General features: G+C 60.3%; 53 protein-coding genes (2 of these 53 running past the window's edge). 18 read left to right on the top strand and 35 right to left on the bottom strand.

The window, feature by feature from the left end:
• A protein-coding gene (gene gap, locus ACZ5D1_RS16025) for a type I glyceraldehyde-3-phosphate dehydrogenase (protein ID WP_011369392.1) crosses the window boundary here: on the top strand, positions 1–546 show its 3' portion. It extends 474 nt beyond the left edge of the window; the window shows 546 of its 1,020 coding nt (coding positions 475–1,020); its start codon lies beyond the left edge, outside the window; its stop codon occupies positions 544–546.
• A 167-nt stretch (positions 547–713) separates the two neighbouring features.
• Positions 714–1,526, top strand: coding sequence for an alpha/beta fold hydrolase (locus tag ACZ5D1_RS16020; RefSeq protein WP_464555470.1), 813 nt, complete (start codon positions 714–716; stop codon positions 1,524–1,526).
• Between the two features lie 129 nt (positions 1,527–1,655).
• Here ACZ5D1_RS16020 and glpD read toward each other — a convergent pair whose 3' ends face one another.
• Together glpD and ACZ5D1_RS16010 are read right to left on the bottom strand one after the other, a co-directional pair.
• Entirely contained in the window at positions 1,656–3,158 is a 1,503-nt protein-coding gene (gene glpD, locus ACZ5D1_RS16015) for a glycerol-3-phosphate dehydrogenase (protein WP_011369390.1), read from the bottom strand.
• A gap of 190 nt (positions 3,159–3,348) precedes the next feature.
• Positions 3,349–4,116: an HAD-IIA family hydrolase gene (locus ACZ5D1_RS16010; protein WP_011369389.1), complete on the bottom strand. Its 768-nt coding sequence runs from the start codon at positions 4,114–4,116 to the stop codon at positions 3,349–3,351.
• Between the two features lie 154 nt (positions 4,117–4,270).
• Between ACZ5D1_RS16010 and ACZ5D1_RS16005 the strand changes: the two genes are divergently transcribed.
• The 5 genes from ACZ5D1_RS16005 to phnE (ACZ5D1_RS15985) all read left to right on the top strand — a co-directional run bounded on the left by ACZ5D1_RS16005 (position 4,271) and on the right by phnE (ACZ5D1_RS15985) (position 8,772).
• A complete protein-coding gene (locus ACZ5D1_RS16005; protein WP_011369388.1) occupies positions 4,271–5,035 on the top strand; it encodes a DeoR/GlpR family DNA-binding transcription regulator in 765 nt (254 codons plus the stop codon).
• A 236-nt stretch (positions 5,036–5,271) separates the two neighbouring features.
• Positions 5,272–6,297: a phosphate/phosphite/phosphonate ABC transporter substrate-binding protein gene (gene phnD, locus ACZ5D1_RS16000; protein ID WP_011369387.1), complete on the top strand. Its 1,026-nt coding sequence runs from the start codon at positions 5,272–5,274 to the stop codon at positions 6,295–6,297.
• 104 nt (positions 6,298–6,401) lie between these two features.
• Positions 6,402–7,193 (top strand): phosphonate ABC transporter ATP-binding protein, encoded by a 792-nt coding sequence (gene phnC, locus ACZ5D1_RS15995; protein WP_027182640.1) that lies wholly within the window; start codon positions 6,402–6,404, stop codon positions 7,191–7,193.
• Positions 7,190–7,978, top strand: a complete 789-nt coding sequence (phnE, locus tag ACZ5D1_RS15990; protein WP_011369384.1) for a phosphonate ABC transporter, permease protein PhnE — start codon at positions 7,190–7,192, stop codon at positions 7,976–7,978. Before phnC ends, phnE (ACZ5D1_RS15990) begins: the two co-directional genes overlap by 4 nt.
• Positions 7,975–8,772 (top strand): phosphonate ABC transporter, permease protein PhnE, encoded by a 798-nt coding sequence (gene phnE, locus ACZ5D1_RS15985; protein WP_011369383.1) that lies wholly within the window; start codon positions 7,975–7,977, stop codon positions 8,770–8,772. Before phnE (ACZ5D1_RS15990) ends, phnE (ACZ5D1_RS15985) begins: the two co-directional genes overlap by 4 nt.
• A 622-nt stretch (positions 8,773–9,394) precedes the next feature.
• Here the strand turns inward: phnE (ACZ5D1_RS15985) and ACZ5D1_RS15980 are convergent.
• Both ACZ5D1_RS15980 and ACZ5D1_RS15975 read right to left on the bottom strand, forming a co-directional pair.
• Positions 9,395–10,540, bottom strand: a complete 1,146-nt coding sequence (locus ACZ5D1_RS15980) for a permease (protein ID WP_464555466.1) — start codon at positions 10,538–10,540, stop codon at positions 9,395–9,397.
• 53 nt (positions 10,541–10,593) lie between these two features.
• Positions 10,594–10,926, bottom strand: a complete 333-nt coding sequence (locus ACZ5D1_RS15975) for an ArsR/SmtB family transcription factor (RefSeq protein WP_464556565.1) — start codon at positions 10,924–10,926, stop codon at positions 10,594–10,596.
• A gap of 495 nt (positions 10,927–11,421) precedes the next feature.
• On the opposite strand from ACZ5D1_RS15975, the gene ACZ5D1_RS15970 reads away from it, so the two are divergent.
• The 3 genes from ACZ5D1_RS15970 (at position 11,422) to ACZ5D1_RS15960 (ending at position 15,622) form a co-directional block, all read left to right on the top strand.
• Positions 11,422–11,916 (top strand): RrF2 family transcriptional regulator, encoded by a 495-nt coding sequence (locus tag ACZ5D1_RS15970; protein ID WP_011369380.1) that lies wholly within the window; start codon positions 11,422–11,424, stop codon positions 11,914–11,916.
• A gap of 163 nt (positions 11,917–12,079) precedes the next feature.
• Entirely contained in the window at positions 12,080–14,377 is a 2,298-nt protein-coding gene (locus ACZ5D1_RS15965; RefSeq protein ID WP_027182638.1) for a PAS domain S-box protein, read from the top strand.
• Positions 14,378–14,416: 39 nt separating this feature from the next.
• The gene (locus ACZ5D1_RS15960; RefSeq protein ID WP_464555463.1) at positions 14,417–15,622 is read left to right on the top strand and encodes a response regulator; all 1,206 of its coding nucleotides are present in this window, start codon (positions 14,417–14,419) and stop codon (positions 15,620–15,622) included.
• 871 nt (positions 15,623–16,493) lie between these two features.
• Here ACZ5D1_RS15960 and ACZ5D1_RS15955 read toward each other — a convergent pair.
• The 12 genes from ACZ5D1_RS15955 to ACZ5D1_RS15900 form a co-directional block, all read right to left on the bottom strand.
• Positions 16,494–18,455 (bottom strand): hybrid sensor histidine kinase/response regulator, encoded by a 1,962-nt coding sequence (locus tag ACZ5D1_RS15955; protein WP_011369377.1) that lies wholly within the window; start codon positions 18,453–18,455, stop codon positions 16,494–16,496.
• Positions 18,456–18,554: 99 nt separating this feature from the next.
• The gene (divK, locus tag ACZ5D1_RS15950; RefSeq protein ID WP_011369376.1) at positions 18,555–18,950 is read right to left on the bottom strand and encodes a DVU0259 family response regulator domain-containing protein; all 396 of its coding nucleotides are present in this window, start codon (positions 18,948–18,950) and stop codon (positions 18,555–18,557) included.
• Complete coding sequence (locus ACZ5D1_RS15945; RefSeq protein WP_011369375.1) at positions 18,925–19,386, bottom strand: response regulator; 462 nt, start codon at positions 19,384–19,386, stop codon at positions 18,925–18,927. The genes divK and ACZ5D1_RS15945 overlap by 26 nt, the downstream gene beginning before the upstream one ends.
• A 20-nt stretch (positions 19,387–19,406) precedes the next feature.
• Entirely contained in the window at positions 19,407–20,330 is a 924-nt protein-coding gene (locus ACZ5D1_RS15940; RefSeq protein ID WP_027182636.1) for a universal stress protein, read from the bottom strand.
• 3 nt (positions 20,331–20,333) lie between these two features.
• Positions 20,334–20,876, bottom strand: a complete 543-nt coding sequence (locus ACZ5D1_RS15935; protein ID WP_273195172.1) for a hypothetical protein — start codon at positions 20,874–20,876, stop codon at positions 20,334–20,336.
• 13 nt (positions 20,877–20,889) lie between these two features.
• On the bottom strand, positions 20,890–21,276 hold the full coding sequence (gene tmcA, locus ACZ5D1_RS15930) for an acidic tetraheme cytochrome c3 TmcA (RefSeq protein WP_011369372.1): 387 nt from the start codon (positions 21,274–21,276) through the stop codon (positions 20,890–20,892).
• 20 nt (positions 21,277–21,296) lie between these two features.
• The gene (gene tmcB, locus ACZ5D1_RS15925; protein WP_011369371.1) at positions 21,297–22,616 is read right to left on the bottom strand and encodes an electron transfer complex ferredoxin TmcB; all 1,320 of its coding nucleotides are present in this window, start codon (positions 22,614–22,616) and stop codon (positions 21,297–21,299) included.
• 20 nt (positions 22,617–22,636) lie between these two features.
• Complete coding sequence (gene tmcC, locus ACZ5D1_RS15920) at positions 22,637–23,296, bottom strand: TmcC family electron transfer complex membrane anchor subunit (protein ID WP_464555460.1); 660 nt, start codon at positions 23,294–23,296, stop codon at positions 22,637–22,639.
• A gap of 14 nt (positions 23,297–23,310) precedes the next feature.
• A complete protein-coding gene (tmcD, locus tag ACZ5D1_RS15915; protein ID WP_011369369.1) occupies positions 23,311–24,561 on the bottom strand; it encodes an electron transfer complex subunit TmcD in 1,251 nt (416 codons plus the stop codon).
• Positions 24,562–25,218: 657 nt separating this feature from the next.
• Positions 25,219–25,557: a tRNA-binding protein gene (locus ACZ5D1_RS15910; protein ID WP_011369368.1), complete on the bottom strand. Its 339-nt coding sequence runs from the start codon at positions 25,555–25,557 to the stop codon at positions 25,219–25,221.
• A 69-nt stretch (positions 25,558–25,626) separates the two neighbouring features.
• Entirely contained in the window at positions 25,627–26,997 is a 1,371-nt protein-coding gene (locus ACZ5D1_RS15905) for a PFL family protein (protein ID WP_011369367.1), read from the bottom strand.
• 26 nt (positions 26,998–27,023) lie between these two features.
• On the bottom strand, positions 27,024–27,575 hold the full coding sequence (locus ACZ5D1_RS15900) for a glycine cleavage system transcriptional repressor (RefSeq protein WP_011369366.1): 552 nt from the start codon (positions 27,573–27,575) through the stop codon (positions 27,024–27,026).
• Positions 27,576–27,729: 154 nt separating this feature from the next.
• Here ACZ5D1_RS15900 and ACZ5D1_RS15895 point away from each other — a divergent pair, with 154 nt between their 5' ends.
• Positions 27,730–28,656 (top strand): AraC family transcriptional regulator, encoded by a 927-nt coding sequence (locus ACZ5D1_RS15895; protein ID WP_011369365.1) that lies wholly within the window; start codon positions 27,730–27,732, stop codon positions 28,654–28,656.
• A gap of 82 nt (positions 28,657–28,738) precedes the next feature.
• Here ACZ5D1_RS15895 and ACZ5D1_RS15890 read toward each other — a convergent pair whose 3' ends face one another.
• The 19 genes from ACZ5D1_RS15890 to ACZ5D1_RS15800 form a co-directional block, all read right to left on the bottom strand.
• Positions 28,739–29,332: a DNA-3-methyladenine glycosylase I gene (locus tag ACZ5D1_RS15890; protein WP_464555457.1), complete on the bottom strand. Its 594-nt coding sequence runs from the start codon at positions 29,330–29,332 to the stop codon at positions 28,739–28,741.
• Positions 29,329–29,814 (bottom strand): YbaY family lipoprotein, encoded by a 486-nt coding sequence (locus ACZ5D1_RS15885; protein ID WP_273195171.1) that lies wholly within the window; start codon positions 29,812–29,814, stop codon positions 29,329–29,331. Before ACZ5D1_RS15885 ends, ACZ5D1_RS15890 begins: the two co-directional genes overlap by 4 nt.
• 91 nt (positions 29,815–29,905) lie before the next feature.
• Entirely contained in the window at positions 29,906–32,074 is a 2,169-nt protein-coding gene (locus tag ACZ5D1_RS15880; protein ID WP_464555456.1) for an STT3 domain-containing protein, read from the bottom strand.
• A 36-nt stretch (positions 32,075–32,110) separates the two neighbouring features.
• Positions 32,111–33,094: a glycosyltransferase family 2 protein gene (locus ACZ5D1_RS15875; RefSeq protein ID WP_464555454.1), complete on the bottom strand. Its 984-nt coding sequence runs from the start codon at positions 33,092–33,094 to the stop codon at positions 32,111–32,113.
• On the bottom strand, positions 33,094–34,248 hold the full coding sequence (locus tag ACZ5D1_RS15870; RefSeq protein ID WP_464555452.1) for a DegT/DnrJ/EryC1/StrS family aminotransferase: 1,155 nt from the start codon (positions 34,246–34,248) through the stop codon (positions 33,094–33,096). The genes ACZ5D1_RS15875 and ACZ5D1_RS15870 overlap by 1 nt, the downstream gene beginning before the upstream one ends.
• A gap of 34 nt (positions 34,249–34,282) precedes the next feature.
• Entirely contained in the window at positions 34,283–34,795 is a 513-nt protein-coding gene (locus tag ACZ5D1_RS15865; protein WP_049753969.1) for a dTDP-4-dehydrorhamnose 3,5-epimerase family protein, read from the bottom strand.
• Complete coding sequence (gene rfbG / locus ACZ5D1_RS15860; protein ID WP_273195168.1) at positions 34,789–35,895, bottom strand: CDP-glucose 4,6-dehydratase; 1,107 nt, start codon at positions 35,893–35,895, stop codon at positions 34,789–34,791. Before rfbG ends, ACZ5D1_RS15865 begins: the two co-directional genes overlap by 7 nt.
• Positions 35,885–36,676 (bottom strand): glucose-1-phosphate cytidylyltransferase, encoded by a 792-nt coding sequence (gene rfbF, locus ACZ5D1_RS15855; RefSeq protein WP_455696568.1) that lies wholly within the window; start codon positions 36,674–36,676, stop codon positions 35,885–35,887. The genes rfbG and rfbF overlap by 11 nt, the downstream gene beginning before the upstream one ends.
• 41 nt (positions 36,677–36,717) lie before the next feature.
• Positions 36,718–40,188 carry a DegT/DnrJ/EryC1/StrS family aminotransferase gene (locus ACZ5D1_RS15850; RefSeq protein ID WP_464555450.1) on the bottom strand — a complete coding sequence of 1,157 codons (3,471 nt, stop codon included), beginning with the start codon at positions 40,186–40,188 and terminating at the stop codon, positions 36,718–36,720.
• Positions 40,189–40,191: 3 nt separating this feature from the next.
• Positions 40,192–40,944, bottom strand: a complete 753-nt coding sequence (locus tag ACZ5D1_RS15845; protein ID WP_011369355.1) for a CatB-related O-acetyltransferase — start codon at positions 40,942–40,944, stop codon at positions 40,192–40,194.
• A 15-nt stretch (positions 40,945–40,959) separates the two neighbouring features.
• Positions 40,960–41,919, bottom strand: coding sequence for an NAD-dependent epimerase/dehydratase family protein (locus tag ACZ5D1_RS15840; protein ID WP_051364088.1), 960 nt, complete (start codon positions 41,917–41,919; stop codon positions 40,960–40,962).
• A gap of 59 nt (positions 41,920–41,978) precedes the next feature.
• On the bottom strand, positions 41,979–42,629 hold the full coding sequence (locus ACZ5D1_RS15835; protein ID WP_027182628.1) for an HAD family hydrolase: 651 nt from the start codon (positions 42,627–42,629) through the stop codon (positions 41,979–41,981).
• Positions 42,629–43,546 (bottom strand): phosphoglycerate dehydrogenase, encoded by a 918-nt coding sequence (locus ACZ5D1_RS15830; RefSeq protein ID WP_011369352.1) that lies wholly within the window; start codon positions 43,544–43,546, stop codon positions 42,629–42,631. The genes ACZ5D1_RS15835 and ACZ5D1_RS15830 overlap by 1 nt, the downstream gene beginning before the upstream one ends.
• 56 nt (positions 43,547–43,602) lie before the next feature.
• Positions 43,603–44,211, bottom strand: a complete 609-nt coding sequence (locus ACZ5D1_RS15825; RefSeq protein ID WP_011369351.1) for an acyltransferase — start codon at positions 44,209–44,211, stop codon at positions 43,603–43,605.
• 3 nt (positions 44,212–44,214) lie between these two features.
• Positions 44,215–44,988: a 3-deoxy-manno-octulosonate cytidylyltransferase gene (kdsB, locus tag ACZ5D1_RS15820; RefSeq protein ID WP_027182626.1), complete on the bottom strand. Its 774-nt coding sequence runs from the start codon at positions 44,986–44,988 to the stop codon at positions 44,215–44,217.
• Between the two features lie 117 nt (positions 44,989–45,105).
• On the bottom strand, positions 45,106–46,029 hold the full coding sequence (locus ACZ5D1_RS15815; protein ID WP_464555447.1) for an NAD-dependent epimerase/dehydratase family protein: 924 nt from the start codon (positions 46,027–46,029) through the stop codon (positions 45,106–45,108).
• A 26-nt stretch (positions 46,030–46,055) separates the two neighbouring features.
• On the bottom strand, positions 46,056–46,817 hold the full coding sequence (locus ACZ5D1_RS15810; RefSeq protein WP_027182625.1) for an HpcH/HpaI aldolase family protein: 762 nt from the start codon (positions 46,815–46,817) through the stop codon (positions 46,056–46,058).
• A 17-nt stretch (positions 46,818–46,834) separates the two neighbouring features.
• A complete protein-coding gene (locus ACZ5D1_RS15805) occupies positions 46,835–47,359 on the bottom strand; it encodes a GntR family transcriptional regulator (protein ID WP_027182624.1) in 525 nt (174 codons plus the stop codon).
• Positions 47,360–47,423: 64 nt separating this feature from the next.
• Positions 47,424–49,235, bottom strand: coding sequence for an ABC transporter ATP-binding protein (locus tag ACZ5D1_RS15800; RefSeq protein WP_464555445.1), 1,812 nt, complete (start codon positions 49,233–49,235; stop codon positions 47,424–47,426).
• 293 nt (positions 49,236–49,528) lie between these two features.
• Here ACZ5D1_RS15800 and ACZ5D1_RS15795 point away from each other — a divergent pair, with 293 nt between their 5' ends.
• The 7 genes from ACZ5D1_RS15795 to ACZ5D1_RS15765 all read left to right on the top strand — a co-directional run.
• Positions 49,529–50,563, top strand: coding sequence for an N-acetylneuraminate synthase family protein (locus ACZ5D1_RS15795; protein ID WP_011369345.1), 1,035 nt, complete (start codon positions 49,529–49,531; stop codon positions 50,561–50,563).
• Between the two features lie 2 nt (positions 50,564–50,565).
• The gene (locus tag ACZ5D1_RS15790; RefSeq protein WP_011369344.1) at positions 50,566–51,165 is read left to right on the top strand and encodes an acyltransferase; all 600 of its coding nucleotides are present in this window, start codon (positions 50,566–50,568) and stop codon (positions 51,163–51,165) included.
• Positions 51,162–52,010, top strand: a complete 849-nt coding sequence (locus tag ACZ5D1_RS15785) for a cytidylyltransferase domain-containing protein (RefSeq protein WP_455696574.1) — start codon at positions 51,162–51,164, stop codon at positions 52,008–52,010. Before ACZ5D1_RS15790 ends, ACZ5D1_RS15785 begins: the two co-directional genes overlap by 4 nt.
• Positions 52,003–53,403, top strand: coding sequence for a glycosyltransferase (locus ACZ5D1_RS15780; RefSeq protein WP_011369342.1), 1,401 nt, complete (start codon positions 52,003–52,005; stop codon positions 53,401–53,403). The genes ACZ5D1_RS15785 and ACZ5D1_RS15780 overlap by 8 nt, the downstream gene beginning before the upstream one ends.
• Entirely contained in the window at positions 53,391–55,289 is a 1,899-nt protein-coding gene (gene asnB / locus ACZ5D1_RS15775; protein ID WP_464555442.1) for an asparagine synthase (glutamine-hydrolyzing), read from the top strand. The genes ACZ5D1_RS15780 and asnB overlap by 13 nt, the downstream gene beginning before the upstream one ends.
• 72 nt (positions 55,290–55,361) lie before the next feature.
• Positions 55,362–55,988, top strand: a complete 627-nt coding sequence (locus ACZ5D1_RS15770) for an acyltransferase (protein ID WP_011369340.1) — start codon at positions 55,362–55,364, stop codon at positions 55,986–55,988.
• A 20-nt stretch (positions 55,989–56,008) separates the two neighbouring features.
• Positions 56,009–56,260, top strand: partial view of an amino acid kinase family protein gene (locus tag ACZ5D1_RS15765; protein WP_027182621.1) — the beginning only. Its footprint extends 1,575 nt past the window's final position; only the first 252 of its 1,827 coding nucleotides appear in the window; its start codon is at positions 56,009–56,011; the stop codon falls past the right edge of the window.

The following is a 56,260-nucleotide window of genomic DNA, read 5'->3' as shown; positions in this document are numbered from 1 at the left end:
AACTGCCTTGCTCCCGTGGTCAAGGTCATGCACGAAAACTTCGGCATCCAGAAAGGTGTGATGACCACCGTGCACTCATACACCAACGACCAGCGCATCCTTGACCAGCCGCACAGGGATATGCGCCGTGCACGGGCTGCCGCCTGCAACATGATTCCCACGTCCACCGGAGCCGCCAAGGCCGTGGCGCTGGTCATTCCCGAAATGAAGGGACGCTTTGAAGGGTATTCCGTGCGCGTACCCACGCCCACGGTGTCGCTGGTGGACTTTGTGGCCATTCTGGAGCGCGAAACCACCACCGAAGAACTGCGCGCCACGCTGAAGAACGCGGCTCAGGGCAGCCTGAACGGCATTCTGGGGTACTCCGAACTGCCGCTGGTTTCTTCGGACTTCATCGGTGACCCGCATTCGGGTATTGTAGAGGCGGACTTCACCCTGGTGCAGACAGGCAATCTGGCCAAGGTGTATGTGTGGTACGATAACGAATGGGGTTATTCGTGCCGTGTGGCCGACCTTGTGGAATACATGAGGGAACGCGGCCTGTAGGTGACGTGCTCCGTAAACGGAATGCGTCAGTTTGAGACGTAATGCTAAGGCCGCAACCGGGGGTTGCGGCCTTTTTTTTGCGTGCTAAAAAGGATAGCATGCGTCCCTTTTCATTCACTGATAACCGGTAAAGCAGCGCTATGTGTCCGAAATCATGTACTCCGCATATGTATGACGTCCGACGGGCCCTCAGAAAGCACGGCAGGGCGCCGCGCCGCGTGGTGGTGCTGCACGGCGGGCCGGGAGCTCCCGGCAGTGCGGGACAGCTGGCGCGTGATATTTCCAGCCGTTTCGGCGTGCTGGAACCGTGGCAGCGGGCCGATTCTCTGGAGGCGCTGGTGGCGGAACTGGCATGCGTGCTGCGCTACGACGCCGTGTTGCCCGCAGTGCTTGTGGGACATTCATGGGGGGCGCTGCTGGGATTCATGACCGCGGCGCGGCATCCCGAACTGGTTTCCCGGCTGGTGATGATAGGCGCACCGCCGTTTGAGGCCCGTTATGCGGCGGGCATCATGCCTGTCAGGCTGGAAAGGCTGGATGCCCGACAACGCGAAGAGGTTTTGCGGATGCAGGCGGCCTTTGGCGACAGCCGGTATATGAGCCGTCACGGCGACGAACTGCTGCAGCAGTTCGGCCATGTGCTTTCAACGGCCGATGCGTGGAATCCGGCGGAAGGAACCGTGGTTCCCCGCCAGCCCTGTGTGCCCTGCAGCTTTGCGCAGTATGAAGCCCTGAGTGCGCAGGCGGAACCGCTGCGGCGCAGCGGTGCTCTGCTGGCGCTGGCCGAATCAGTGCGGTGCCCTGTGGTGGCGCTGCACGGCGAGTACGATCCGCATCCTGTGGAGGGTGTGCGCAGGCCTCTTGCCGGAGCTCTGGGCGACTTCCGCTGTATAGTGCTGCCGCACTGCGGCCACACCCCGTGGCGCGAGCGTGAAGCAAGAGCTGTTTTTTACGATACGCTGTTCCGCGAACTGACCTAGATGGCCAGCAACGCAGCAGAAAAGCCCGCGCCAGAACAGGTGCGGGCTTTTCTGCTGCATGCAACAAAGTACGGCGGCCCGCTTTCGCAGACCGCCGCAGTGGAGTGAGGAGAACACGTGTGAAGGAGGTTATGCGTCGAACCAGCGACGCAGCCTGTCCTGTTCTTCTTCAGTCATATGCAGGCCAAGGCGCGTACGGCGCCAGATGACGCTTTCGGCATCATCGGCCCATTCATTTTTCTGCTGATAGCGTACTTCGGCTTCATACAGCCCGCCGCCGAAGTGTTCACCCAGATCGTCAAGGCTGGTTGCACCGGCCAGCACATCGTGTGCCAGCGTGCCGTAGTGGCGGCACAGCCTGTGTGCCATGCGTTCCGGCAGCCACGGGTACCGGCGGTGAAAAGCGTACAGATAGGCATCGAAGCCTTCGGGCATGTCGCCGCCGGGCAGAGGAGCTGTGGCTGTCCACTGGCTGGTTTCGGGCGCCTCGCTGCGGCCCAGCAGCGGCAGCAGCTGGTTGACGATTTTTTCGCCTATCTCGCGGCCTGCCGTTATCTTGCCGCCGAAAACATTCAGCAGCGGGGCATTGCCGGCGGCGTCTTTTTCCACCTTGAAAACATAATCGCGTGTGGCGGATGTGGCATCCTTACCGTCAGAGTACAGCGGCCGGATACCTGCAAAGTCCCAGACGATATCTTCGGGCGTAATCTGCGTGCGGAAGTAGCTGTTGGTGATTTTGCACAGGTATTCACGTTCGGCCTGAGAACAGGCAGCGTTTGCGGGGTCTCCCTGATAGTCCACATCAGTGGTGCCTATCATCGTGTAATCATATTCATACGGAATGGCGAACACGATGCGGTTGTCGTCGTTCTGCAGAATATAGCTGTACGGATGATCGTACAGTCTGGGCACGATGATATGGCTGCCCAGTACCATGCGGATACGGCCGGAATCGCTGGATTCAGCCCTGCTGGTCAGAAATTCGTTGCTCCAGGGGCCGGTTGTGTTGACCATGGAGCGCGCTCTGATTTCGCTTTCTTCGCCGGTACGGGTGTTGCGGATGCGGGCCACCCACAGGCCGTTTTCGCGCACGGCTTTTTCCACGCGGGTTCGCGTGTGCACCGCCGCACCGCGCAGTGCCGCGTCAAGGGCATTGTACAGGCAGAAACGGGTGTCCAGCACGCCGAGGTCGGAATATTCAAAGCCGGTTTTGAATTTGTCCGAAAGCGGCCTTCCGGCGAGATGCTTTTTCAGATTGACTTTTTCTGATCCGGCAATCTGCCGCAGCGGGCTCAGGTGGTCATAGAGGAACAGTCCGGCGCGGATGAGCCACGCCGGTCGCAGCCACGGAGCATGGGGGAGCACGATGCGCATGGGCCATGAAATGTGCGGCGCATTGGCGAGGATTACCTCGCGTTCCGCCAGGGCTTCGCGCACCAGTCTGAATTCATAGTGTTCAAGATAGCGCAGGCCGCCGTGAATAAGCTTGGACGACGCGGAGGACGTTGCCCAGCCTATGTCTTCGGCCTCGCAGAGTGCAACGGAAAGCCCTCGGCCGGCCGCATCGCGGGCCGCGGAGGCACCGTTGATGCCGCCACCGACAATAAGCACATCATAAATGTTCGTTTCCATGGGGGCAGCATAGACCCTGCTTTCGGAATGGTCAAAATAATTTTCGCAAACGAAAATAAAAAAGGAAAAACGAAACAGGTGCGAAAAAAAGCCGGATGGATTCTGCGCCGGGCATGTGAGGGGGCATTGTAACGGAAAAGCGTCCGGAAACTTTTCATGCAGTTTCCGGACGCTTATTTTGAGAGAAAAATTAGTAGCCTTGCAGTTCGCCCAGATGCTCCAGCACAAGAGAAGGCTGGCGGGCCAGCCCCGCAAGGTCTTCCCGTCTGGCTTCGCCGCTGAGCACCAGCAGAAAATCAATACCTGCATTTTCCGCAAGCAGCTTGTCCGTGGACAGCCTGTCACCCACCATGACCATGTCTTCTTTCGCGTACCGTTCAAGCAGCGGGGCAAGCACGGCTGTTTCCGGCTTGCCGAAGATGTGCTGCGGGCGCCGGCCCGTGGCCGTGTGATACAGGGCCATAAAGCTGCCCACGTCGGGCACGGGGCCTTCGGGAGTGGGACATACCAGATCCGGATGCGTGGCAAGGAACGCCACGCCGGGGTTCTGCAGCAGCAAAGCCGAGCGCGCCAGTTTTTGATACGTCAACTCGGTGTCGTAGGCCAGAATGACCGCCTGACAATGCTCTTCGCCTATGGTCAGTTCGGGCATGGCACCGGTAAGACAGCGTACAAAGTCGTTGTTGCCCACCGGATAGACCGTGCGGATGCCGTGATGCCGCAGATGGGCAACCAGCGGCGTGACCGGTGAAAGAATCTGTTCCATGCGGGCGGCTATGCCCATGCCGCGCAGTTTGCGGATGTATGTTTCCGGAGACTTGGATGTGTTGTTGCTGAGAAAGTGAAAATCGAGAGTATCCCAGTGGTTGCGGATAAAATCCACGGTGGGGCGGATGGGCTTGTCTCCCAGATAGACTGTGCCGTCAAGGTCGAAGACAAAGCAGCGTTTGGCATTCATGCGCTGGTCCTGCGGTTGATGAGCGAAAATGAAAATACTCTGCCGGAAAATGCGTATCCGCGCATGATACGCCGCGCCTGTATGTCTGTCCAGCACGGGCGGCCGCAGTGCCGGAACCCTTGTTTTCTGCGTCCGGCAACGCTAAAGTGCGCCCATGAGCAAAAGCGCGGTTCGACACAAATCGTTACAGGAGTTCCTTGCCGAGAGGGGATATGCCACCATCGAAGAACTGGCCGTCCGTTTCGGAGTGACTCCTCAGACCATCCGTAAAGATATAAACACGCTGGCCGCCGAAGGCCGGCTGCAGCGCTTTCACGGTGGGGCGGGGGTGCCTCTGGGCTCCAGCAACATTGTGTACGATCAGCGTAAATCCATGTTTATGGACGAAAAGCGGCGCATAGGAGAGCTGGTGGCCCAGCATATTCCGGAAGGTGCTTCGCTGTGCATAAACATAGGCACCACCACGGAAGCAGTGGCCCGCGCCCTGCTGGCTCATAAAGGCCTGCGGGTGGTGACCAACAGCCTTAACGTGGCTTCCATTCTTGCCCAGAATTCATCACATGACGTTGTGGTGGCGGGGGGCACTGTCCGCCACAGAGACAACGGCATAGTGGGGCCCAGCGCAGAACGCTTCATACGCGAATTCCGGGTGGATTACGGCATCATCGGCATTTCAGGCATAGATGAAGACGGTAATCTGCTGGATTACGACTACCGCGAGGTGGCTGTGGCCCGTACCATCATCGAGTGTTCGCGCCATGTGTACATGGTGACTGATAACTCCAAGTTCGGCCGGCCTGCCATGGTGCGCATGGCGCGCCTGAGCGACCTGACGGCGCTGTTCTCCAACGGGCCGCTGCCTTCGCCGCAGTGGGAAACGCTGGTAAAGGAATCAGGCGCGGAACTGTTTCTTGCCTGATGTCTGCCGCATACGCCGGCGGGCATTGCCTCTTTGCCGGGCGCTGTCTTTTTCGGCCTGGAAATCAAAGAATTCAAAAAGTGTCTCATACGCGCCTTTCGCGGCGTGGATATGAAAAAACGCTTTGAGAATCGTTCGTTATTATTTACCGTACTGCAGGTTTTTCAGGTGACGGTCCGCACCGGGAGGATTCGGGCGACCGTCCACACGGATCGCATCATCTCAAGGAGTGCACTATGTTGAGGAAGTGGACTTGTCTGCTGGCTATCGTGGCCTTCATGGGTCTGGCAACGTCGGCCTTTGCCGCCGACTGCTCATTCCGCGGCGCGCTGGACGAAGCGTACTGCGATGAAAACAAAGACCTCGTGGCAGATCCGCCCAAGGATCCCGCCGAATTCAAGGACCCCAGCACGCTGGTGTTCACCTATACCCCTGTGGAAGATCCCGCAGTGTATCAGGACGCCTTTGCCGATTTTCAGGCATATCTTGAAAAGAAAACCGGCAAGCGTGTCATATACTACACGGTGCAGTCCAATGCTGCAGAAGTGGAAGCCATGCGCTCCGGCCGTCTGCATATCGCCGGTTTTTCCACGGGTCCCACCTGCTACGCAGTCAACCTTGCCGGCTACATACCCATCGCCGTCAAAGGCAATGAAGGCGAATTTCAGGGCTACCGCCTGCTGCTGATCACCCGCAAGGACAGCGATATCAAGTCCGTGGCCGACCTGAAGGGCAAACGTGTGGCGCACACTTCCGCTTCGTCCAACTCCGGCAACCTTGCTCCCCGCGCACTGTTCCCCAAGCTGGGCATCACCCCCGACAAAGATTACACCGTTGTCTACTCCGGCAAGCATGACCAGTCCATTCTGGGCGTGGCCTTCGGCGACTACGACGCTGCCCCTGTGGCAGGCGACGTGTTCAAACGTATGGCCAAAGCCGGTCGCATCAACGAAGAAGACTTCCGTATCGTCTGGCAGAGCGAACAGTTCCCCACTTCCTCCTTCGGGTACGCACACGACCTGAAGCCCGAACTGGTGGAGCAGATCCGTGAGGCATTCCTTGAATACCGCTTCACCCCTGCCATGCAGAAAACTTTCGGCGGCGCGGACCGTTTCTTCCCCGTCACGTACCAGAAAGACTGGGCAATCATCCGCGATATAGCTGATGCCAACGGCGAACACTTCAATCAGGCCGGTCTTGAGGCCATTGCCAAGAAAGAAGCCGAAGCCAAGGCTAAAAAGGCCGCCAAGGCCAAGCAGTAGGGCTGCCCGGCAGTACCATTTGATAACGGCTTACACAGTGGGCGTCGGTGTTTCCGACGCCCACTGTCCATGTTTTCAGGGTTTTACACAAAGGAAAGTCAACAGTGACTCAGGCAACTGCACAACATGCTCCGTCTGCCGGAGCATCTCTGGTCATTGAACATCTGCGCAAGGAATATGTCCGCGGCAAAGCGGTGCTCAAGGATATCAGCCTTACCGTCGAAGGACGCAGCACCACCGCCATCATAGGCCCTTCCGGTACGGGTAAAAGCACACTGCTGCGCTGTATCAACAGGCTTATCGAACCCACGGCCGGCCGCATCATGCTGGGCGGGGTGGACCTGTGCGCACTGCGCGGCAGCGACCTGCGCGCCATGCGCCGCCGCATAGGCATGGTGTTTCAGGAATTCAACCTGGTGGAACGTCTGAGCGTTATGGAAAACGTGCTCTGCGGCAGACTGGGGTATATTTCTCCCATGCGCGCATGGCTGCGTAAATTTCCTGCAGAAGACATCAGCCGTGCCTATGACCTGCTGGACCTTGTGGGTCTTTCCGACTTTGCCCAGGCCCGCGCCGACGAACTTTCGGGCGGACAGCGGCAGCGTGTGGGCATTGCCCGCGCCGTTATGCAGCAGCCTGATATTCTGCTGGCAGACGAGCCTACTTCGTCTCTTGACCCCAAGACGTCGGTGGAAATTATGGAGCTGCTGAACGAGGTGGCAAACCGTAACAACATCCCCGTGCTGGTCAACATCCACGACGTGTCGCTGGGCCGCCGTTTTGCCGACCGCGTGGTGGGCATGAGCAAAGGGCTTGTGGTGTTCGACGGCGATCCGGCCGATCTGGCCAATGATCACCTGAAGGAAATCTACGGCGGCGAGGACTGGCTGAAATGAGTGATAGCCCCATGAAACGCCCGGCACCGTTCAGACCGAATTACTGGGCGCGCTCCGGGTACCTGCTTGTCGTGCTGTACTGCATATGGGCGGCGCAGTCGCTGGAAATTTCCTTTGACCGCGTCATCGCCGGTATGGACAACGCCCAGCGCTTTCTGGGGGCCATGGTGCCGCCCAACTTTGCCCGCTGGCAGCTGCTTATAAACAACCTTCTGGAAACACTGCAGATTGCTATCATCTCTTCTGCTTTCGGTGTGCTTATCTCGCTGCCCATCGGTCTTATGGCCGCGCGCAACCTGATGCCCGACTGGCTCACATGGCCCAGCCGCGGTTTTATTGCCATCTGCCGTTCTTTTCACCCCGTGATTTTTGCTATTCTGTTTGTAAAGGCCGTGGGGTTCGGGCCGTTGGCGGGTATTCTGACTCTTATTTTCGCTTCCATAGGATTTATCGGCAAACTTTTTGCCGAAGCCATCGAAGAGATTTCGCTTAAACCTGTCGAAGCCATGCGGGCTGCGGGCGCACCGTTTCCTTCTGTGCTTATTTTTGCCGTGCTGCCTCAGGTGCTGAACCGCTTCATCGGGTTTGCCACCTATCAGACAGACGCCAACCTGCGTAACTCGACCATGATAGGCATTGTGGGTGCAGGCGGCATAGGCGGTACGCTTGCGGCTGCATTCCAGCGTTACGACTATGACTTCGTGAGTGCCATCCTTATCTGCATCATCGCTCTGGTTATGGTGAGCGAACTGCTTGCCCAGCGGGTGAAGGGGGTGTTCCGATGAACGTAGCAGACCGTGAGTGGGTGCGGTTTACCCGTGCCGAACGCTATGCGCGATTTACCGTGTTTCTGTGCGTGGGCGTGCTGCTGGCATGGTCGTTCCGTACCGTGCAGGTCATCCCCGAGTTCCTCATGGATGCTCCGCATCAGGTTTCTGACCTTTTCCAGCGCATGTGGCCTGTGGACTTCGGTTTTTATTACGAAGGGGTGCACGCCAGTCTGGTGGAAACACTGCATATCGCCACGCTGGGTACGCTGCTGACGCTGGTGCTGGCGCTGCCGGTAGGTGTGATGGCTGCCCGTAACGTGTGCCGTGCTCCCGCACTCAACTGGCTGGCAACCTTTATTCTGGTTTCTTCCCGTTCGGTTAACTCGCTGGTGTGGGCCATGCTGTTTGTGGCCATGTTCGGTCCCGGTACGCTGGCAGGGGTTATCACCATTGCCGTGCGTTCCATCGGGTTTGTGGGCAAACTGTTCGGCGAAGCACTGGAAGAAGCCCATAGCGGGCCGGTGGAAGCCATGCGCGCCGCAGGTGCGCCGTGGGTGAGCATATTCCTCAAGGCTTACTGGCCTCAGGTTTCTCCCGCGTTCTGGAGTATCGCGTTGTTCCGTTGGGACATCAACGTGCGTGAATCTTCGGTCATCGGTCTGGTGGGTGCCGGCGGTATCGGCGTAGCGCTTGATACGGCACTTAACCTGTTCCAGTGGACGCGCGTATCACTGGTGCTGGTCTGCATTTTTGCCGTGGTTGTACTGGCCGAGGTGCTGGTCACGCAGATACGCAAGCGTATCATCTAAAACGTACACAGAAATACAATTCCCGCGCATTACGTAAGGGATTGTTGACGGACCCCGCCTCTTGCAGGAAGCGGGGTCCGTTTTGTTTTAAATAGCTATGCCTCCGGCGGGCAAGGGGAATGATTCCCCTTGCATCCCCCGTTGCATCCCGAGATGCGCCCGGCGCGGACCGGTTAGCTATGGCCTTTGGGGCGTTCAGGGCGGCATCATCGGCACGGAGCAAAGCAGTACAGCGCGCCGCGGGCGTATCCGGGGAACATGCGAAGAGCGCATTGAGGGTGCAGGGAGATCATCTCCCTGCCCGCCGGAGGCGTCTTCATGAGTGATTGTGTAATGTCTCCGACGGGTAAGGGGAATGATTCCCCTTGCATCCCCCCTTACATCCCCCGTTGCGCTCGGCGCGGACCGGTCAGCTATGGCCTTTGGGGCGTTCAGGGCGGCATCATCGGCACGGAGCAAAGCAGTACAGCGCGCCGCGGGCGTATCCGGGGAACATGCGAAGAGCGCATTGAGGGTGCAGGGAGATCATCTCCCTGCCCGCCGGAGGCGTCTTCATGAGTGATTGTGTAATGTCTCCGACGGGTAAGGGGAATGATTCCCCTTGCCCGCCGGAGACGGCCGGTCAGATGAGCATATTGAAAAGGAAGCCGACAATGAGGATTCCGCAGCCCACCACGCCGAAGAATGTGAGGATAAGGGGCATTTTGAGTACGCGCCGCAGTATGACGGCTTCGGGCAGCGATAGGGCGATGACGGCCATCATGAAGGCCAGTACGGTACCCAGCGCGGCGCCTTTGCCCAGCAGTGCCTGCACTACAGGAATGATGCCTGCGGCATTGGAATACATGGGAATGCCCAGCACCACCGCGGCAGGCACAGACCACCATGCTTCTTTGCCCATGACGGAAGCCAGAACGCCTTCGGGCACATAACCATGAATTCCGGCTCCCACGGCTATGCCCAGTACAACATACGGCCACACTTTGCCGACGATATCGCGCACGGCACCAACTGCGTAGCTGATCCGTCCTTCCCAGCTCATGCGGGCTTCCAGCATCAGGCCGGCTGCGGGCTGTGTTGTCTGTGTAACCCAGTCTTCCACATAACGTTCCATGCGCAAGCGGCCGATAATCCAGCCCGCCAGCACGGCAATGGCAAGACCGGTGCCCATGTACAGGGCGGCGACTTTCCATCCCAGCAGTCCGTAGAGCAGTACCACGGCAACTTCGTTGACCATGGGGGCGGCGATAAGGAAAGAGAGTGTGACCCCGAGCGGTACGCCGGCTGCCACAAACCCCATAAAGAGAGGGACCGCCGAACATGTGCAGAACGGGGTGACAATGCCCAGCAGGGCTGCCAGCACATTACCGGCGGCCTCACTGCGTCCGGCCAGAATTTTTCTGGTGCGCTCAGGTGTGAAAAAAGACCGCAGAATGCCGACACCGAAGACAACCAGCACAAGCAGCATCAACACTTTGGGCGTGTCGTAAATAAAGAATTCAACAGCCTCGCCCAGATGGGTGCCGCGCCCGAGACTCAGCACGTCGTAGGTGACAAGACGGGCAAAAGACAACAGCTGCCCGTAGACGGCAAACCATACGACAAGCCCGCCTGCCAGCAATAGCATGGTGCGCGGGCGAATGGTGCGGCCACCGGCAGGTTGCAGAGGACGCATGCCGCCGGGGGTCTTTGTATTGTCCTGTTTCCGGACGGGGTTGTCTTTATTGCAGCAGCAGGGAGGAGCTGTAAAAGGGTCGTGTGCAGACATCGCGGTGTTCCTTTTTAGGGGTTTCAACATGCTTGCCGTTCAAGGCGGATTTGTCAGTCGGCTGCATCCGTTCTGCCGGTTTGTTCAGGTGCGGGGCTGATGCCTGCGCGCTCCACAGCCTGCCGGGTGCATTGCAGAAAACCGGTCACGCAAGGCAGGGCAATGGAATAGTAAATATTGTTGCCGCGACGCTCATCCTGCACGATACCGGTTTTTTTAAGTACGGAAAGATGCTTGGAGACAGTGGACATGTCTGAGCCGACCAGTTCCTGCAGTTCGCACACACAGCGTGCTCCGGCGGTCAGCGCATCGACCATGCGTAACCGTGCCGGATGTCCCAGCGCTTTAAAAATTGCGGCCTGACGCTCAGTGAACGGAGTATCCATCACTGTGCCCTCCTTTTTCATTTGGCTTTTTCGCCAAATACTTCCGGCGAAGGGGCGTGTCAAGAAGTATTTGGCGATTCAGCCAAATGCTTCGGCAGAGGAAAACCGGTGTGTAAGTGTTTGCTAACATGCTGTGTTCGTGTTGTTTTTTTCTGTGGAAAAGGATGTGAAAAAAGCGCATGCGATGCATGGGCCTTTTGTCAGAACATATTAATTTTCCACCGTATTTGTGGTCTTTTGTTGAGAGTTTGCGGGGGGTGTTGTATGCTTTGGAAAACGGGCAGGAAAGCCGCGGCGTTCTCTTGGTCGCCTGTCGCGTGTGCCTTTCATGCGCGCGGCAAATCCGGCTCGCGCTCTGACAGTCTGCGGCTGTCTGTACGGTGACGTGCAGCAGATACGGCATCGGGCAGGATGCCTTCGCGGCTGTCAGGGCCTTGCTTGTGTTTGGCCGCTGATATTGTGCGGCCTTGTAAGACCAAAAACGGAGGGGAAACAATGCGCCTTCTGACCAACAGCCGGTATGGTACCCGCATGCTGCTTGATGTGGCGGTTCACGGCAGAAACGGGCCAGTGCTGATGCGGGACGTGGCCGAGCGTCTGGGGGTTTCGCAGAAGTATCTTGAAAAGATTGCCCGCCAGCTGAAAGAGGCCGGTTTTTTAAAGGCCCAGCGCGGGCCCAACGGGGGGCACACGCTGGCGCGTGATGTAACCACATTTACCGTGGGCGACGTGGTGCGCCTGCTGGAAGGCGGCACAGACATCGTGGGCTGCGGGCGCGATGAAGAGGGCTGCACCCATGCGCCCGGCTGTCTTACCAGAATGCTCTGGAAAGAAGCGGGAATAGCCATGTTCGAGCGTCTTGACCGTTTCACATTTGCCGAGCTTGTGGCCTACTCCGATCAGGGGGTGCGGTTCGGCGATTTCTGCCAGACCATCGAAGACGAGCACTGCAGGCACGCCTCGGGCAGCCGTGCCAGAAAAGGCGCCTGATGGTACCATTTGGTACCGTATTGCGCCGGAAGAGTTCCGGTGTGTGAATGTCTTGCACCGGCGGGGCTTTTGTGGTTCTGCCGTGCGGATGTTCCGCGCAAATGCTGTGTGCGTGCGGCGCGCTGCGTGTTATTGCTGCGCCGGCCACATGCAGGGGAATACCATGCATAAAAAGACATCCCCCCGCCGGTTCGGTCTGGTGTACCGCATCGTGCTGACCACGGGTGTGACGCTGCTTACAGGGCTTGTGGCGCTTTCCTGGTTTAACATGCGCTACCATCAGCGTCATGCCATGCGCGAATTTGCCGAAGGCGCGGACAGGCTGGGCAGTACCATTCTGCTGGGCACGCGCTATGCCATGATGACCAACGCCCGCCATGAGCTTGATCAGATCATACGCGATCTGGCCCGTCAGCCCGACATCCATTCCATCCGTATTTACAATAAAGCCGGAGCCATCATGTTTTCCAGTCAGGCCGACGAGGTCGGACGGGTGACAAACATACGTGATGAAGCCTGCAATGTCTGCCACCACACCGAGCCGCCGCTGACCCGGCTGGCTCTTTCTGAAAGCACCCGCCGCTTTACCGGTGCGGACGGAGAACCTCTGCTGGGCAGCCTGCGGCCCATCATGAATGAAGAAGGCTGTTCCGGCGGGCCGTGCCATGTGCATTCTGCCGATAAACAGGTGCTCGGCGCACTGGACGTGGTGATGCGCCTTGGTCCTGCGCAGCTGGACTTTGCCCGTTTCCAGCAGGGGATGGTAGGTGCCACGGCAGTGGTCTTTCTGCTTTCTGCTTCGGCCATTGTGCTGTTGCTGCGGCGGTTTATCACGCAACCTGTTTCGCGCCTGAAGGAAAACACCAGACGCATAGGCAGGGGCGAGCCGGTGCTGATAACGGATGCAGGCCAGCATGACGAGATAGGAGAGCTGGCCGGCGCGGTGCAGTCCATGGCCGATGATATCCGCCAGAAGCAGGAAGAACTGTTGCGGCAGCGGCGGGAATATCAGGCGCTGTTTGAGCAGGTGCCGTGCAGCATCACCGTGCAGGACAGAGAATACCGTCTGTTGCAGTTCAACAGGGAATTTGCAGAGCGCTTTCACCCGTTGCCCGGTGCGTTCTGCTATCAGGCGTATAAAGGCCGCACAGACCCCTGTCCCAATTGTCCTGTGGAACGTACATTTGCCACGGGCAGGTCGCATTGCAGCGAAGAATACCGCACCAATCCGGATGGTTCCAGAACACACTGGCTTGTGCATACCTCTCCTGTTGTGGATGAAAACGGGCAGGTGACAGCAGCCATGGAAATGTCCATTGACGTTTCGGCGCTGAAAAAGGCCGAAGACAGGCTGCGTCGCTCGGAACAGAAATATCACGCCATCTTCAATAACATTCCCAACGCCGTGTTTGTGCTGGATGCGCAGACGCTTGATATTGTTGACTGCAACCATACCGTGGAAACCCTGTACGGTTATGAACGCAGCCAGCTGACCGGTATGTCGTTTCTTGACATGTTTCCCGAAGAGGAGCGCAGGCGGTACGCATCGCAGCTGAAAGCATTTACTGTACTTCCCCGGGCCCGCAACCATCGCAAGGACGGCAGCATGTTGTATGTCGACATCATGCTGTCGCCCGCAGAATACCATGAGCGTACAGTGCTGCTGGTGGCTGCCAGCGATGTGACCGAACGGCTGGAGACCGAACAGAAGCTGATTCAGGCCGGAAAAATGGCTACACTGGGTGAGATGGCAACCGGCGTGGCACATGAACTGAACCAGCCGCTGACTGTCATTAAAACCGCGAGCAGTTTTATCATGCGCAAAATACATCGCGGTGAACCAGTGGCACCCGATGTGCTGGAAACCATGGCGCGCGAAATAGACAGCCATGTGGACAGAGCCAGCGGTATTATCAATCACATGCGCGACTTCGGCCGCCAGTCGGATATCACGCTGGAACCGGTAAATCTCAATGCTGTTCTGCAGTCATCGTGCGAGTTTTTTGCCCGCCAGCTTTCTTTGCGGCAGATTGAAGTGGACTGGCAGCTGGCCGAAGTTCTGCCGCCGGTCATGGCCATGCCTAACAGGCTTGAACAGGTGTTCACAAACATGCTGCTCAATGCGCGTGATGCCATTGAAGAGCGTTCGGAGCGCGATCCTAATGCCCCGCGCCGTATCACCGTGCGCACAACGGTGGAAGACAGAGAGGTTGTGGTGCGTGTGTGCGACACAGGCAAGGGGATTCCCCGTTCGCTGCTTAACAAGATATTCGAACCGTTTTTCACTACCAAAAGCGTGGGCAAGGGAACGGGACTCGGTCTTTCCATCAGCTACGGGCTGGTGAAAGATTTCGGTGGCAGCATACAGGCGGCAAATATGCCGGAAGGCGGCGCCTGTTTTATTCTGCGGTTTCCTTCCACCAGCTCTCTGCCCGCCGGGTCTGAGAACGCTGCAACATAACATCTTTATCCCGCCTGCGCGGAGCGATGGAACAGTACCATGCCGGATCTGTCAGCGGCAGCGGAGTCTGCACCTCTTTCTGTCATGCTTGTAGATGATGAGCCGGGCATTCTGGCAACACTGGGGCCTCTTGTTGCCGATATGGGGTATCAGGTTGTTACAGCTCAGTCCGGCGAAGCCGCGCTGCAGCTGGCACATGACAGCCGGCCGCCCCATGTGTTGCTGACCGATGTGCGCATGCCCGTTATGGACGGCATGGCCCTGCTGCGCGCCTTTAAAACAGCCTGGCCCGATACGGAAGTGCTGATGCTGACCGGACATGGCGACATGCAGCTGGCAGTGGAAAGTCTGCGGCAGGGGGCCGGTGATTTTCTGACCAAGCCCGTTAATGCCGATGTGCTGGAATTTGCGCTGGCCCGCGCCGCAGAACGGATTGCTCTGCGGGGGCAGGTGCGGCGCTATACCAGCCAGCTGGAATCGCTGGTGGAACAGCGAACCCGCGAGTTGCTGGAAGCCGAACGCCTTGCCGCCATGGGGGAAACTGCCGGTACCATGGCACACGCCATCAAGAATCTGGCCGGAGGGCTGGAAGGGGCTATGTTTGTACTGGAAAAAGGGCTGGAACTTGATAACCGCGAGTATCTTGAGCAGGGCTGGCAGATGCTGCGTAAAGATGTGGGCAGACTGCGTGACATGGCAATGAACCTGTTGCATCTTTCCAGACCGGCACAACCTGATATGCAGCCCGGCGATCCTTTGGGTGTGGCGCGCGATGTTGTCCGGCTGCTGCAAAGCAGAGCGGCGGATGCCGGAGCGCTGTTGCGCCTTGAACCGTCGCACCAATCTGAAAATGCCAAAAAATCCGGAAGTGCGCTGTTTGATTATTCTGCACTGCACGCCTGCCTGATGAACCTTGTCATCAATGCCGTGGATGCGGTGGAAGAAGCCGTTGCCGCGGGCACTCTGGAACACGGTGCCGGTACTGTAAGCATCCGCGTGGTACAGGACAATGTCTGCGTCCGCTGGATCGTATGCGACAACGGCTCCGGCCTGCCTGCTGAGGCGGCGGGGCAGCTCCGCAACGGCCGCTTTACTTCCAAACCAGCCGGTTCCGGTTTCGGCCTGATGGCAACGCGTAAATCAATGCGCGAGCAGAACGGCGAACTGCACATCCGTGCCCGTGCCCGGGGCGGCACTGAAGCCGAACTTTCCCTCCCACTGTCCGGTAAGGCTTGCCACGAGTGACCTTGCGTGGCGGCACAAGGCCGCACAACGCGCCTCACGCCGGATCAGGCCGCACGCGGCGTGCGTGTTGAGGGTGCAGGGAGATCATCTCCCTGCCTGCCGGAGGCGTCTTCATGTGCGGTTGTTTCATGTCTCCGACGGGCAAGGGGACTGATTCCCCTTGCATCCCCCGTTGCGCCACGGGCCTTTCGGTCAGCTGATTTCGTTCGGGCGTACGGGGCAGATTTTTATGTATGCCCTTGCGTGGTGGCACAAGGCCGCACAACGCGCCTCACGCCGGAACAGGCCGCACGCGGCGTGCGTGTTGAGGGTGCAGGGAGATCATCTCCCTGCCCGCCGGAGGCATCTTCAGATATGATTGTTTATGTCTCCGACGGGCAAGGGGACTGATTCCCCTTGCATCCCCCGTTGCGCCACAGGCAGTTCGGTCAGCTGAGTTCGTTCGGGCGTACGGGGCAGTTTTTTATGGTACGCCCTTGCGTGGCGGCACAAGGCCGCACAACGCGCCTCACGCCGGATCAGGCCGCACGCGGCGTGCGTGTTGAGGGTGCAGGGAGATCATCTCCCTGCCCGCCGGAGGCGTCTTTAGGTGTGTTTGTTTCATGTCTCTGACGGGCAAGGGGACAGATTCCCCTTGCATCCCCCGTTGCGCCACAGGCAGTTCGGTCAGCTGAGTTCGTTCGGGCGTACGGGGCAGATTTTTATGGTACGCCCTTGCGTTGCGGCACAAGGCCGTACAACGCGCCTCACGCCGGAGCAGGCCGCGCGCGGCGTGCGTGTTGAGGGTGCAGGGAGATCATCTCCCTGCCCGCCGGAGGCTCTTCAGATATGATTGTTTATGTCTCCGACGGGCAGGAAGGGGTTATGGAGTCTAGGTGGCGGGTGCCGGATGACGGGGTTCTGACTTGGCGGAATCCGGCAGCGTGCGGGGCAGTGTGATGACAAAGGTTGTACCTTTGCCCGGTTCGGACCCCACGGAGATGGAGCCCCCGTGCTGCTGTACGGTCTGTGATGCCACGAAAAGGCCTATGCCGGTACCTGCGGCACCTTTGGAGGAGAAGAAGAGCGTGAACAGCTTTTCGCGCGTTTCTCTGTCCATGCCCACCCCGTTGTCGGTGATACAGAATTCCACCCTGTCCGGCAGGCCGCTGACGGCCATGTGTACTGCATGTTTTTTGTCCGGAGTCCGGTCTGCCGTACAGGCTTCCACGGCATTTTCCAGCAGGTTTACAAATGCGGAGGAAAGTGCGCCGGCATCGGCTTCAAATGTTCCTGCATCGGGAGCAACTTCGATGGTAAAGCGTACTTTCTGCGCTTCAGCCTTGGGTCTGACAAGTGCGGCCACTTCAGGAGCAAAATGCGAAGCCAGAACGACTTCCCAGTTCAGCTCACGTTTTTTTGCATAGTACAGCAGGTCGAGCACCATTTTGCGCAGCCGGTCTGTCAGGTGTCTGATATCTTCGTAGCTGTCGTGTACCCGCTCGGTATTGTTGCGTTCCAGCCCGGAACCAAGCCTGTATATGCCCCCGTCCAGAGCGGTAAGCAGCCCTTTGATGCCGTGTGCGGTTGAACCGAGCAGCAGGCCGAGGTTGGAAAGTCTGTCCTGCAGCTTGCGCAGCTCCGTGATGTTGGTCGACATTTCCATCACTTCCGTGATGTTGCCTGCGGCATCGCGCAGGGGGGCCGTCCAGACAAGCACGTTGTACTGCTCGCCGGAGCGTGACGTGACCACGGTTTCATACTGATGCGGCTGGCCGTCGTTAAAGGTGCGTTGCACTGGGCAGCCGGTACAGGGCGTCTGGCGGTGTACAAATACTTCGTGGCAGAAACCTCCCACGGCGTCTCCGAAATCTTCACGGAACCTGCGGTTGGCCTCCACCACTCTGAACTGTTTGTCCTGAACGGTGATGTAGCAGGGGGCTTCGTCGAAAAGCTGGCCGTAGCGGTGGCGGGTAAGGCGCAGTTCTTCGTGCAGCCGGCGTGCTTCAGATGTATCGACCGAAATTTCCAGCACCAGTTCCACTTCGCCGTCATTGTCGAGAATGGGGGCGGTGTGCACCAGCACGGGAATACCTTTGCCGGTCTTGTCCACCAGCATTTCTTCGGTGCGGCTGCCGCGTCCTTCGCGTATGGCGGTCAGCACGGGGCAGCCGTTACTGTCTTTATCCCGCCCGTAGTAGGCTTCCCAGCTCTGGTGGCCCACCAGATTGCCCAGTTTTTCTCTGTACAGATCGTTTGCGGCGATGATTTCCAGATAGCGGCTGTGCACAGCCACAAAGCAGGGCAGTTCGTTGAACACGCCGCCCAGCGTGCTGTCCATGGCGTTAAGCAGCGCTTTGAGACCCACGGAAAACCCGTCCATCATCTGCTGGGCGGCCAGCTGCCGTTCGGCCTCCACCAGTCGTGCGGACTGCTCGCGTACTTTGTTTTCCAGGTTTTCAGTGTATTCGCGCAGCTGGTTGCGCATGGAGATGCGTTCATGAGCCCTGTTCAGGGCAATTTCCAGCACGTCGTCGTTGATGGGTTTGGTGATGAAGTCCGTGGCGTCCTGTTTCAGGCTCTGGATGGCCAGCTGCATGTCACCATGGCCGGTGATCATGATGACTTCCACATCGGGGGCGATGTTTTTGACGCGTTTGAGCAGATCAAGACCGGAAAGTCCGGGCATCTTGATATCTGTAAGAATGATGTCCGGACGCGACTGGTCGAACAGTCGCAGGGCCTCTTCTCCGGTGGCGGCCACGGATACATTGTACCCGGCATCGGCCAGCGAAAGCCCGAGGACGGTGCGTATACCTTCCTCGTCATCTACCAGCAGGATGGAATGGCTCATGGGTTCTCCTCGGCGCATAGCAGCGCGTTCCGGCCTGTTCCGCAGAACAGGACCGGCAGTTGCGTCGGGACGCCCCCCCGCGGAGCGCGTCCCGGCGTGCTATTCGTCGTCGGAGGCCTGTGCGGCCTGTGAGCGCTCCTGCTCTCCCAGAGTCTGCCGAATGATCTCAAGCAGTTTGTTGGGATCAAAAGGCTTTTTAAGCGATGCAACGGCATTGCGTATGGCCAGATGTATGCCGGAAAGCCCGCTGATGACAATGACCGGAGTATCTTTGAATGCCGGTTCCTTGGTCATTTTGCGGTAAAAGCGCGGCCCCCACTCGTTGGGCATTTCCAGATCCAGCGTCACGAGATCGGGTTTTTCGCGCTCCAGCACGGCCATTGCGTCCGCCCCGTCAGAGGCGGAGCACGTGGCGTAGCCGTTGTCGCTCAGGATATCCACAAGATATTTGACGATATACGGGTCGTCGTCAACAATCAGAATCTTGTGCGGCATTGCAGCTCTCCTTGTCTTCCCTGTGCCTCTTTGCGTCCTGCTCGTGCGAAGCAAGCACGGTGCGGACAGTGTTCAGCAGCTTTTCGGGGCACGGCGGTTTTTCCATGTATGCCTGCGGCGGCGGCAGCTGCCCCTGCGCCACGCCTATCATGGCAAGCGCGTGGGCAAAAGTGCCTGCACCCACAGCCGACAGCATTATGACCGGCACATTGCACAGTACAGGGTCAGAACGCAGGCCCCGGTACATTTCCAGTCCACCCTTGCGGGGCATCATCACATCCAGCACCACAAGGTCGGGTTTTTTGGTGCGGGCCTTTTGCAGCCCTTCGCTGCCGTTGCGGGCGGCTTCAACTGTGTAGCCGCCCGTTTCGAACAGCGTCTTCAGGTAAAACCTGAAGCTCATTTCATCATCTACAACAAGAATGTTCTGCGGCATGGCCGCCTCCCGCGGAAGGGCTAGGCCGCCACTTTGTCGGGATGCACCACGCTGGCCACCGGACACGCCGAGCGCAGTACCACCTGCTCTACGGTGCTGCCGATTTCGGCCTGGTCGGGATTAACTTCCTTGGTGTGATGCGCCATGACCACAAGGTCGGCCTTGCGTTCTCTGGCGTATTTCAGAATCTCGACATAGGGAGTGCCCTCCCAGATATCGACCTGATAGTTGTCAAAGTCGCCCATGTGGCGCAGGTAGCGTTCCTGCATCTGGGCGTGGGCTTTTTCCAGTGTGCGTTCCAGCTCTGCCTGACCGGGAAAAACCCCCAGCCGTGACGCATTGATGTCGAACGCATGGAAGAGGTAAAGCCGGGCGTTCACTTCTCTGGCGGCGCTCAGGGCAAACTTGAATGCCGAATCCGCCGCTTTGGAGAAGTCTGTGCAGAAAACGATGTTCGAGAACAGGTTCCAGCAGGTGGTGCAGGGACGGTTGACAATAAGCACCGGACAGCGGGCCACGCGGGCCACGCGCTGCATGGTGTTGCCGATGATGCTGCGTGTGCGTGCGGCGCCCGGATCGTCTTCACGCGTGTTTGCGCCCATGACAATCAGATCCACGTCATTCTGGCGGGCAAAGCGCAGCACTTCGGTGTGCGGCACCCCAACAGCCAGTTCTATGCTGGTGTTTTTTTCAAAACCTTCCATCTGTTCGGCGTAGGTGCTTTGCAGTTCTTCCACCACCCAGTCGCGGTAATCGCCGTCGGCGTGTTCTTCTTCGCCGGAGCGAAGGTCACGCACCATGTGGCTGAAGCCGCGGCTGGGTACGCCCATCACATGGAACACATACAGTTTGGCACCGTTGCGCCGCGCCAGATCAAAAGCAACTTTTGCCGCGTTGTCACAGGCCGGAGAAGCAGAAGTGGCGAAGAGGATTTTTTTGAACATATGCTACCTCCTGAGGCTGCATTGCTGGGAGCCACCCTGGAAGCCTATCTCCCAGGCTATGCCTTCGATGACGTCGAACAGGCTGAATGCGGTTTCGCAGTGCAGTACATCCGGCCTGTCGCCAAATACGGTATGTTTCACGCCGCCCAGCGTCAGGGGCATATCGAGCAGCCGGTCCAGAGGGATGAACCGCAGCTCGTGCTCCGTTGCGCCATGTCCGTCCGTGCCCCGCAGGGTGGTGAAGGTCTGTACCGCGGGATTTCCGGGAAACCCCGTCAGCTCTATGGTCCGTGTCAGTTGCAGCAGACCGAATGCCGGTGTGCGGCATCCGTTCTGCGGTGCATTGCGTACTTCGGCCAGTGCGGTCTGCAGAAAAGGACTTATGCGTGCCAGATCAGGGTATCGTTGCAGCATCTGCATGACGCTGCGCAGGGTTACTCCTTCTTCCAGCCGGACCACACTGCCCAGCCAGCCCAGCGGGTCCTGCGCTGCGCCGCCTTGGTGCGGCTGCAGATGCCCTGTAGTGCTGATGCTGACGGTGTGCATGTGCAGTCTTCCTTTACGAGGGCCACGGCTTGTGGCAGCCGCCGCAGTTGGCTGGGCCTTTGCCCGCGGACTGATGACAGCCCATGCACTGGCGATGGTAGGCCCGGCGCAGCGGAGTGCGTTTGCCCTGCGCTTTCACGGCGTGGCAGTCGGCACAGGGCACGCCTTCGCTGGTTACTTCCAGCGACTGTTTGCCGTCTTCTTCGCCGTGATGACAGACCGCGCAGTCGTTGAGACCGGCTTTTTCGTTATGCGCATCGTGGTCGAAGACCGCTGCCGGACGTGTAAGCGGTTCCAGCGCACTTGTTGATACGGTGATGATGCCGTCGGGCATGGCCGCCAGCGCGTATGAAACGGCGGCGGTCAGCACGGCGAGGACAAAGAACGTGCGTCGCAGCATATGACCTCCCTGCACCGCGCCTATTCGGCGCCGGGCTTTTCCATGCATTCGTAGATGAGGTCGCCCAGAAATTTGAGCGACATGCCCAGCTCGTAGTGATGGACAATGTCTTCCAGCCCGCCGTGGCAGTTGTGGCAGGGGGCTATGATGACGCCCACTTCAGTGCGTTTGAGCTGCTCCGCCTTGGCGCGGTTGCCTTCCACACGTACGTTTTTGAACGGGGGACCGCAGTTGATGACTCCACCGCCCGCACAGCAGCACAGGTTGTGCTCGCGGTTGGGGGTCATTTCCACCACGTTGGGACACAGGAAGCTGACCACCTCGCGCAGTTTTTCCGTCAGGCCGCGGCCGCGGATGATGTTGCACGGATCGTGGATGGTCACAGGCTCTTCAAACTGTTTGGCCAGCTTGATTTTGCCCTGAGTGAACAGCTCCCAGAAAAACTCCACGGAATGAACCACGGGTACGGGGTGCCATTTCCAGCCCAGCCAGCGGTTGCCCACATCGTAAATGGACCTGAAGGCATGGCCGCATTCGCCCATGACAATACGTTTTACCTTAAGGCGCTGTGCTGTTTCAAAGTGGGCCCGTTTGACCCTGCCCATTATTTCATAATCACCTGAAAACATGGCCATGTCGCTGTTGTCCCAGCCGGGAGTCTGGGGCAGCGTCCAGTTTACCCCGGCCTGATCAAAAATGACACCGGCCTGATAGATGAGCTGTGTGCGGAATTTAGGCTCCGGTGCGATGACCGAATACATGATGTCCGCCCCTTCTTTTTCTATGGGAAAGCGGACTGTGGGTATTTCATCGCGGGCTTCTTCTTCCTGCCACTGCAGGCTGTCTATCCATTCGTCTTCTTTGACCCACATCTGGTTCATGGTGCCGGAATGGCTGTGTGCGGTATCCTGAATGTACAGCGGCGTGACACCCAGTCTGTGGCAGATGCGGCGCACGGTGCTCATTATGTATCCGGTGTCTATGCCAACCGGACAGTAGTGGGTGCAGCGGCGGCACAGATTGCATTCGGTGTAGGCCAGCTGCGCCATCAGATAGATATCGTCAGGGGTGAGCCTGCCTTCCGAGCGCAGGATTTTCCACATGGTCTGTTCCACCTTGCCCACGGGCGAATAACTGGGGTCGCCGTCGTGCGAAAGGTAGTAATGACAGGCGGGAGCGCACATGCCGCAACGCATGCATGTTTCGGCATACACTTTAAGCCGTGCGCCGGTTTCGCCCTGAATGACGCTTTGGATGACGCTCTGAATGCGGTCCGGGGTAAGCGCCGCTATGCCGCGCTTCAGCCCTTCGTCCTCAATTTTCCGGTCGGCAATGCCCATTTTGCAGCCTCCTCAGGGATTTACCAGTCGCGGCACTGGCGTACGCCGCCAAATTCCGAGCCCATGTATGCGCGAGTAAAGGGAATGAACAGCGCATGGCTGAGCCGTGTGAACGGGATGGCCACCAGCACCGCCTCGCCAGAGAGCACATGCAGGGTGCTCAGTATCAGGTTGTCGCCCACCAGATGCGTGGCCATGAATCCGGTGAGAAACGGCAACGCCACGATGCCCAGCGCCACCCAGTCTGCAGGGCGGGTGACAAAGCGCACATTGGCATTGAACAGCCTGCGGTAGGCAAAAAACAGGCATATGCCCAGCACCGCAAGGGTCATGATATCCGCCACGGGGTCGGGCAGGCTCCAGAAATCAATGCCGAAGGCGTAGTCCCACAGCACCACGTGCGATGAAAGGAAGATGGCCACGGCGAAAAAGCAGATGTGAAAGACGAATGTGAGCACCGTGACCGCGGGGTTTTCGCGCCAGCCGATGCTGCCGAAGGGGATTATCCAGTGCATGATGGAGCGCAGGCTGTATTTCCAGCTCATGTACGCCACGGCGGAACCGTCTTTTTTTTGCGCCAGACGCACCATGGAAAAAATACGGTAGGCGCTGCCCGCAATGAATACGGCCCATGCCGCCCATGCAAGCGGCCCCGAAACAAAGTTGTAGAAAGCCGTCACGACTGCCTCCCTTGCTATTGGAGTTGCTTTACGATGCGCACAGCCTTGCCGTTGCGCACACCCCGCAGCAGCAGTTTGCGGCCGTCAGGACTGAAAACGGGGTCAAAGGCCGTGTCGAATGCTTCGGCGGCGGGGGCGCCGTCCAGCAGTACGACGTATTTCCCGTTGCGTTCCACGCGTGCCGCCACGCGGGTTCCGTCGGGGCTGAAGACAGGCTGCCACGCCATGTCATAGGTGCCGCGCCACGGTTTGCCGTCCACCACAACCTGCCAGAGCGTGTTGTTGTCGCTGGCCAGTGCGGCGGCTCTGTCTCCGGAAGGGGAAAGAACCATATCTGTCACCACAGGGGCGCGGAACGTCCAGGGAGTGTCATCCAGAGAGACGGTGAACATGCCGTATTCCGGCGCAACCACGGCCCACAGGTGGCTGCCGTCCGGACTGTAGCGCAGGTTCCAGCACTGCGCATTGCGTGCCTTCCACAGCATCTGTCCGTCCAGAGCCACGCCCCACATGCCGTTCTGACGCACGGGAGCCGCCACACCGCCCGATGAAGGGTGAAAGCAGGGTTCCCAGACGCACTGGTAGTTGATTGTCCACGGGGTGCCGTCCACCGCGATGGTGTAGTCGTGCAGATTGCGGCGGACCTGCACCGCCACGCGGCGTCCGTCGGCGGAAAAGACAGGAGTCCAGCAGTTTACAAAATTCACGGGCCAGGCTTCGCCGTTTACAGCCACGCTGTATATGCCTTCCTGAAACGTGGCGACATCCGCCTGTCCCATGGAGCGGGTCTGCACAACGGCTGCCGTCTTGCCGCCGGCGGGGCTTATACAGTAGTTGTTGGCGTTTTCGTACAGGGTTTCCCACGGGGTGCCGTTCAGCACCATGCCGTATTCACCGTCCTGCTGCGCGGGGGCGGCAATATCGCCGGAAGGGCCGAACATGGTGCTCCACAGGTAGCCGTAATGCCCCGGCCATGCCTCTTCTTCCACCAGCATGGTCCATTCGCCGTCTTCCTGCACCAGAGCGGTAAGCCTGCCGTCCGGCGAAAAGCGGGGCAGCCATATCTTGTCGTAGGTGGCTTCCTGTGTCTGGTCGTTGATCCGCAGCGAAAATGTGGTTTCATCAAGCGCCGTCACAGCGGCAAAACGCTCGCCGTCGGGCGACGCCTGCAGCTCTTCCTGCCACAGGTGACCTTCCTGCGGAGCGGTCGAGGCCATGATGGTGCGCTCTCCCGATTCCCAGTCCCATGCGTCTGGCAGTTGCATGTCCGCCTCCTTCTTCCGCCGTATCACGCAGAACGTGTGCTGTTGTGCAGAGTGATTTAATGGTGTGATGTTTTTCCGTTATTTCATAACTCTATCTTTTGGGTAGACATAGCATAAAAAACCATTTTGTGAAGCTTTTATTTGATTTTATATAACTATACTGTAGTGGTGGAGTATTTATGTATACCAATGTGGTAGTAAATAGTGTGTGTAAAAATGCATACTATACCTGTTTGGTATAGAATTATGTGTTCCGCTTTCTGCAAGACGCTTTTTCGTTGCATGCGTTATTTTGTGTTTTGTTGCGTGCTGCTTTGTTTCAGCTCTTAGAACAGGGGGTGTTTTACGGTGCGGCAGATTTTTCAGGTATGCAGCGTTGCGGGACCGGCAGTGGGCGGGCGGTGAGCTGCATGCATGGCGCAGCGGGCGGGCAGGCATTAAGCCGTTTCTTTTGTCCGCCGGTAACACGGCGCAGGTGTGCGCCTCTGCACAACCGGAGGCGGGGGGGCGTATGTGTGCCCCGTTGCCGGGCACGGCGCGCACCGCAGGTTGGTTGCAGTGTCGGATTGAAACAGTATGAACAGAAAATGCAACGGGACCGGAAGGCGGTGCCGTTGCATGAGGCTAAGCGCAGAAAGGACGGGCCAAGGGGCGGAATTACATGAGGCGGGCGCCGTCGGGGACGGGCGCGTCCGGCGCGATGAGGACGATGCCGCCCTCGTGGTCTGCAAATCCGGTAACAAGGCATTCGGACATGAAGGGGCCGATCTGTTTGGGCGGGAAGTTGACAACGGCGACAATCTGTCTGCCTTCAAGCTGCTGCGGAGTGTAGTGCGCGGTTATCTGTGCACTTGACCGGAGCGTGCCGATTTCAGGGCCGAAATCCACCCACAGGCGGTAAGCCGGTTTGCGTGCTTCGGGAAAGGGTTCTGCGCGGCGGATGGTGCCTGCGCGCAGCTGTACCTTGTCAAAGTCGTTCCAGCAGATCTGTTCCATGCTGTCCTCCGCGCCGCGTACACGGCATGACAAAACAGCGGAGCCGTAACGGCTCCGCTGCATCGTGTGTCAGTTTTTGAGGCTGTGAATGGGCGCGGGCATCCGTCCGCCCAGCCTGATGAATTTTTCCGATCCGCCGCTGCCGGGTACAGGCATGATGGCGGATTCGCCCAGCAGCCCCCCGAAGGAGACCGTATCGCCCGCTTTTTTGCCGGGAACGGGTATGATACGAACTGCCGTGGTCTTGTTGTTGATCATGCCTATGGCCATTTCGTCGGCAATGATGGCCGCGATGGTGGCCGCGGGGGTGTCGCCGGGAATGGCTACCATGTCCAGCCCCACGGAGCACACGCTGGTCATGGCTTCCAGTTTTTCCAGCGTCAGCCGTCCGGTGGCTGCGGCCTCGGCTATGTTGAGGTCTTCGGAAACGGGGATGAACGCGCCGGAAAGGCCGCCCACGTGCGAGCTGGCAAAAGCGCCGCCTTTTTTCACGGCGTCGTTGAGCATGGCCAGCACGGCAGTGGAACCGGGCACGCCGATGGAAGCAAGGCCGACGCTCTGGAATATTTCGCCGACGGAATCACCCACCTGCGGCGCGGGGGCCAGTGAAAGGTCTGCCACCCCGAAAGGCACCCCGAGGCGCTCGGCTACTTCGCGGCCGATGATTTCGCCCACGCGGGTCACCTTGAACGCCGTACGCTTGATGACTTCGGCAATGTCGCCCAGAGACCTGTCACCGCTCTGCATGGCACGGTCTATGGCTTTTTTGACCACGCCGGGGCCGCTTACCCCCACGTTGATGACCACATCGGGTTCGCCCGTGCCAAGATAGGCGCCGGCCATGAAGGGAACATCCTGCGGTATGTTGGTAAAGACCACCAGCTTGGCGCAGCCGATGCCGTCACGGTCGGCGGTGCGGCCGGCAATCTGCACTATGGTGTCGCCCATCAGTGCCACGGCATCCATGTTGATGCCGGAGCGCGAAGACCCCACGTTGACCGAGGAACACACCCTGCCTGTGGTGGCCAGGGCTTCGGGCAGGGCGTCTATAAGCGCCCTGTCGCCTTTGGTCATGCCTTTTTCCACCAGCGCGGTGAATCCGCCCAGAAAGTCAACACCGGCGTTGCAGGCAGCCTTGTCCAGCACCTGCGCGGCGCGCACCATGTCGTCAGGGCCGAAAGGCGCTCCCACAACGGCCATGGGGCTTATGCTGATGCGCTTGTTCACAACGGGTATGCCGTATTTTTCGCCCACTTCGTCGCAGGTGGCCACCAGATGCTCTGCATAGCGGCTGATTTTGTCCTGCACGCGGGTGGCGAAACGGTCGAAATTGTCGCTGGCGCAGTCGAACAGGCTGATGCCCAGCGTTACGGTGCGCACGTCCAGATGCTCGTTGCGGAGCATGTCCAGCGTGCTGATTACTTCGCGATCGGTAAGCATTGTATATCCTTGCTGGTATGATGCGCCTATACGGGCAGCACGCGGTGTATGGCTTCAAAAATATCGCGGTGTTGCAGACTTACGCGCACACCCAGTTCCGCCGCCTTGTGTTCCAGCGCGGTTCTGAACTCTGCATTGTTTACAGAATGCGGCACGGAAATTTCGAACATGATGAGCGCATTGCCTGTATTCTGCCGTTTGATGGCCTTCAGGTTTTCAATGTTTACACCGCATCCGCTCATGACGCCCGTGATGCCGGAAACAAGTCCCTTGCTGTCGGGGCCGTCCAGTGTGACAACAAACGGGTCGGACTGCTGCGCCGCACCGGCGCCTGCTTCATGTTCGCGTATGAAGCAGCCCAGCCCCTGCCATGCCATGTGCGTGGTCAGCGCATCGCGCAGCGCCTCCACGGTGAGGCGTTCGGGAAGACCGGCTATGAACAGCGCCGCGAACGCTCCCTCAAGAATGGTCTGGCTGACCTCTACAATATCGCAGTCAAGTTCATGCAGACGCTGCGCCACGGTGTTCACTATGCCGGGGCGGTCACGTCCGATGATGGAAACGACAACTTTGTTCATGTCGGGTCAAACTCCCTTGTATATTGGATGTGCCACAGTGCAGCGGCGGGCGGCGGCTGTCAAGCGGCAGCGGCAGCCCCCCGCGGGGAAGTAAGCTCTGCTGCCGTGTCCCGCGGGGACATTGCGCAAAAAAAGTCATGTGGGAGCACCGTGCATGCTGTATACCGCTGCAAAGGGAAACAGCATTATGCAGGAACACGCGCACGAGACATACCGCATGCGTATCATGCGGGCCATACTGTGGCTGGAAGAGCATATGAACGAGGCTGTGAGTCTTGATGATATGGCCGCGCAGGCTCATTTTTCACCGTATCACTTCCACCGGATATTCCGCGGAGTGGCGGGAGAATCGGTGATGGCCTACATACGGCGGCTGAGGCTGGAAAAGGCGGTGCACCGTCTGGCTTACGGCAGCGCTTCAGTGACCGATATCGCCTTTGATGCCGGATACGAAGCGCATGAAGCATTCAGCAGAGCTTTCAGGGCACAGTTCGGCATGTCTCCCTCCGCGCTGCGCAGGCATGTGCGAAAAGCGGGAATGATTCCCGCCGGAGTTCTGGGAGAATCCGCCATGACCAAAGTGGTAGCCGGTTTCACGTTGGAAAGTCTGGGGCTGGAACCTGAAGTGAAGGTTCTGGCTCCTGTCCGGGTGGCCTTTGTCAGACACACCGGCCCGTATGCGCAATGCGAGGCCGCCTGGAAAACCCTGTGCGACTGGGCGTTTCCGCAAGGGCTGGTGATGGCACAGACACAGTTTATGGGCATCTGCTACGATGACCCCGAAGTGACCGCACCGGATAAAATCCGTTACGATGCCTGCATATCGGTGCCGGATAATGTGCAGGCTGAGCATCCTGTGGCCATACGCGAGGTGGAAGGCGGCGAATATGTATGCGCCGTGTGGAAAGGCCCCTACACAGGGTTGACCAATGCCTATGCCGCGTTGTGCGGGCAATGGGGCGGCCGTTCCGGCAGAGAATTCCGCGCAGCGCCCAGTGTCGAGGTGTATCTTAATGACTGCACATCAACGCCGGAACAGGAGTTGCTGACGGAAATCCGCATGCCGCTGATGCCGCGCTGAGGGCGGCGGCTGTGAACAGAATATGCCCGCGGTTCTGCCGCGGGCTTTTTTACGGCTGGTCAGGGGTTGGTCTGGGGGCAGCTCACATGCCTTCGCTCAGCGCACGCACGGGGGCATGGCGGGGGCATGTGACCAGATGGTCGTTGACCATTCCGGTCGCCTGCATGAGCGCATACACAATGGTGCTGCCCACAAAATTGAAGCCGCGTTGCTTCATGTCCCTGCTTATGCGGTCGGACAGCGGAGTGGCGGCGGGCACCTCTTCTATGCTCCGCCATTGGTTCTGTACGGGACGTCCCCCGGTAAACCGCCATATGTAGCTGTCATACGAGCCGAATTCTTCCTGCACTCTGAGAAAGGCACGGGCGTTGCGCACCGCCGAGGCTATTTTCAGCCTGTTGCGGATGATGCGCGTATCCTGCTGCAGGGCGGCCATGCGCGATTCGTCAAAAGCCGCCACGGCTGCGGGATCGAATCCGGCAAATGCGCTGCGGTAGCCTTCGCGCCTGCGCAGGACTGTCAGCCAGCTCAATCCTGCCTGCGCCCCTTCCAGTACAAGAAACTCGAAATGTCTGCGGTCGTCGCGTACCGGAACGCCCCACTCGTGGTCATGGTACGCTGTTTCCTCCGGTGTTCTGGCCCACGGGCAGCGCGTATCGTGCGCAGGCGCATTCATGGGCCGACCGCCTTCAGCACAAGCTGCGCCGTACCGGCAGCGCCCCGCGTGAGCACTGCATGCCGCGTGTCGGTGATGAACAGCAGCCTGCCGCCGGAGCGGATTTCTGCTGCCACTGCATAGCTGTGGCGGGGGTCGATGCTTTGCGGGTCATAGGCCACGCGGAATGCATACGGCGGCGGACCGGCAAGGGCCATGGTCTGCACTCCGAGCGCCTGTGCGGGAGCATCGGCACGCGAAACATCAAGCAGCCGTACGGTCAGTTCCGCATCCGGCGGCAGTATGATGCGTTCTCTGTACAGCACGGTGCCGCTGACTGTTCCGAGATTGTCAGGCGCGGGGGTCTCCGTCTTCTGTGCGGCGGCACAAGCCGTCAGCAGCAGGGCCGCGGCGCAAAGCATTGCGGCGCATATGACGGTGCGGACTCGGCTGCGCAGGGCCGCCAGTGCAGCGGGCAGGGCAGCGGGCAGTGATGTGGCCATGGTCATTCTCCCTTGCAAAGAGTACAGGCACACGGCGTGTGCCGTGTAAATATATACCATATGCGCGGCGCCGGAAAAAGCTCCCGTCCGGCTACAGCACTTCGTACACCTTGGTCTTGCCGTTGCTGAACACAAGCCGGAAGTACCGGCTGATATCCTCGTTGGAACCGTCGTTGACAAGCAGCTGCAGTGCCATGCTGTTGTATACGGTCCTGTCCACGACCAGAATCATCCCCTGATCCTTGTCGATGACAAAATGTCTGCCGCTGAAATGCGGATACTGGTGATTGACAACCCGGGTACCCTCAAACACGGTCAGGGATTCCGCCTGCATGGGATCAAGCCCCTTTATGAGGAACAGGCCTTTCTGCGGGCTGTACTGCACCGGACGGTCGATGGCCAGCACCGTTGTCTCTTCCCACTGCCGGGTGTTGAAATCCCATGTGCCGAAGCGGCTGATCCATGCTCCCAGCCGCAGCTGTTCCGCGGAAACGATGAGGTACTGTTTCTGCGGCGGGGACGGCTGTGTCTCGCGCAGATAGAAAGAGTGCAGCTTCTCCATGGTCTGACCGGCATCAAGTCCGGCAAATGCGCCGGAAACGGGAGGCTGCGCACCGGCCACGTATTTGATGAGCTGGTTGGCAAAGCGGGGCACGTCGGTGGTCAGCACCGCGGCAGGGGCGTAGATGCGCTGGTTGGAGTGGCGCGCTCCGTCTGCCACGGTGGTGCGTCTGGCGTAATATTGTGCGGCGTACCCCCAGTCCCACCAGTACCACAGCATGGAGTCTTCCGGCGTGTTGCCGCGGATGAAGTCCAGCGCTTCCACCTGACGGGTGGAAATGATGGGACCTTGCGCCAGCGCGGCGGCAAGCTGTGCCGAAGGCCAGCACATGATGCATGCGGCTGCCACCGAACACAGCATGGCGGCGCGCCTGTGCGGCGCCGGCAGCGGCTGCGCCGCGTTGCGGTGTGCCAGACGGGCCGCACCGTGAACGGCAAGATGCAGAGCCCACGCTGTGCCCAGTGCAAAACACGGAGCCGCGAACATGGCAAAACGCGCACCCAGCGCCACACTGCCCAGTCCCATGGCCGCCAGAGGCAGCAGCAGAGCGGTCACGGGTTCTGCAAGCATAAGCAGAAAAAAGAGTGCAAGTCCGCCCGCGGCAAGCCATGTCCAGCCGTGAACGCTGGTGAGGAACGCGTCGAAGGAGAGTTTCTGTGCTTCGATGATGCTGCCCACCACGGAAGGATAACTCAGGGTATGGGCCACCACGGCGCTTTTTTCACCGGAATAGCCTTTGATGGCGCTGCGCATGTAGTTGAGACCGGCAGGCTCAAGCGCAGTGGCGGCCGCCAGCAGCACAAGCGCCGCAAACAGGGCGCGCCTGCCCGTGTACAGCCTGTCCAGCGAGCGGGGATTTTTACGGCCGGCAAGCCACAGCAGCATGGCTGCCCCGGCGCCGGCGGGACCGGCAAGAGCGCAGAATATGTATATGAGCAACCCCTCCGCCGTGCGGCGCATGGCGGCACGGCGTCCCAGCAGGGCGGCAAGTACAAGGGCGATGCCCGGAAAGGCTTTGCCCATCAGGTTGAACATATTGTGGATGGCCGGCTGCCAGTACACAAACAGCCCGCAGCAGAGCAATACGGCGAACCATACCGGGCCGGTGCTTTCCGCAGCCGGCGGGGGGGCGGGCTGCTCTGCGGCGGAGGAGCGGCGCAGTGCGGCGCTGATGGTCCGCAGCGGGTTGTGCAGGCTGTTGCGCAGCCAGAGGGCAGGCACCAGCGTGTTGACGATGAGAGCTCCGGAAATGAGCAGGTCGGTATCGTAATAACCCAGCCCTGTTCTGGTCATCAGTCCGGGGGCGCATGCCGTGAGCAGTCCCGCGGTGAATCCGGCCAGAGGCATGCCCAGCGCGGCGCCCCAGCCGACCATGAGCGGTGCCACAAGGCAGGCCATGACGGCGGGCAGATAAAAGGCCAGATTGCCGCAGGCAATGCCGGTGAGTGAATGGAGAAAAGCCAGCATACGGGCCAGCGGGTGCTGCTGGTCGAATTCAAATCCCGTTGCCGCGGCCAGCCAGTGATAGGCATCATGCGTGGCCAGCAGGTGTTCACCTTTGTACAGAGCGTCATAGGCGCTCCAGCCGGGCAGTTCCAGCAGCCGTACCCCCAGCGCTATGCAATAGGCGGCAGTACACAGCACGACCAGCTGCTTGCGGTCTGCGGCAGGGGATGCGGAGACGTGAAGGATGGTCAAGGGCGGCTCCCGTGGTGCGGAGGTTGTGGCGTCAGACTATCTGAAAAAACGCGCCATGCGCATATAAGCTGCCGCGGCATGGCGGTAAAGCCCCGCAGGCAGGAATGTCAGCGTCCACATGGCGGCGGTTTTCATGGAATTGACGCGGCCGCGCAGCGCGTTGCGCGCCCGGACGGCATTGCCTGATTTCCAGTGCCCCACTGCTTCGCGGAATGCCGCCTGCGTATGCAGCAGGTCGGCTTCCGCCCGGTACTGCGTGGCAAATGCTGGCAGCAGGCGGGTGAACTTGTCGCACATCATGCGGGTTTCTTCCGCAGCCAGTTCGAATTTTTCAAAAGTGGTGCTGTTCTGATGCACACGCCAGCGCGTCAGCGGGCTGTCCACATGATCAAGCTTGTGCGCCCAGGCTATGCGTAAAAAAAGGTCGGCTTCTTCGCATATGGAAAAACGCGGATCGAAATACAGCAGAGTGCCGTCGGGGGCGCGGTCCGTACCCGCCACCGATTCCAGCGCGCTGCGGCGGACCATGGCGGACGACATGCTTATCCAGTATCCGCGCAGCAGTTCGGCAAACACATGGCCCCGTCGGGGCGGGGTAAGGGCGAATATCCTGTTCAGCGGGCGGCCGTTCCCTGTGAACTGCTGTGTATCGGTGCACACCAGACCTGTCTGCGGGTCAGCGTACATGCGTTCAAGCTGCATCGCCAGTTTGTCCGGTTCCCACAGGTCGTCACAGTCCAGAAAGGCGATAAAACTGCCCCGCGCCTGTGCGATGGCCAGATTGCGGGCCATGCCCAGCGGTACGGTTGCCGTGTTCCGGAAAATGCGCATGCGGCTGTCATCAAGCCGTTCCACCAGATGATGGCTGCCGTCCGAAGAACCGTTGTCCCAGAATATGACCTCCCAGTCGGAGAAGGTCTGCGCCAGCACGCTGTCCAGCGCCGCAGACAGATGGACGCTGCAGTTCAGGCAGTTCATGATGATGCTGACGGCGGGAGCAGCGGCGGAATCAGGCTGCATCAGCGGTTCTCCTGCATGAATGTGCGCAGCCGCGTGCATACGGCGCGTACGTCGTCCTTGGAAAGGGCCGGATGCAGCGGCAGGGTGAGCAGTTCCTTTTCCAGCCGTTCACTGACGGGCAGCGACCGGCTTGCGCCTCCGAACAGGGTGTGCAGGTGGTTGGGGCGGTAATGCAGACCTGTGGTCAGGCCTTCGCCGTCCAGCAGTCCGCGCAGGGTGTCGCGGCGGCCGTCGGTGATGCGCACGGCCATGATGTGCGGCACCGTGCCTTCGGCATCGGTCTCCAGCAGGGCCACCCCGGGGGTATCCTGCAGCAGTTCCCTGTACAGGGCGCTCAGTCTGCGGCGGGCCGGAGCGAACTCCTGCGGCAGGCGGCGCAGCTGCACTCTGCCGATGGCGGCCATGATGTTGCTCATATGATACCGCCAGCCTTGCGCCGTCACATCAAAATTCCAGCTGCGCTGACCGGCGAACCGTTTTTCCGTGTCCCGTTCGACCCCCAGCAGCCGGGCGTCTTTTACCGCGGCGTTAACGGCGGGGTCTGCGCTGACAATGGCGCCGCCTTCGCCGCAGGTGATGTTTTTGATACCGTCAAAGCTGAAGCACACAATATCGCCGAATGACCCGATGAGCCGTCCTCTGTGGCTGCTGCCGAAAGCATGGGCGGCGTCTTCGATGACGCGCAGCCCGTGTCTGTCCGCAAAGGCGTATACGGCATCCAGATCTCCCGCATAGCCTGCATAGTGCACCGGCATGATGGCTCTGGTGCGCGGCGTCAGACGGCGGGCGGCGTCGTCCAGATCAATGGTCACGCTTGCGGGCAGAGCCTCGCAGGCCACGGGAACCGCTCCGGCGGCGCGTATGGCCTGAAAAGAAGCCACATAGGTGACGGACTGGACCAGCACCTCGCCGCCCTGCGGCACGGCAGCCTGCACGGCAAGGTGCAACGCGGCGGTGCCGGTGTTCACGCAGCTTACATTGGCGGCAGCCACGCCCAGATAGGCGGCAATTTCCGCTTCAAGGCGCTGAACCTCGGCACCCATGCCCAGATAGCCTTCTTCCATGATGATACGGGTGACGGCCTCGGCCTCCTCCCTGCCCACCACGGAACGGGAAAGGCGCAACGGGGCGTTGTGACGGTTGGAATCGCTCATGCTGTTATCCTGACTGATGCGGCCGGAGCCGCCGTTACATGACCGGCGTGCCGGAAAGGTCTGCTCCGGCCCAGCTGAAAGGAATGAACGGCGCGTCCTGCGGGGCGCGTTCCGATTCTCCCTGTCTGTGCGGAATGTCTGTGCAGTTGGCCACCAGTGCCGGAGTGTCGCCTGTGGCGGCAAACCCGTACCAGACCTGCGGCGGGATGCGCAGCAGGCGGTAGTTGTCCGGTCTGCCCAGCGTGACCTGTGCCAGCCTTCCGCTGGTGGGCGATTTTTCTCTGCCGTCGTACAGAACAACATGAATGCAGCCCACGGGAACGGCGAACAGCTGAGTCATGAGGCTGTGCCGTTTCCACGCTTTTACGCGGCGGGGCAGCACTTCGGAAAAATATATTTCCCCGAACTGTGAAAACTGGGGAGAATCCAGACGCAGCATGTGCAGCACGGGGCCGCCTTCAGCCGGTATCTGACGCAGCTCGGAAAGCTGCGCCCCCTCCACGGGCAGCAGTATGGCTGCTGCGCTTATATCTGCGGTGTTCAGCATGATGTCCACGGCAATCCTCCCTGTCGGGCCTTGCGGACATATTCCGCTATCTGGCCGGTGGTGAAAGCGGACATATCACCCGATGCGCCGGAATAAAAGGCATTATACCATTCGGCCGTAAAGCGTACGGTTTCTTCGTGGCGCAGCACAGCGCGCCAGCCCAGCCGCGCCAGCGCCTTGTCGCAGCACAGCTTGAGCAGGGTGCATTCCGCCTCGTGCGCGGGCGGCGTGCCCAGCCGGGCGGTAAATCCCGGCCAATGTGCGCCCAGTTCGCCCACCACGTCGCCTACAGTACGGATAACTTCTGCAGGCGGCCCGAAGTTGAATGCCTGACCGTGCAGCGGGTTTTCGGCCGCAGCTGCTGATTCTGCCGCCAGTCCGGCCCCCAGCCACAGATACCCTGACAGCGGTTCGAGCACATGCTGCCACGGTCTGGTTGCGGAAGGATTGCGGATTATGACAGGTTCACCGGCGGCCCATGCCCGCGCGCAGTCGGGCACGATGCGGTCTTCGGCCCAGTCTCCCCCGCCTATGACATTGCCTGCACGCACCGTTGCACAGCGCGGACCGGATGTGAAAAACGAGGTTATATACGAATGGGCTACAATTTCCGCACAGGCTTTTGATGCGCTGTACGGGTCGTCGCCCCCGAGGTGGTCTGTTTCGCGGTAGCCCCACACCCATTCGTCATTGCGGTAGCACTTGTCACTGGTAATGCTTACCAGCACGCGGACCTCCGGCGTGGTGCGTACGGCTTCCATGACGTTCAGTGTGCCCATGGCGTTGGTGGCAAACGTGGCTGCCGGTTCTCTGTATGAGCGGCGTACAAGCGCCTGTGCCGCCATATGAAAGACAAATTGCGGACGGAAATCGGCAAAAGCCGCCTGCACGGCGTCTCTGTCGCGGATATCGCCCGTGTAGGTGGTTATGCGGTTTTCCAGCCCCATGGCCGCGTACCCCGAGGGGCTGGTGGGAACGCCGTCGGCAAACCCTGCCACCGTGGCGCCCAGTTCCAGCAGCCACGCAGTGAGCCACGAACCCTTGAATCCGGTATGTCCTGTCACCAGAACGCGGGCGCCTTCGTAGACATCAGCAAACATCGGAGCCTCCTGCTGCTGCGGCCCACGGTGCGCTGCCGCTGTTCCACATGGCGTTCAGGTCGTTATAGTCGCGCAGGGTGTCCATGCAATGCCAGAAGCCGTCATGGGGGTACATGCCCAGTCTGCCTTCTGCGGCAAGACGCTCAAGCGGTTCTTTTTCAAGGTCGCAGGACGGATCATCGGAAAGGTAGTTCAGAAACTCGCGTTCAAAGACGAAAAAGCCGCAGTTGATGTATTCGTTGAGCACAGGTTTTTCCTGCCATGACAGAATGTTGCCCTGCTCGTCAGTCTGTACGGCCCCGAAGCGCGAAGGCATGCGCACTCCCGTGAATGTGCCCGTGTTGCCTGAACGGATATGGAAATCCAGCAGGGCGTGCAGATCAATGTCGGCCACACCGTCGCCGTAGGTCACCATGAACCGCTGCGTGTCAATGTGGCGCGCCACCTGACTGATGCGTGCGCCCTTCATGGTGTCCTGTCCGGTGTCGCACATGGTTACGCGCCAGTCGGTGGGGCAGCTGTTGTGTGTGGTCATGTTGCCGGAGGCAAGATCTATGGTGAAATCGGAGTTGCGTATTTTGTATTCCCAGAAATACTGCTTGATCATGTCGCCTTTGTAACCCAGCGGCAGGATGAAGTCCTTGAAGCCCTGCCGGGCGTATATATCCATGATGTGCCACAGAATGGGGCGTCCGCCGATGTCCAGCATGGGCTTGGGGCGTGTTCCCGTTTCTTCGCGCAGGCGGGTTCCTTTGCCGCCGCACATGATGATGACTTTCATGCGAGTATCCTTGCGGTTGTTCTGCTGTTTGCAGCCGGCTGTTAAGGCTGCCCGGTATGGTGTGCCGCGTGCCGCCGGACGGCGGAGCGGAAAAATTCGAGCAATTCTCCGGCATACTGCGGTGGTACGTCCACAGGCCAGTTGACGATGTGCGCGCAGACAGTTTCGGAAACAGGGCATTCACCGCGTACATACCCTGCAGAGGCAAGCCCTGCGGGAGCGCAGACCACCGGCTCGCGGAACCATGTCCATGCGGTGTCCACGCGGTGTTCCATGGCTGCCAGCAGTTTTTCCGCACGCGGCACGGGCATGACAAACCGGTGCGGCACTATGTAACGGTCGGCATCGTAATAGGCTGCCGGCACATAGTCTGCCAGCGGCGTGTCGGCCACGGCATCCAGATAGCCCTGCAGCATGACCCTGCGCTGTGTTTCGGCCGCTGCGGCGCAGCGCAGCGCAGCCGTACCGCCGCGTGCCAGAAAGGCAGGCATGCGCGCCGGATAGGCATAAGGATGCGTATGACGCCCGGCGCCGCCGGCTGCGGGGGAATCCGCCGTAAGCAGCACCGGCCCGCTGCCGGTCATGCGGCCGTACAGCCGCCGCAGCAGCGCCGCGGCGGGGTAGCGTCCGTAACGGGCCGGATCATGGTACCGTGTTTCAAAAAGCAGCTGCTTCCACAGCCTCATCTGGTGCGCCTCTTCCAGTTCGGGCGCGGATTGCGCCATGCGGGCCACCGCGTCGTACAGTGCAGTGTTGCGGGTGTATACCACGCCCCCGATAAGCGTGTTGAGCGGTTTTGTGTGGTCTGTGGAGAAAATCGCTGCATCGCCGAAGGTGCCTGCGGTGCGGCCGTGCAGCCGCGATCCCAGCGTCAGGGCGCAATCTTCAATGAGCAGCACCCCGCGTGATCGGGTTATCAGGGCGATGTCTTCTATCCGGCAGGGAATACCGAAACTATGCTGGGCAACCACTGCTCTGGTGCGGTCTGTGAGGGCGCGTTCCACCGCCTGCGGGCAGGTGCCCAGCGTTACCGGATCCACATCGGTGTATACGGGGGTGGCGCCGGTGCGCAGCACAGCATCGGCCATGACGGCGCAGGTGAAGGCGGTGAGTATCACCTCGTCACCTGCTCCCACTCCGGAAGCTTTCAGCAGGGCGTAAAGGCCCATGCGTGCGGCGGCAAAGCTGACAGACCCGCCCGTGCCGGTGTGTCCGGCACCGTGCTGGTCGGGCAGTGAGCATTGCGAGGTGCACGGCAGGGAACACGCTGCGCGGCAGGTTGCGGCGGCGTCCTCTGCGGGCGGCGCATCGTCGATGCATAAAGGGCGTTCGATGAACCGTGTGAACGCTTCTTCATATTCCGCCACAGCCTTGCGCGTGTCGCCGACGCAGTCCGGCTGCGGTACCACTGCGGCGGGGGCCGCCGGTGCGCCGGTGATGAACCCGAAGCAGTGCGGTTGCAGCAGCTGGCGCAGCATACGGCGCAGCGAAGCGGCCGTCCGGCCCGCCCGCGACGGCACAAGCCTTCTGATTTCAGCCGGATACCGCGGCACAGGCAGCGCGGCCAGGGCGTCTGCGTATGCGGCACCGTGAGGACCGGCGTGTACCGCCTGCAGCAGCCGTTGCTGCGGGGTATGTGCGGCCGCGGCCGGAGACGTACAGGTGTCTTCCTCACGGGTGCTTTGCCTGTGGCGGATGTATTCCTGTGCCTGTTCCGGCCCTGCTCCGGACCAGCAGTCGTCTGCCAGTCCCAGCATGGCAAGAATGCGTTCCGGCGAAGGGTTGAAAAAGACCGTATCCCGCATTGCGGTTCCGCTGTGTTTCAACGCGTCCAGCTGCTGCCGGTTCATGCCCAGCAGACGGCGGGCGTGGTCCAGAATATCCTGTGTGCTGCCGGCGGGAAACCAGATGGTGTTTCTGCCGGGTTCCGGCATGTAGTTGAGCGCGCCGCTGCCGCCCATGGAAGCCGCAATGACAGGTATGCCGCGGCATGCGGCTTCGGCCAGCGAACCGGAACCGGTGCCTATGACCAGCCTTGCCCGGCTGAGTGCCTCGGGCATGGTGCCGCCTATGGTCAGGCTGCCTCTGGGCAGCAGGTGTGCATAGGCTGCGGGGTCGGTGTCAGGATGAAATTTGACCAGCAGCGCCGCATCCGGAGGCAGCGGCAACGGGATTGAGCGCAGGCGGCGCAGCAGTGAACGGTTTTCTGCTTCGGAAATGGACAGCAGAATCAGGACGTCTCTGGCGGGGCATGCCCGCTGCGCCTGAGGGGCGAACAGATGGCGGTAGCGCAGGGCGGCGCCTGCGGCCGCTCTGCCGGTGGTGTCTGCAGCCAGCGCATGCGGCCCCAGCGTCAGGATGGTGTCGGGCAGCACCTGCAATGGTTCTTCGGCCATGTCCGGCTGCATGTTCATCTGCTCCGGAGGCACCACAAGCAGCTGCGCGCCTGCAATGCGGCACGCGATGCCCGCACGGCGTATGCCGCGGAACAGCAGTTTTTCCGTTTGCTGGTTTTCGTACCATGAAACCACGGTGAGGGCCCGCGCTGCACCCGCGCCGCCTGAGTCTGTTACCGTTCCCAGCCTGCGGCCGGTGATGCCGCGTGCGTAATAGCGCGCCGTGACGTCGTGCATGGCCGCCCACAGCGCACGGCTGATGCGCCGGTCTATGAAGGTGCGGTCAAAGGGCGGCTGACCGCCTGCGGGGGGTGTTGTTTCCCGTGGCTCTTCTAATGACGGAATGTCATCATTTCCGTATGTTTTTTCGTATGACGGGGTGTCATGTGGTGCGTCATCGCTCCATCTGGCCAGAGCCTGATGGGCAGAAGTGCCTGTGGCGGCAGGCGGCTGCGGCGCGGCCACGGCCTGCAGAACGCGCCGCAGGGCAAAGGGTGCGCGAATGGCGGCCAGCCCTATGCGCAGCAGGTCGGCAACGGTGAACAGCTGTGTGTCCAGAATGACGGGAACACGTTGCTGCTGCAGCACCCTGAGAGCCCGGTAGAACACCAGCGGGTTCTCCCCTTCGCAGACGCGCGGCAGGTAGGCATATTCCACGCCGGCCTCTTCCAGTGCGTCGCTTAGTCCGGGCAGGTACACTTCGTTGAATCTGCCGTTGCGGACTATGCGCTTCATGTGGAAAAACGTGTCGATGAGTACCAGAGGCCGCGGTCCGGCCTGTTCCGCTGCGGTGTTGCGGTTCAGGCCGTTTACGGCGTGTTCCTGCGCGGGGCCGGAACTCCAGCACAGGCGGGTGACAAGAGTATTGACGGCAAGGCTGGCCAGCCACACGGTGCTGCGCAATGCATACCGGGCCATCTGGAGCCATCTGGTACGTTGCGGCATGTGCACGGCTGCGTCATCCCAGTCAAGGGACGCAAGCAGGTCGGCGTAGAAGGTGTTTTTGGCCAGCACCGGATTAGCCAGCAATACCTCGTCGTTGCAGAAACGGGTGGAAAGCTCGCTCAGTCTCCGGCGCAGCGCGGCTCTTTTTGCTTCGGTCGTAGGGGATGTCATAGCTCATTTCCGTGAACGGTGCTTTTGCTGCGGGGCCTGCCGGTCTTGCGGGGTCTCCGCCTGTCCGTCCATTTGTCCGGCCGTCTGTCCGGCCTGCATGTCGGGCAGAGTCCGCAGATATGCCACAAGGTCATTGATATCGTACCAGACTTCTTTGTCCACCATGTCCTGTATTGTCTCCCGCGGCAGGTCCCACCAGCGCGTGCGCAGCAGCAGGCTGCGGGTGGCGGCGTCAAAGCGGTACCTGTGTACATGCGCCGGAACGCCTGTCACCACGGCAAAGGGCGGTACATCGCGGGTCACCACGGCCGAAGCGCCTATGACGGCCCCGTGGCCCACGGTGACGCCCTTGCGGATGACGGCATTGGCTCCTATCCACACGTCTGACCCGATGACCGTTCTTATGCTGTCGCGGCTGAAGTTGCGCCAGCCTTTGCAGAACCCGCCGCTGGATTCATACAGGTAAAAGGTGTGGGTGGTGGTGAAGGTGTCATGTTCCCACAGTCCGATATATGCGCCGGGGCCCACGGAGGTGAACCTGCCGATGTCGGCGGCAACGGCCATGGAACCGGCAGAAAGATAGCTGTAGGCGCCCAGTACCGAGTCGCGCAGTTCGGCGTTTTTTTTCAGCCGGGCGTGTTCGTGCATGACGCTGCCCGCAATTTCGCAGCCCTGTGCCACCGTGGCCGCGGGATGAATATGGTTGCAGCCGGTCTGGCCGCCGCTGTGCATGGCAGGCTGTTCTGCGCTGGTCATGGCGTCTCCCTGCGTTCAGGATGCGTTTTCTGCCCCGTGGTGCCGGGTCAGCAGAGGTGCGGTGCGCCGGTACATGTCTTCCAGCCCCTGCCGCAGCGAAACCTGCGGCGTATAGCCCAGTACTGTGCGGGCTTTGTCTTTGTCTGCATGTATGCCGTGCATGTCTCCTGCCGTGCAGCCGGAAAACTCCACGGTGACAGGTGCCGGATGCAGAGCACGCAGTTCTTCCACCAGCTGCCCCACGGTAACACGGCCGCTGCCGGCGATGTTGATCACTTCGCCGTGCGAGCGCTGCTGCCCGAGGCAGAGCAGGAAGGCGCGTACCACATCGTCAATGTGCACAAAGTCCCGGTATCTTTCCGGGCTGCCTTTCACATGAATGTGCCCGTTGCGCAGCATCATGGCCATGAAAATGGAAACCATGCCCTGACGCATGTTGTCCATGTTCTGCCCGTGGCCGTACACATTGAACAGGCGCAGCGCGGTGGAACGGATGCCGAACTGTTCATGCAGGCGCAGGTAGTGCTCGCTGGCCAGTTTGCCCACACCGTAGAATGAAAGCGGTGCTGCGGGGGCTGTTTCATGCACGGGTTCGTCCGGCTGGCAGCCGTATACCGACATGGTGCTGGCATATATGAGCCGCGTGCAGCCGGTGCGGCGGGCAAACCGCAGCAGATGCAGCGTCGATTCAGTGTTGGTGCGCAGGTCATATGCGGGATCGTCAAAACTCACTTCGCCGCTGCTTTGTCCGGCTATGTGAAAAATCGCGTCAAAGGGGGTGCGCGGCAGGACGGTATCGTACAGGGCGGCGTCCTGACAGTCTGCCTTGATAAAGGCGGCACCCGCGGGAACATTGTCGCGGTATCCTGTTGTCAGGTTATCCACGCCGGTGACCTGATGTCCCTGCTGCAGCAGGGCGCGCGCCACGGCGGAACCGATGAATCCGGCAATGCCGGTTACAAGATAGTTTGCCATTGTCTGTATGCTCCGTGTCCGGCACGGGCCGGAACGTGGTCTGTCTGCTTTGGGACGGGTTATGCCCCGCCGCACTGCAACAGCTGCAGCAGGTGGTCCTTGAGCGGGTGCAGGTCGGCTGCCCACGGATGGCCGGAGCCGGCAAAAACCGCGCCCCTGCCGAAAAACAGGGTGCCGCAGGCTGTGGCCGCTTCCAGATCGGTGCTGCTGTCGCCCACCATTACCGTGCGGGTCGCGGCAGCGCCTGTTCTTTCCAGAATGTCCGCCAGCAGCTGCGTCTTGTGCGGCGGCGAGCCGAACACGCCGTCGAAACGTGCGGCAAGTCCGCGGGCGCTCAGCACCGTATTCAGCTCGTCATGGGGGGCGCCCGATGCCACATACAAAGGCACTCTGCCGTGCAGTGCTTCCACCGTTTCCAGTGCACCGGGCACGCAGGGGGCGGCCATAACCTCTTCAAAGGCCAGTCGGGCAAACCTTTCGCCCATGGTCTGCAGGTCTTCCTGCCGCGCGGGCCTGCCCAGCACCTCGGTGCAGAACCATTCAAACTTTCTGAATCTGCTCACTCCGCCGTGAGCCGCATGGTATTCCAGCATCCGCCCGACGGCTGCGGGACCGTGCTCTTCCACCGTGCGGGCAAAGGCGCGGGTTTTTACCTCCACGCTTTCCAGCAGAACTCCGTCGCAGTCAAAGACAACCAGTTCCAGCGCCATTATTTCACTCCGGCGGCGCGCAGCGCGTCGATGAGATTGGCAATGGTATCGGTTTCCATGCGTATGCGGGCCTCCTTGGCGTAAGACCCGATGTGCGGAGTCAGGATGACGTTGTCCAGCGAACTCAGCGGCCCGGTGTAGGGTTCGTTGCCGAAAACATCCACGGCGGCGCCGGCCAGATGGCCGTCGGCAAGGGCTTCGTACAGCGCCTGCTCATCTATCAGGCCGCCGCGGGCCACGTTGATCACCCAGCTGCCGCGTTTCATGCGCCGCAGGTGTTCCGCGGTGAAAAGCGAACATTCGCCGCCCGTCATGGAGCAGTGCAGGCTCAGAATATCCGCCCAGCCGAGCAGTTCTTCCACGGGCATGCAGGGATAATCACCGCAGCAGGATACCGGATCGTTGAAGGCCACCTGTACTCCCAGCGGAGTGAAAATATCTGCCACGGCGCGGCCTATGCGACCCATGCCGACAATACCCAGCCGCTTGCCCCCCAGCAGGTTGCCCATGCGTTTTTTCCACACGCCGGAACGCAGTTCCCTGTCCATGCGCGAAACCTGACGCATAAGATCAAGAGCCAGTCCGAGGGTCAGTTCCGCCACTGCCTGCGTGGGGCCGTCCGGCGTGTTGCGTACGGCGATGCCGCGTGCGCGTGCGGCTTCCATGTCCACGTTGTCCATGCCGGTGCCGCAGCGGGAGATGACCTTGAGGCCGGGCAGCGCGTCCATGACGCGGGCTGTGAGCGGTTCCGTGCCTGCCGCCACGGCCACGCAGTCCTGCAGCAGGTCTATGGTTTCGTTTTCGGTCAGTTTGCGGCCCAGCGGGTTCAGCACATAGTCTATGTGCTCCTGCCGCAGCAGCTGCAGCGGTGCCTCGCTGAAGCGGGCGAATGACGACGTTGTTATGGCTATTTTCATGCTGTTTATCCGTAAAGCAGATATTGTGCGCCATGCGCACGGGTTTGATGGCGCGTTCAGCGGTCGGAGCGGCTGCCGGTGACGCGCGCCGGTACGCCGGTGGCCACGGTATGGGGGGGCACATCGCGCGTCACAACTGCTCCTGCGCCCACAACTGCGCCGGTGCCTATGCGTACATCGGGCAAAATGGTGCAGTTGGCGCCTATCCAGACGTCATCCTCTATGACTATGCGGCCCGGCCTGTGCCCCTGCATGCTGATGGGAATACCGGCTTTGCCGAACCTGTGGTTTGCCGCACGGATGACGGTGCCGGGCCCTATGCCGCAGTCGCTGCCTATGGTTATGGTACCGCCGTCTTCGGCGTCCACAAATACCCCGCTGTTGAGTGCCGTGCGGCTGCCGATGCTGATGCTGCCGCCGCGGGCGTACAGGCTGCAGCGCGGCATGATGCGCACCTGCTGCGCAAAGTGCATGTTGCGGCAGCCCCGCAGCAGGCAGCCTGTTCCCATACGGGGCGCGCCGCTGCCGAACAGCGGCCGCAGCATGGCCATACGCAGCAGGGTGCCCGCTGCGGTGGGCGGCACGGCTGCAAGCCATGTCCACAGTTCTTCGGCGTTGTCGCGCAGCGCAGCGCGCAGGCAGAGCGTTTCAGGACGCGGCAGCATGGGTCAGGCTCCGGTGTAGTCTCTGCGCAGGGTATCCTGCTGCATCATGGCGCGGGCCCTTTCCAGATCCTGCGGGGTGTCCACGCTCAGGGTTCTGCCGGAGAACGGCACCATGCGTACTTTTTCGCCGTGTTCGAGAATGCGCATCATGTCCACCGACTCGATGCGTTCCAGCGGGGTTTCAGGCAGGCTGTTGAAGCGCAGCAGATAATCGCGGCGGAACGGGATGACGCAGACCTGTTTGCGCATGGGCACGTTGAGCACGCCTTTTTTGCGCGAGGGCACAGGCTCGCGCGAAAAGTACAGCGCATCACCGTGCAGGTCTGTCACCACCTTGACTTCATTGGGGTCTTCAAATTCCGCTTCTGTTTCCATGTCGGCCATCAGGTTGGTCACGTTCACCGAGGCGTCTTCCAGCATGGGGGCTATGGCGGCGTCTATCATGTCCGGAGTGACCATGGGCTCATCTCCCTGCACCATGACGACGATATCCACGCTTTTACCGGTCATTTCTTCAATTTTCAGCATGGCTTCCGCAGTGCGGTCCGTGCAGCGTTCATGGGTGTCTGCCGTCATGACCGCCTTGATGCCGGCCTTGCGGGCATATTCCATGATTTCTTCGTCGCAGGTGGCTATCCATGTTTCGCTGACAGCGGGAGCCATGGCGGTGCGCAGTGCCACGTGGCCCACCATGGGCACGCCGTGGATGTCGGCCAGCGGTTTGCCGGGAAACCGGCTGGAACCCATGCGGGCGGGTATTATGGCGATAATGTTCATTGCTGTGTCCTTGCGGTGTTCTTGCTGTGCCCCGCGTACTGCCGCTGCGGCAGCCGCGGGCTGTCAGAAATAAATCATCAGAAAGAAATCATCAGGGATAAATTTTCAGGGGCAGGCTCAGCTGGCGCTTCCGGGGTCGTGCACCAGCACGCCCTGCACCTCATCCATTTCGGGGTGCAGCTCCCTGTGCAGTTCTTCAATGGTATGCAGCACGCCCTGTCCCAGGTCGGTATGCAGCACAGGGGTCATTTTTCTGCCCACGCGGGGACTGAAATTGTACGGTGTAATTTCGTAGTGCCCGCTGGCGGGATTGTCGTTGAATGAAAAACTGACAGGCCTGCCCAGCATTTCGGCAATCATTTTAAGCAGATTTCCCACCTGCATGGGCTGGTGTCCGGTCAGCACGATGTGCAGGTTGGCATATTCGGGGTTGAGTATCTCCACGCTGGAGCGCGCCGCATCTTCCACATGGATGTATTCGCGCAGCGCTGTGGGGCGGCCGTAGTAGGTGATGTGTCCTGTTTCCAGAGCTTCGCGCACAAAACGGTATATGGCGTTGCGCTTGTCGGCGCGGGGGCCGTACAGCGAGCCGTAGCGCAGTATGGTGTAATCAAGCCCGTGCAGCTGCTGGTAGGTTTCGATGTACAGTTCGCTGGCTTGTTTGCTGCAGCGGTAAAAGCTGCCCGCCTGACTGTACACATACACCGAGCTGGCAAAGACAAAACGACGGACTCCTGCCCTGCGGCAGGCGTCCAGCACAATGGTGTTGCCCAGTATGTTGTACTTCACCGTGTCCACGGGGCGTTCTCCGGCTTCGCCTATGTCGGCTATACCGGCAAAGTTGTAGACGGCCTGTGCCCCGTCCACTGCCCGCTGCACGGCGTTTTCGTCCAGAATGTCGCCTGTGATCATGGTCTGGTCGCCGCGCAGCCACGGGGATGCGACAATGTCGAATATGGTGACCTCGTGGCCTGCTTCCGACAGCTTGTCGCAAACATGCGAACCGAGAAAACCGGCACCGCCGAATACTGTGATTTTCATGACGTACTCCGTTATCGGCTGCAGGTTCAGCGGGGTGCCGCGGCAGGGTTCTGTGCGGCATTCCACAGAAAGACGGCATCAAGCCCGTAAGCGATGAAGCGGTACCCTTGCGCCGTGCGGCGGGCCAGCTCTGCCGGATCGGGCGAGACGATATGCAGCCCCATGGGAATCTGACGGGCTTTGGCGGCGGACTCGATGCGGGCCAGTGCGGCCGTGAATTGCGGATGGGCGAAATCGCCAGTGCAGTCCATGGATCCGGACAGGTCGTAGGGACCCACCATGATGGCGTCCAGCCGCGGATGGCTCAGAATATCGTCAATGTTTTCCACGGCGCGGATGTGTTCTATCTGCGCCACAAAAACGGTTTCGGCAGCCTGTGCCATGCCGTGGTCGAAGTTTCTGCCGTACAGGTTGCCCCGGCAGAATCCCACCCCGCGTGTTCCGGCAGGCGGGTAGAGTGCCCAGCTTATGGCTTCGTCCAGCTGGGCGCGTGTTTCTATCATGGGAAAAATGAGGCCCTGTGCGCCGGAATCCAGCGCGGCCTTGATGCCGGTCATGTCGCAGTGGGCCACGCGGGCAAAGGGGGCCGTTCCGCCCAGCGACACCGCACGGAACACATCGGGGAGCTGTGACCGGCTGAAGGCGCCGTGCTCCAGGTCGGCGGCCACCCACTGGTAGCCTGCCGCGCCCAGTATTTCGGCCACGTCGGCAGAGGGCAGCTGCAACCATGTGCCCACAGAGGGCAGGCCGCGTTGCATGGTTTCGCGTATGGACTGTGCTGTATGCATGGTTTGTTCCGTCATGATCAGAAAATTTTCCAGTGGGGCCGCTTCATTATCACGTCGCGGCTGTCCTCGAACTGGGTTTCGGTCAATATGAGTGTGCGCACCCTGCGTTTCAGGTGTTTTTCGGCATTCACGCACAGGGTATGTACTTTTTCGGGGTCCACGTCGCCCACGATGAGCACGTCGATAAGCCCGCTGTCCACGCCGTTGGCGTAGTCGTCCAGTATATAGACTTCCAGTACGGTGCCCAGATGGTTGACGATGATTTCCACCAGCCCGTCAATGCCCATGTGCTTGCGCACAATGGAGCTTATTTCAGGGAAAAACGGATGACTGCGGTTGGCATTGTAAAAGATGTAGCGCCCTTTTTTTTCCTTGTTGAGGTAGCCGGCCTGCGAAAGGCCGTCGAGTTCCTCCTTGAGCGCGTTGGGCGAGAGTTCGAATTCCGAAGCCAGCTCACGCAGGTAGGACGAGACGTCCGGATTGAGAAAAAGCTTTATGAGCAGTTTGACCCGGGTTTTCGATGTGAAAAGCGAACTGAGCATGTTCATGATGACTAAAACCTGACGTTATATGTACGGCCCTCAAGAGCCGGAAATAGGGCGCGCATCAGTTTTGTGCGCGCTGTGCCGCAAGGGCGAGAAATTGTCTGTACTGCGGCAGCACCTGTGCTGCGGGGCCCTGCATGCGTACGGTGCCGTTATCCAGCCAGATAAGCGAATCGCAGTCCTCTATGGTGGAAAGCCGGTGTGCGATGACGATAACCGTATAGTTGTGCGCCAGCGAACGTATGGTGTGACGGATGATGTCTTCGCTGCCTTTGTCGAGCGCGCTGGTGGCTTCGTCCAGCACCAGCACCTGCGGGCGGCCGTACAGTGCCCTGGCCAGCGCCACTCGCTGGGCCTGCCCGCCGGAAAGCCGCGCGCCGCGTTCACCTATGGGGGTGTCTTCCTGCTGCGGCAGATGCCGGACAAAATCCATGCCCGCCATGCGGCAGCATTCAAGCACTCTCTGGCGGTCGAAGGAACCCCCCTGAGGGACAAAGGCGATGTTTTCAGCAAGGGTTCCGTCTATGATGTAGGGTTTCTGCCCCACATAGCCCACGCGGGAACGCCAGCAGGCCATGGTGCGCGGTGTCAGCGGAGTGTCGTCCATGGTTATGCTGCCCTGCTGCACGGGCAGCAGGCCGGTAAGCATGTCCGCAATGGTGGATTTGCCCGCACCGGAGGCGCCCACGATGCCGGTCATGGAGCCTGCGCGGAAGACCGGCGAGATATTGTCCAGCGCAGGCCTGCCGTTTTCGCCGTAGCAAAAACTCACGTTGCTGAAGGTGATGGCGCCGCGCAGGGGCGGCAGCTCGTCGTTGCCCTGCTGGTCTGCGGCAAAAGGGGACTGCAGCACGTCGATGATGCGCAGGGTCTGAGGCAATGCCCGCCGGATGTTGGCCACGCGGATGAGCAGCCTGTTGACCGCCGGCAGTGCGCGCCACGCGGCCACGCCCAGCAGCGCCAGTGTGCCGGTTATTTCCGCGGCGTCCGCGCCGGCGCCCAGTGTGAGATACAGCGTGACGCCGCACAGAGCAAAAATACCTGCCGTTTCAAGCAGCCACTGGGGTGATGTGCCCAGCACGCGGGTGACGGCATCGGCATCGGCGGCGGTACGCACGTTGCGGCGGTAGGCATCAAAGAACGCCTGCCCCCTGCCGGAAGCCTTGATGTCTTTTATGCCGTGCAGGGCGGTGGTGGCAGCTTTGTTGGCGGCCATGTCAAAGCGTGTCCAGCGCTGGGCATGGCGGTCTATGCCGGGGCGGACCACCCGCAGTACGATGACTGCGGCCAGCGTAAGCACCGCCATGATGATGGCGCTGGCCAGCGGCGCCCATGCGATGAGTGTCAGCACGGAAACGGCGGCCACCAGCAGTTCGTTCATGCCCTGCATGGCCTGAAATGTCAGGGCGGAACCCACCTCGCGCCGCCAGGTGAGCAGCGTCACAAGATCGGCGGAGTGTCTGCCCAGATGCCACAGGTACTGCCTGCGCAGAAAGCGCTGCAGCAGCATTTCGCCCACGGTGGCGTCCACCCGGGCGCAGAAGGTGCTGCTGGCCTGTGTGAGCATCCATGCGCCGGCGTTTTTTGCCAGCACAAGCAGCAGCATGACGCAGCTGAGGATGATGAGCAGTTCCGTGGCGGAAGCGGGAAAGGCAGCCCCTGCGGCATGTCGCAGCGGTGCCAGACGTTCCGAACCGAGTATGCTTTCCGGAGCGGTGGATGCCGATGCGAAAAGGGCGACACAGGCAATGAACAGCATTTCGACAACGGAGACCAGCCCCATGCCGGCGGCAATGATCCAGAACCGGCGGCGGAGAGCAGCCGGGAGAAGGTGCAGGATACTGCGCAGAACGTCCAGAGTGGAATGCAGCATGTCAGATGTATCTTGTTGATTGTTATTGTATTTTGCTGCGGAGCGGCTTGTGTCGCCGTGTGGTTGTTGCCATGCCTGTCTTTTTTGAGTACAGAAAAACTGTACAAACTAGGTATCGCCAAAGAGGCATTACTGTCAACGGCACCATACACACCCTGCGGGGCATGCGTCAAAGCCCGCACAGAAAAAAGGCACCACGGCCGGTGTCCGCAACCGCGGCAGGGCGTCAGATGCGGGCTGCCGCGAGATGACGGTTTTGAACAGCAAAATTGAACGCACATGGTGAAAAAGCTGTGAGTTATTTCATATCTGATAAAAACCCCGTGTTTGTGATAGCCGAAATCGGCGGCAACCACGAAGGCGATTTCGCCTACGCCAGAAAGCTTGTCTCGCTGGCCATTGAATCCGGCGCTGATGCCGTGAAGCTGCAGGTGTACGCCGGTGATGCTCTGGTCAGCCGCGTTGAAAGTCCTGACCGCAACCGGCATTTTAAAAAATTTGAATTGAGCCGCGGGCAGTACGAGGCGCTTATCGACATGTGCCGCCATGCGGGGGTGCAGTTCATGGCCTCGGCATGGGACAGGGAACGGCTGGGCTGGATAGAACCGCATGTGCGTATTCACAAGGCTGGTTCCGGCGACCTCACCGCCTACCCCATGCTGCGGGCACTGGTGTCCACGGGTAAGCCGCTGGTTCTGTCCACGGGGCTGTCCACCATGCCGGAAGTGGAAGCCGCGGTGCGGTATATCGGCAGTCTGGATTCCTCCTATATCACGCAGGGCAAACTGGCGTTGCTGCAGTGTTCCTCGGCATACCCCTGTCCGGACGGCGACGCCAACCTGAATGTCATGCATTCGCTGCGTCAGGCATTCGGCCTGCCGGTGGGCTATTCCGACCACACCACGGACAGCGAGGCGGCCTATGCCGCTGCCGTCATGGGTGCGCAGATACTCGAGCTGCATTTTACGGATACGCGGGAAGGAAAAAGTTTCCGCGACCATCTTGTTTCAATCACGCGGGACGAACTGCGCGACCTGCTGAAACGTATCCGCAGGGCGCGCACGCTGCAGGGCAGCTGGGTCAAGCAGCCCACGGACACAGAAAAGGCGCAGGGACATGTGACATCGTTCCGGCGTTCCGTGTACGCGGCGCAGGATATAGCCGCCGGACAGCTGTTTACTGAAGACAACCTGACAGTGCTGCGGCCCGCGCACGGCGTGTGCGCCACCCGCTACGAGGATTTTCTGGGGCGCAGGGCGCCGCGCAGCATGGGAGCGCACGAGGTGCTTACGGCTGCCGACCTGCAGGCCGTGCTGGAACAGGAGTGATCATGATGTCTTCAGAGATGCAGCCCCCGCAGCACGGCCCGGATGAAAGACGTTTTCAGAGCCGCGTGCGCACGGCGGCGTCCGGCGGGCTGTGGCACGACATGCGCCGCTGGTGGCAGCTGCGCCGCGTGGGCAGTGCCGGCTGCGGCATACACATGGACAGCGGTGTGCATCTGATGCGGTACACGCGGCATATGCATTTCGGCGACAATGTGTTTTTCAAACAGGGCGCGCGGCTGTGTGTGGCTCAGCCGCAGGGTGAACTGCGCATCGGCAGCAATACGACAATAGGATATCACACGACTATTTTTGCAAGCTACTCTGTAGTGATAGGGGCGGACTGCCTCATAGCGCCCTTCTGTTATCTGGTGGATGCCGACCACGGCATTGCGGCGGGCAGCAGAATCAACACGCAGGATATGACCGCCCGCCCCGTGGTGGTGGGCGATGATGTGTGGCTGGGGGCGCGTGTGACCGTGGTTTCGGGGGTGCGTATAGGAACCGGCGCTGTGGCGGGGGCCGGCAGCGTCATTACTGCCGATGTGCCTGCAGGGGCCATCGTGGCCGGTGCTCCGGCACGGATAGTGGGATACAGAAAATGAATGCGGTGCTGCAGAAAAAAGGCGGTGTCGGAATAATCATTCTGGCGCGGCTTGATTCGACCCGTCTGCCGGGCAAGGCGTTGCGTACGGCTGCCGGCAAGGAAATGCTGGGGTATGTTGTGGAACGGGCCCGTATGGTCCGCGGGGTTTCAGAAATTGTGCTGGCCACAACGGACAGAACCGTGGATGACCGGCTGGAGGAATTTGCCGCGGCCTGTGATCTTGCGGTGTTCCGCGGGTCGGATGTCGATGTGGCCGGCCGCGTGGCGGCCTGTGTGCGCTGGCGCGGGTGGGATGCCTTTGTGCGCATCAACGGCGACAGCCCGTTTATTGATCCGCAGACCATTTCCAGTGCCGTGAATCTGCTGTACGGGCTTGGCGGTGTTTCTGCCGCCGGACTGTCCGACAGTCATGCCCAGCGGGGCAACATGCACGCGGAGTGTGCCTCTCTGCCGCTGGTTGCCTGCGGGTCGGTGACTCTGGCCGGATATGCCGGACATGACGCCACCGAACTGCCCGACATGGTCACCAACGTGCTGCGCCGCACCTTTCCCAAGGGACAGAGTGTCGAAGTATGCCGCGCATCGGCATTTCTGGCAGGGTATGCCGCCATGCATCTGCCCGAGCATCTGGAGCATGTGACCAAATACTTTTACGACACCCGCAGCATCCGCATCATGAATATGGAATCGGGTGATCCTTCGCTGGGCGAAATTCAGCTGGCCGTGGATACGGAAGAAGATTTTGCTCTGTTTGAGCGTATGCTGGCCAGAATGGACCGGCCGCATACGGCCTATGCCGCCCATGAAATAATCGAACTGTACAGGGAATGCCTGCATGGCTAGCCAACCGCTTGTTACGGTCTACATCACCAATTACAATTACGGCAGGTTTCTGCGTCAGGCTGTGGAAAGCGTGTTTGCCCAGACCCTGCACGATTATGAGCTGCTCATCATTGATGACGGTTCCACGGACGGGTCGCGCGATATCGTGCTGGAATATGAGGGGCGCCCCGGGGTGCGCGTACTGCTGCAGCAGAACGCCGGGCTGAACCGCACCAGCAACACGGCCCTTGGCATGGCACGCGGGCGGTACATCATGCGGCTGGATGCCGATGATTATCTGGCACCCGAAGCGCTGGCCGTCATGACGGATATTCTGGAGCGCAACCCTTCCGTGGGGCTTGTCTTTCCCGATTATTATTACGTTGATGAAAACGGGGCCGTTATCGGCAGAGAGATCCGCAACGATTTCAACGGCGGTGTTTCGCTGCCCGATATGCCGGCGCACGGCGCGTGCACGCTTATCAGGCGGTCACATCTGCTGAGCGTGGGCGGCTATAGCGAAGAATTCCGCTGTCAGGACGGGTATGACCTGTGGTTGCGGTTTATTGAAAAGCACGATGTGCGCAACGTTAACGAACCGTTGTTTTATTATCGCCAGCATGGCGGCAGTCTGTCGGGCGACCGCAGGATGATTGTGGAAACCCGCGCGCGCATCAAAGAGGCGCATGCCCGCAGAAGCAACCGGCCGGCCTGTCCCACACTGGCGTTTGTTCCTGTACGCGGGCTTTCCGTGGACCCCCACTGTCTGGCGCTGGAGCAGCTGGGCGGCAGAACGCTGCTGGACTGGACGCTGGATGCCGCGCTGGAGGCAACGCAGCTGTGCGGTGTGGCTGTCACCACGCCCGATGCGGCAGTGATGGACCATGTGCGGCGGCGGTACGGCAGCGCTGTGCACATTGTGGAGCGTCCCAGAGCGTTTGCCCGCAGCAATACCGCGCTGCATGACACCCTGCAGCACGTGCTGGACAGTCTGCCCCTGCTGGCCCGTCAGGCCCGCGCCTGCATGATGCTGTCAGTGGAGACGCCTTTTCGCAGCAGCCTGTACATTGACAAGGCCGTCAATACGGCACGTATTTTCGACGTTGATACGGTGATACCCGTCAACCCTGAGAATGATCTTTTTTTCCGGCATGACGGCACGGGGCTGCAGCTGGTTGGCAACAATCAGCGTTACGGCGGCATGCGGTTCGAGCGTGAGTATCTTTTCCGTGCCGTGCCGGGGCTGCACCTGCTTACCCGCGGCTGGTACGAAAAAAGCCCGCACTGGCTGGGCGACAGGGTGGGCCACATAGTGCTGGCAGGTGACGCGCTGCATGTGGTGTCTTCTGCGCGCGATCTGGCTGTTGCCGAAACGTTGCTGCGTCTGGAGCGTGAACGTATATGTGCGGAATAGCAGGGTACATAGGCAGGCGCTGTCTTCCGGATGACGTCGTGCGGCGCTGCCATGCGGCCATGCGCCACCGCGGGCCGGACGGCAGCGGCACATTCCGGCGGTGTACCGCGGACGGCAGGCATGTGCTGCTTCTGCATGCACGGCTTTCCATACTGGACCCCGACCCGCGTTCGGGTCAGCCCATGCAGCGCGGCGGCGGAGTGCTGGCATTCAACGGCGAGCTGTACAATTTTTCCGAAGTGCGTGAACGGCTTGAGCGGGGCGGGCTGGCTTTTGACACCACCGGCGATACCGAGGTGCTGTTGCGGGCGCTGGATCCGCAGGGGCGGTCCATGTTGTGCGGGGGCCACGCCGCAGAAGATCTGCTGCACGGCATGGCGGGAGCGCTGGATGCATGCGAAGGCATGTGGGCCTTTGCCTACTTTGATGCTTCGCGCGGCACGCTGGTGCTGGGACGTGACCGTTTCGGCGAAAAGCCGTTGTATTACCTGCGCGATGACGACGGCGGGCTGTATTTCGGCTCGGAGCCTAAACTGCTGGCTGCGCTGACAGGGCGGCCCCTGCGGCCCGATACCGAGCATCTGCGCCGGTATCTGGTAAACGGCTACAAGTCGCTGTACAAAACCCGGCAGACGTTTTTTGCCGGTCTGCGTCAGGTGCCCGCCGGAACCATGCTGGCGGCGGATGCCGGCGGCCTGCGGGGACTGTGCTACTGGGAGCGTCCTCATGCCGCGCACGATCCCGTGCAGGAAGACATGAGTTTTGCAGACGCTGTGCGCGGCACGCGCGAGCGCCTCATCCGCTCCGTGGAGCTGCGTCTGAGAGCTGATGTGCCGCTGGCGTTCTGCATGAGTGGCGGAATTGATTCCAATTCGCTTATCTGCATCGCCCGCAGGGTATTCGGGTACGATGTGCACGGATTCACGGTCATGAACACCGACGCCCGCTACGAAGAGCGTGAATGCGTGGAGCATGTGGTCCGCGAGCTCGGACTGCGGCATACCTCGGTATCACCTTCCGTCGCGGGGTTTCTGGACGGGCTGCGGACTCTGGTGCGTGCCCACGATGCGCCGGTACTGACCATTTCATATTATGTGCACTGGCTGCTCATGCAGCGTATCCGGCAGCAGGGATATGCCATATCCATCAGCGGTACGGCCGCCGATGAACTGTTCACCGGCTACTACGACCACCATAATCTGTATCTGGCCGCCATGCACGGTTCGGGGGCCTTGTACGACAAAGCGCTGGAAAACTGGCGCCGCCATGTGGCACCCGTGGTGCGCAACCCGTACCTGCAGGACCCGGAGGTGTTTGTGCACGCCCCGCAGGAACGCGGCCACATATACCTGCATAACGACAGATTCGCCGGGGCGTTGCGCCAGCCTTTCGACGAGCCTTTTACGGAACATGCCTACCACGCCGTGCCCCTGCGCAACAGAATGCTGAACGAGCTGTTCCACGAAGCGGTTCCCGTCATTCTGCATGAGGACGACCTCAACGCCATGTACCATTCGGTGGAAAACCGTTCCCCTTTTCTGGACAGAGCTCTGTTTGATTTTTCGCTGCGCATACCTGTGCGGCATCTTGTGCGCGACGGAATGGCAAAGGCTGTGCTGCGCGAAGCCATGCGCGGCATTGTGCCCGATATGATTCTGGATAACCGCCGCAAGGTGGGGTTCAATGCGCCGGTGCTTGATTTTCTGGATGTGCGGGACAGCGCGGTCCGGGCGCAGGTCTTGGCGGACAGTCCCGTATGGGACTTTGTGCGGCGTGATGCCGTGGCGCAGCTGCTGGACGGCCGGTCTCTGGGCAACAGCGAAAGCAAGTTTTTGTTTAACATCCTGTGCTGCAAGATGTTTCTTGAAGACTGCGCCGATGCGTGAGGCGTTTATTTCAATAACTGTCCGGTTGCTTTTCGTAAGTTTTGCGTACGCTTTTCGACAGAGGTGTATTTTATGAGAATGATACTGGAAATGCTTTTCGGCGACCGTCTGTGGCGAGTCTGGAGTCTGCTGATAGCCTGGGCGCTGCGCTGTTACGGCGTGCAGGTGGGCCGCGGTTTTTTCATCAAGGGGCGCATCCTGCTCAAACTGCGCGGCAGACGCGACCGCATAATCATCGGAGACAATGTTTCCGTGTGGGGTGATCTGGATCTGCGCAACCGTGAAAACGGCACCATAATTCTGCGGGACGGTGTGGTGGTTGACGGGCCGTGCCGGCTGGTGGCGGCGCGGGACGCCGTGGTGGACATAGGAGAGCAGTGCGCTCTTACGCCGTATCTGCTGCTTAATGCCGGAGCCGATGTCCGCATAGGCCGCGGTACGATCATCGGTCCCCGTGTGAGCATCAACTCCAGCGAGCATGTCTACGACCGCAGCGTGCCCGTCAGGCAGTCCGGTTACACGCACGAACCGGTGATCATCGGCAGTGACTGCTGGCTGGCGGCCAACGTGTCCGTAACAAAGGGCGTGACCATAGCCGATGGCAGCGTTATCGGTGCCAATGCCGTGGTGACCGCAGATACCCTGCCGTATTCGGTCAACGTGGGTGTGCCTGCCAGAAAAATCTGCGACAGGCCCTGAAGAATACCGGAGCCACAGATATGGGCGGCACGCTGCATCTCATAGACTCCTGCGCTGCATCGAAAGCGTTTCTGGCGGCATACGGCGCACAGGCCCGTCATGAACGGGTGTTTTCAACTCACTGGTCTGTGGTGGACCACCTCCAGGCTCACGGTGTTGCATGCCGTGATGTTTCATCCTTCACGCCGGACAACACCATACGCACGCTCATGGACAGCTCCTGCCGTGAACTGCATGAACTGCTCCGGCCGCTGGATGCCGGTATATCCGCC

This window comes from Oleidesulfovibrio vietnamensis, assembly GCF_055388115.1.
Note: the sequence above shows the minus strand (reverse complement) of the source record. Positions and strands in the feature narration are given on the sequence as shown.

What these genes read in the sequence shown, in the direction of transcription:
- ACZ5D1_RS16020 (WP_464555470.1), top strand. Translation starts at nt 714, where the DNA reads ATGTATGACGTCCGACGGGCCCTCAGAAAGCACGGCAGGGCGCCGCGC.
- glpD (WP_011369390.1), bottom strand. Translation starts at nt 3,158, where the DNA reads ATGGAAACGAACATTTATGATGTGCTTATTGTCGGTGGCGGCATCAAC.
- ACZ5D1_RS16010 (WP_011369389.1), bottom strand. Translation starts at nt 4,116, where the DNA reads ATGAATGCCAAACGCTGCTTTGTCTTCGACCTTGACGGCACAGTCTAT.
- ACZ5D1_RS16005 (WP_011369388.1), top strand. Translation starts at nt 4,271, where the DNA reads ATGAGCAAAAGCGCGGTTCGACACAAATCGTTACAGGAGTTCCTTGCC.
- phnD (WP_011369387.1), top strand. Translation starts at nt 5,272, where the DNA reads ATGTTGAGGAAGTGGACTTGTCTGCTGGCTATCGTGGCCTTCATGGGT.
- phnE (WP_011369384.1), top strand. Translation starts at nt 7,190, where the DNA reads ATGAGTGATAGCCCCATGAAACGCCCGGCACCGTTCAGACCGAATTAC.
- phnE (WP_011369383.1), top strand. Translation starts at nt 7,975, where the DNA reads ATGAACGTAGCAGACCGTGAGTGGGTGCGGTTTACCCGTGCCGAACGC.
- ACZ5D1_RS15980 (WP_464555466.1), bottom strand. Translation starts at nt 10,540, where the DNA reads ATGTCTGCACACGACCCTTTTACAGCTCCTCCCTGCTGCTGCAATAAA.
- ACZ5D1_RS15975 (WP_464556565.1), bottom strand. Translation starts at nt 10,926, where the DNA reads ATGGATACTCCGTTCACTGAGCGTCAGGCCGCAATTTTTAAAGCGCTG.
- ACZ5D1_RS15970 (WP_011369380.1), top strand. Translation starts at nt 11,422, where the DNA reads ATGCGCCTTCTGACCAACAGCCGGTATGGTACCCGCATGCTGCTTGAT.
- ACZ5D1_RS15965 (WP_027182638.1), top strand. Translation starts at nt 12,080, where the DNA reads ATGCATAAAAAGACATCCCCCCGCCGGTTCGGTCTGGTGTACCGCATC.
- ACZ5D1_RS15960 (WP_464555463.1), top strand. Translation starts at nt 14,417, where the DNA reads ATGCCGGATCTGTCAGCGGCAGCGGAGTCTGCACCTCTTTCTGTCATG.
- ACZ5D1_RS15955 (WP_011369377.1), bottom strand. Translation starts at nt 18,455, where the DNA reads ATGAGCCATTCCATCCTGCTGGTAGATGACGAGGAAGGTATACGCACC.
- divK (WP_011369376.1), bottom strand. Translation starts at nt 18,950, where the DNA reads ATGCCGCACAAGATTCTGATTGTTGACGACGACCCGTATATCGTCAAA.
- ACZ5D1_RS15945 (WP_011369375.1), bottom strand. Translation starts at nt 19,386, where the DNA reads ATGCCGCAGAACATTCTTGTTGTAGATGATGAAATGAGCTTCAGGTTT.
- ACZ5D1_RS15940 (WP_027182636.1), bottom strand. Translation starts at nt 20,330, where the DNA reads ATGTTCAAAAAAATCCTCTTCGCCACTTCTGCTTCTCCGGCCTGTGAC.
- ACZ5D1_RS15935 (WP_273195172.1), bottom strand. Translation starts at nt 20,876, where the DNA reads ATGCACACCGTCAGCATCAGCACTACAGGGCATCTGCAGCCGCACCAA.
- tmcA (WP_011369372.1), bottom strand. Translation starts at nt 21,276, where the DNA reads ATGCTGCGACGCACGTTCTTTGTCCTCGCCGTGCTGACCGCCGCCGTT.
- tmcB (WP_011369371.1), bottom strand. Translation starts at nt 22,616, where the DNA reads ATGGGCATTGCCGACCGGAAAATTGAGGACGAAGGGCTGAAGCGCGGC.
- tmcD (WP_011369369.1), bottom strand. Translation starts at nt 24,561, where the DNA reads ATGCAACTGCCAGACGCATGGGACTGGGAATCGGGAGAGCGCACCATC.
- ACZ5D1_RS15910 (WP_011369368.1), bottom strand. Translation starts at nt 25,557, where the DNA reads ATGGAACAGATCTGCTGGAACGACTTTGACAAGGTACAGCTGCGCGCA.
- ACZ5D1_RS15905 (WP_011369367.1), bottom strand. Translation starts at nt 26,997, where the DNA reads ATGCTTACCGATCGCGAAGTAATCAGCACGCTGGACATGCTCCGCAAC.
- ACZ5D1_RS15900 (WP_011369366.1), bottom strand. Translation starts at nt 27,575, where the DNA reads ATGAACAAAGTTGTCGTTTCCATCATCGGACGTGACCGCCCCGGCATA.
- ACZ5D1_RS15895 (WP_011369365.1), top strand. Translation starts at nt 27,730, where the DNA reads ATGCTGTATACCGCTGCAAAGGGAAACAGCATTATGCAGGAACACGCG.
- ACZ5D1_RS15890 (WP_464555457.1), bottom strand. Translation starts at nt 29,332, where the DNA reads ATGAATGCGCCTGCGCACGATACGCGCTGCCCGTGGGCCAGAACACCG.
- ACZ5D1_RS15885 (WP_273195171.1), bottom strand. Translation starts at nt 29,814, where the DNA reads ATGGCCACATCACTGCCCGCTGCCCTGCCCGCTGCACTGGCGGCCCTG.
- ACZ5D1_RS15875 (WP_464555454.1), bottom strand. Translation starts at nt 33,094, where the DNA reads ATGCAGCCTGATTCCGCCGCTGCTCCCGCCGTCAGCATCATCATGAAC.
- ACZ5D1_RS15870 (WP_464555452.1), bottom strand. Translation starts at nt 34,248, where the DNA reads ATGAGCGATTCCAACCGTCACAACGCCCCGTTGCGCCTTTCCCGTTCC.
- ACZ5D1_RS15865 (WP_049753969.1), bottom strand. Translation starts at nt 34,795, where the DNA reads ATGCTGAACACCGCAGATATAAGCGCAGCAGCCATACTGCTGCCCGTG.
- rfbG (WP_273195168.1), bottom strand. Translation starts at nt 35,895, where the DNA reads ATGTTTGCTGATGTCTACGAAGGCGCCCGCGTTCTGGTGACAGGACAT.
- rfbF (WP_455696568.1), bottom strand. Translation starts at nt 36,676, where the DNA reads ATGAAAGTCATCATCATGTGCGGCGGCAAAGGAACCCGCCTGCGCGAA.
- ACZ5D1_RS15850 (WP_464555450.1), bottom strand. Translation starts at nt 40,188, where the DNA reads ATGACATCCCCTACGACCGAAGCAAAAAGAGCCGCGCTGCGCCGGAGA.
- ACZ5D1_RS15845 (WP_011369355.1), bottom strand. Translation starts at nt 40,944, where the DNA reads ATGACCAGCGCAGAACAGCCTGCCATGCACAGCGGCGGCCAGACCGGC.
- ACZ5D1_RS15840 (WP_051364088.1), bottom strand. Translation starts at nt 41,919, where the DNA reads ATGGCAAACTATCTTGTAACCGGCATTGCCGGATTCATCGGTTCCGCC.
- ACZ5D1_RS15835 (WP_027182628.1), bottom strand. Translation starts at nt 42,629, where the DNA reads ATGGCGCTGGAACTGGTTGTCTTTGACTGCGACGGAGTTCTGCTGGAA.
- ACZ5D1_RS15830 (WP_011369352.1), bottom strand. Translation starts at nt 43,546, where the DNA reads ATGAAAATAGCCATAACAACGTCGTCATTCGCCCGCTTCAGCGAGGCA.
- ACZ5D1_RS15825 (WP_011369351.1), bottom strand. Translation starts at nt 44,211, where the DNA reads ATGCTGCCGCGTCCTGAAACGCTCTGCCTGCGCGCTGCGCTGCGCGAC.
- kdsB (WP_027182626.1), bottom strand. Translation starts at nt 44,988, where the DNA reads ATGAACATTATCGCCATAATACCCGCCCGCATGGGTTCCAGCCGGTTT.
- ACZ5D1_RS15815 (WP_464555447.1), bottom strand. Translation starts at nt 46,029, where the DNA reads ATGAAAATCACAGTATTCGGCGGTGCCGGTTTTCTCGGTTCGCATGTT.
- ACZ5D1_RS15810 (WP_027182625.1), bottom strand. Translation starts at nt 46,817, where the DNA reads ATGCATACAGCACAGTCCATACGCGAAACCATGCAACGCGGCCTGCCC.
- ACZ5D1_RS15805 (WP_027182624.1), bottom strand. Translation starts at nt 47,359, where the DNA reads ATGCTCAGTTCGCTTTTCACATCGAAAACCCGGGTCAAACTGCTCATA.
- ACZ5D1_RS15800 (WP_464555445.1), bottom strand. Translation starts at nt 49,235, where the DNA reads ATGCTGCATTCCACTCTGGACGTTCTGCGCAGTATCCTGCACCTTCTC.
- ACZ5D1_RS15790 (WP_011369344.1), top strand. Translation starts at nt 50,566, where the DNA reads ATGATGTCTTCAGAGATGCAGCCCCCGCAGCACGGCCCGGATGAAAGA.
- ACZ5D1_RS15785 (WP_455696574.1), top strand. Translation starts at nt 51,162, where the DNA reads ATGAATGCGGTGCTGCAGAAAAAAGGCGGTGTCGGAATAATCATTCTG.
- ACZ5D1_RS15780 (WP_011369342.1), top strand. Translation starts at nt 52,003, where the DNA reads ATGGCTAGCCAACCGCTTGTTACGGTCTACATCACCAATTACAATTAC.
- asnB (WP_464555442.1), top strand. Translation starts at nt 53,391, where the DNA reads ATGTGCGGAATAGCAGGGTACATAGGCAGGCGCTGTCTTCCGGATGAC.
- ACZ5D1_RS15770 (WP_011369340.1), top strand. Translation starts at nt 55,362, where the DNA reads ATGAGAATGATACTGGAAATGCTTTTCGGCGACCGTCTGTGGCGAGTC.